Source organism: Kitasatospora sp. NPDC056138, assembly GCF_042264695.1.
Taxonomy (GTDB): Bacteria; Actinomycetota; Actinomycetes; order Streptomycetales; family Streptomycetaceae; genus Kitasatospora.
Window position 1 is genome coordinate 1 of sequence record NZ_JBHJVK010000063.1, and the last position, 48,415, is coordinate 48,415.

Genomic DNA, 48,415 nt, shown 5'->3' on the forward strand with positions numbered 1-48,415 from the left:
CCTCGCAGCGGGGCCGCCGCGCCGGCGGGGTTCTCAGGGGGTTACCGTCACCGTGGTGGTCTCGGGGTTCCCGCTGTTGCCCTGGTAGACCGAGTCGCCGCTGTAGACGGCCGTGATGACGTGCGGGCTGGTGGTCCGGAAGAAGGTGACGCGCCCCCGGCGGCGCAGTTTCCGAGGGTGAGGACCAGGCGCACCGTGCCCAGGACCGTGCCGGTCGTGGTGTCGGTGAGCGTCACGGTGCCGGTGGGCGGGGTCGTGGCCCCCGTACCGGGGACCGGGCAGACCAGGTCGTCGATCACCACCGGCCGGCCGAGCCGGGACTGCTTGGGCAGCGGGATCAGGCGTGTCGTCACCGGCTTGCCCGGCGTGGGGTAGCTGATGGTGATGCCCGCGGCGGCGCTGGTCACCGTGGGGCCGGTGCCGCCGGCGGGGACGAGGGACGAACCGCCGCCGCCACCGCCCGCGCTCCCGAACGGAGTGGTCAGGCCGTTGAGGCTGGCACCGCCGCCACCGCCGAACAGGCCCCCGCCGCCCGCGCCGCCCGTGCCGGCACCGCCGTTGCCGCCGTCGGCGGAGGGCAAGGGTCGCCAGCCGCCGATGGCCGTCACCCCCGCTGGGTGACGGCCACCGAACAGGGCTCACACCGTGGTCACTAGCACGACCACGGCGTGGTGACGTGGCCCGTCACGGTGTCCACCGCCACCGTCCTGCCCTCGCTGGGAATGCAGAAGTAGTAGGTGGGATGCGGGTTCTGCACGACGGGCTCATTGAGGTACAGGGGCTTGAACGCGCCGGTGTGCCCGGCCTTGACGGCCAGATCGTGGGCCTGGACCTCCGTCATGGTGAACGGGGAGATGGCCTGGATCCCGATCGGGACGCTCCACGGCTGCGTGCTCTGGTACTGACCGGTGGTCGAGTACTTGTACTCGAAGGACGGCTCCGAGTCCTTGGCCCGGAAGCGGATCCACCAGGCCTGGACGTCATTGGGGTTGGTCGTGGGTGTCAGCAGGACGGCGTCCGCGTCGTAGAACTGCGAGCCGGGGTGCTCCTGCTGCGCCTTCACCTTGGCCTCCCGCACGATCTGTGTGAGCGGGAGGTGGGGTGCCGCGCTGGCGGTGGACGGGGCGATCGGCAGCAGCGACAGGGCCGTGGCGGTCGCGGCGAGCCCGATCCGTGCCCGAAGGCGGCGGCGTGATGTCCGGCACCCGTTCAGTGCGGGTGTCGCGGGCGTGCGGGCGGTGCGCGTGGTGTTCATGTCCTTCATCTCCTTCGACCCGGACTCTGCGTGGTCACGGTGGAAGTCGACTGTCGGGTTCGGCGTGAGCGATGGCCGACGGGCGAGAGGTCCTCGGCCGGGCTCCGCGGGGATGCAGCCTCCCGGGGTCCAACGGTAGGAAGGTCTCCGGGCGCCGTCTCCTGGCCGTCATCCTCGCTGAGCCGAACAGGCGAACCTCTCACCCGGAGCGATGCCCCGTCCGGGGTTTCGCCGCGCGGTCCCGGCCGGTGGGCCCGATCCTGTGCCGCTCCTTGATCATCGCTGACTGTTACAAGGTGGTGACACGATCTTCTCGAAGTAGGCGTCCCAGCCGACGAGCCTGTAGATCGTCCTTCAGGCTGCGCTCCACCCACTCCAGGGCGATGTAGTACCGCTCCAGAACCGGGTCCCAGCCCGACTCCAGCATCCGCACGATATGAGGGTGCTCGACAGCTTTGAGTGCGGCGGTCTCCCGTTCCAGGAAGACCTTGATGATTTCGTCGTCGCGCCGCTTGAGTAACTTGATCGCCGCGAACTGCCTGTCACTGTCGCTATTTGCCGTGTCAACGGCCTTGCGCACCTTCGACAGACCGCCGCTGCGCGCGCTGTCTCCCACCAGCAGGAAGCGATCGTTGATCGCATGCGGTCCCACACATGCTCCTCGTCCAGCACCGGCGTCAACTACCGGTCCGGCCATCCTGCCAGCCCAGGACTCCTCGGTTGGATGATTCGGCAGATCCGGGCTTGATCGTGGCCAACTCCTCGATGACTACAGTGCCCGACGCTCGACCAACTTATTGCTTATCTTCGGCTTGTTGGGGAGAGCTGTAGCCGAGGACGTGGTCGACGGCATCGGAGGCAGCCAATCCGGTGGCCCGGAGGGTGGCCACTCCGGAGTGTCAGGGTGGCCCACTCGTGGTCGAGGGCATCCACGGCGGTGCTACCAGCAGCCGACGGTAGAGGCTAGCGCCGTAGCCGCTCCCCCGCACGGAAGCGGCCCGTCGAATCTGTCGATGACGGCCGCCAGTTGCTCGTCCGCTTCGCGATCTAGCTAGCTAGCTGAGTGTGGCCAGCGCGTCGCGGGCGCAGGTGATCGCGGCGGACTCGGCAGTGGATTGAGGGACAGAGCGCATGCCGTAGCTGGACATGGTGGTCGCCTCGTACTCGATGGTGACCATGGCATTGTGCTGCAGTACGACGAGGTTCACCTGGCCAATGCCGGAGCTGGTGCTGTAGAGGATGGTGGCCTTGTCACCGAGGCCGTTCACTGGACGGTCATCGATCAACTTCTGGCCGGAGGCGGGCAACATCGACCGGTCGGTGGCGAGCAGTTGTTGGTAGGCGGAGTCGTTGTCCGAGTGGAGTTGGGCGCCAACGACGAGGTAGGTGAAGCTGGTGCTGGGCATGCTGGAGTGCCAAATCGCGCCCGAGGTCACGGCGCCCGGTTCGGCTACGTGGGCCTGGCACGTCGTGCCGGGCGCGTACGTGGTGACGGTTTCGGGGCGCAACAGCGAGCAGCCGTCGGCCAGGTGGGTGTAGAGAGCCGTGGGGCTGGCGGTGGCGCTGGCAGCGGGGCTCGCGGTGGAGGAGACGCTCGGGGTCGGAGCAGCGGAGCCAGCGGCGACCGTGGCTGGCGGGCTGGTGAGTGCCGCTGTCAGGCCGAGTACGAGCGCGGCGCCGCCGGCGCCGCCCGCCACGCCGCCGAGCAGCCAGGTCCAGCGTCGGGCGGGCCCGGCGGGCCGCAGGTCGGCCTGGTCGGGAAGCGTGGCCGGCGTGTCTTCCATGTCCATGGGCGGGCCTCACGTGTTCGGGAGTCGGTATGCCGTCAGATCGCTGCCGTAGCCGAGTAGCAGAGTCGAGTCCTGCATCAGCAGGTGGGGATCTCCCTGCTGCCGGGCGAAATCCTGGTGCCACCGGGAAGAGCCGCTGCCCGCGTCGAGCGCTAGCAGGGTGATACCCCCGGTAGCAGTGGGTGCCGTGACCAGAAAGAGATTCGCGGTGGCGGACTGCACGGTGGCGGTGCCGTGCGCGGAGCGCCAGGTCCAGACGGTCCGGCCGGCCCGCAAGGCGAGGCCGGTCACCTCGTTCACCCCGCCGAGTGCAAGCACGCCTGCGGCGCTGGCCTGACCGGTGATGGTGTCGGAGCGGGTGCCGTTCCACAGCCGGGTGCCGTCCGCAGGGGCGAAGCCCGCGAGGGCGATCCGTCCGACGGAGCCGGACGACGACACGGGCGGCAGGCAGGCCAGCACGCCCTGCTGGAGCGAGAGCGAGCCGGCGTACGCGTGCAGGGTCATCGTGGCCTCGGGTGAGGGCAGCCCGCTCGGTCGGCTCCAGGACGTCGTTCCGGCGCGCGCGTTGAGTGCCGCCACCCGTAGGTCGGAGGTGAGCGCGTACAGCAGGCTGCCGCCCGGCGGCGCGTACAGGTCCTGGGCGTCGGCCGTCCACCGCTGCCTGCCGGTCGCGCTGTCGAGCGCGGTGAAGTGTATGTCGTCGCCTACAGAGGCGCTCGGGAACTCCAGGACCAGCAGGCCCGCCGAGGCCACGGCTTGGGTGCGGTACGAGGAGCCGAACGCCGAAGTCGTCCAGCGTGCAACGCCCTTGACCGCATCGAAGGCGTGGAGCGCACCTGCGGCGTCGGTCACCAGCAGCAGTCCCGGCAACGGCTGAGAGACGGCCTGTGCGTCGGGTACGGCACTGACCGCGCGCCATAGCCGGGTGCCGCTGCGTGCGTCGTACGCCTGGACGCTGCCTTCCGATCCCACCGTCCAGACCCGGCTGCCGTCACTGGTCGAGAGCGCGCCCTGTGCGTCGGATGTGCTCCACAACTTCCGTCCCATGGAGCGGTCGTAGCTGACCACGCCGGTGCGGTCGGCGCACACCACCATTTGGGCCCCGCGGGCCAGCGGTGTCATCCCGGAGCGGGGTAGCGTCGCCGTCCAGGTGCGACGGGGCAGGTCGCCCGGCTCGGCCGAGCCCTGCCACAGGCCCCAGCTAGTCCCGCCCGCGGCCGCTGTGGCCAGCAGAGTGCCGCCGAGCAGCAGCAGCTGCCGCCGGGTGCCGTTGGGGTCGTCTAGAGCCTGCCGCAGCTCGCGCTCGCGCTGCCGAACGCTGCGCTCAGCCCCGCCTAGCCAGGCGGTACCGACAGCTGGTCCCTGCCGAAACGCCTCGGTGAGCTCGGCCGGTTGGGGCCGCCGGCCCGGCTCCTTGTTCAGACAACGCACCAGAAGGTCGATCAGCTCCTCCGGTGCACCGTTCAGATGTGGCGGCTCCTCGGCCGAGCGGTACAGCAGAACCGCGGCGGGCCCGTCGCCGAAGGGCGGCTCCCCAGTCGCGGCGAAGGCCAGCACCGCGCCGAGCGAGAACAGGTCGCTGGCCGGAGTGAGTTCCTTGCCCGCGGCGTGCTCAGGCGACATGAAGCCGGGGGTGCCGATGATCCCGCCCGTCGCGGTCAGCGTCGCGTCGTTGGCCGGCTTGCTGATCCCGAAGTCGATGACCCTGGGTCCGTCGCGGGTGAGCAGGATGTTGGAGGGGTTGAGGTCGCGATGGATGATCCCGGCCCGGTGGATCGCACCGAGTGCTTCGACCAGGCCCGCGCCCAGCACCTGCAGCGCGGCGCCGTCCATCTTCCCGTGTCGCGCCACGGCCTGCTGCAGTGAGGGACCGGCCACGAACTCGGTGGCCAGCCAGGGCAGTTCGGCCTCGGTGTCGGCGTCCACCACGGCCGCAGTGCAGGCCCCGCCGACCAGCCGGGCCACGTTCACCTCCTGGGCGAACCGCCGCCGGAACTCAGTGTCGGCCGCGTACTGCTTCTGCACGGTTTTGACTGCGACTGGGCGACCGCTCTCGGTGATGCCCAGGTGGACGTCGCCCATGCCTCCCGCGCCGAGGCGCCGTAGGATCCGGTAGGGGCCGATGGTCTCGGCGCTCACGCACTCACCCGGTAGGCGCGCAGCGTGGTGGAGGAAGCGCAGTAGACCATCTGCCCCGAGGCGGTGGTGGTCCACACGTTCTCGGCGGCGGCGCCGCGCGCCATCCAGCGGATCGCACCGTCGGCAGCACTCAGCACGGCCACACCGGAGGCCTGTTGAACGACGGGGACGGCGAAGAACCCGTCGCCCGCAGACGGGGCCCGGAAGGAGGTGACGGCGCTGGTAGGGGTGGTCGCCGCGACGGTGGTGTGCCACAGTCCCTTGCCGGTCGCGGTGTCCAGGCAGTATGCGGTGCCAAATGCCCCGGCCAGCAGTAGCCTGCCCGTGCCCAGCGCACAGCCCATGGCGACCTCGGGGACGGTCGGGGAGGTCCAGCGCTGTTTCCCGCTCGCCTCGTCCAAGGCGAGGACCGTCTGACCGTGCACGACGAGCAGCAGGTCGGCGGTCCGCACGAGCCGATAGGGCGGGGCGCCGTTTCCCGACGCGGTGCCGGCGGCCTGCCAAAGGATCTTCCCGGTGGCCAGGTCGACCGCGTAGGTGACGCCGCTGTCCTGGTAGTAGCAGCGACCGTCGGCAACCAGGCCCAAGTTGCTGCCGGAGCCGCTCAAAATCCGCTCCTCGGAGCGTGCTGTGGAGACCGCATCCGTCTGGGTGATCGTGTGCCGCCACACGTCACGGCCGGTGCCGAGCTCGACCCCGGCGATCACCCCGCCGCCCTCCTCCACGGTCTGGAAGGCCAACACCACCACCGGGCCCTGAGCGCCGAGCACCCGCAAGCTCATCTGGGCGTACGTCCGCTGCGCGGCGGGGACGGTCGAGCCGAGCGGGCTGCTGTGGCTGGAGCCCGCCGAATCCAGCCACGTCAGGGTCTGCAGGTCCGCCGACGGCGCGTACAGCAGGCCGCCTGATTCCTCGACGGCCTGGAAATCCGGTGTCGAGGACCAGAGTTGACGTCCAGTCGACGTGTCGTAGCCGAAGGCGCCCTGTCCCTCCGCCCACCAGGCCACGGTGGGGCCGAGCAGTGAGATCTGCGCCTCCATCAGGCCCGACAGCGACTGGGTCCACACCGGGGCGGGCCCGCCCGGCATCGGGCTCGGTTGCTTGGCGGTGGCACCCCAGGGGTTCGAGGCCTGCCCCACCGTCGCGCTGTTGCTCGCCGCCTGCGTGCGCCGCTGGAGCAGCAGCGGTACGCCGACCGAGCAGGCCGCCACCGCGCCGATCCCGGCCCCGAGACCGAGCAGGCCGCGGCGGGTGAGCGACTGCCACTTGCGCACGGGCAGCGCGGGCGGATCGGCCTGCGGCGCGCCCCGGTCGGCCTCAGCCTGCCGCTCCCGGGCGTCGAGGTCGGCGAGCAGCCACGGGCTCAGCAGTGCCGCAGGATCGGCTGGGGCCAGTGCGCCCAGCACGGCCGTCACGGTGGGCCGCTGGGCGGGGTCCTTGGCCAGGCAGGAGGCCACCAGGGGGAGCAGCGAGGCGGGCACTCCGGAGAGGTCTGGCTCCTCGTACACGACCCGGTGGTTGACGTGTGCGGGTTCACCGTCGCCGAACGGCGTGCGGCCGGTGAGTGCGTACACCAGTAGGCAGCCGAGCGAGAACACGTCGGCCGCGCCGGTGGTGGCGGAGTCGGCGACGATGCGTTCGGGGGCGACGTAGCCGGGTGTGCCGCACACCATGCCGGTCCGGGTTAGGTGTGCGGCGTCGAAGGCGCGGCTGATCCCGAAGTCGATGACGCGCGGACCGTCCCGCGCGATGAGCACATTGCCCGGTTTGAGGTCACGGTGCACCAACCCGGCCGCGTGGATCGCGGCCAACGCCTCGGCGAGGGCCGCTCCCAGGGCCCGTGTTCCCGTCTCGCCGAGGGTGCCGAACCGCAGGACCACCTCGCCGAGGTCCGGCGCGGGTAAGTAGGACGTGGCCATCCAGGGCCGACGACCGCGCGGTTCCGCGTCCACCACGGGTGGCGTGTGAAAGCCGGTTACCCGCCGCGCGGCCTCGACCTCCTGCCGGAAGCGTCGCTGGAACTGCGGGTCCTCGGCGTACTCAGCCCTGATCACCTTCACCGCGAGCAGTCTCAGCCCGGGTGAGCGGGCCAGGTACACCGCCCCCATCCCACCCTCGCCCAACGGCCGCAGCAACTGGTGCGGGCCCACGAACACAGCTTGCTGCGTCCCTATGCCGTCGGTTTTCCTGTAGGCAGCCACCAAGCCTCCCCCGAACGTGTTGCCGTCGTCACAGACAGACACAGTGACACGTACAACTCATCCGGCGACACCGTTTCGCACAATGACCTGCCGTCCCACCGACACCCGGGCACGCTGCTGGAGCTCACCCGGGCCGCGAACCGGGTTGGCGCGAGCCGGATGGCACCGTCTGCGGAAAGCGGTCCCGGGGGCCCGCGTGCTGTGCCTCCCCTACTGCGTTGCCGAAGGACCGCAGTGCCGCGTCGCGGTCCGCACTGATGTCCGCAGGGACCGCAGCCACGACCCCATCGAGGTGGTCAGCCTGGTGATGGCGGCTGGCGACAGTGCGGCCGAGTTACCCAAGAACCATTCCAACGCGGGCACGAAGTCGCCGACGACGTCGGCGGCGTGCGAGCAGGAGGAGGGGAGTCTGAGCCCCCCGAGACTGCCCGTACCGGCGTGGCCTGCCGCCCTCAACTTTGCGAAGGCCCTGACACGTGGCCACCCATCCGTGAGGATGCCCGTATGGCAGACAGTGCAGAGCTCTTCGGTCTGATCGGCGTGCTCGGGGGAGCCGTATTGGGAGCGGGGGCCACCATGTTCTCGTCAGCGCTTCAGACCAGAACGGCGGAACGCATCCGACGACGCTCGCGTGCCGAGGAGGAGATGCGTCGGCTTATCGCCTTGCGCAAGAGCACCCGGGAGGCGCTGAAGTACCTGTCGGACGCGGTGGAAGGTCTGGAGTCTGGCCGGCCAGACTCCAGAGACGAGTTCATGGCCGGCTGGCAAGTGGCACGAAACGCCGTCACGGATGCGGCGGACACGTCCACGATCGACGGATTCGGCCTCCCGCAGTCCCCCAGCAGCGAGGAGGCCATGCGCGGGTTGCAGCGCTCACGCCGATGGAGGTGGCCTCGCCGACGCCGGCAGAGCCCATTTCAAGGCCACCCAGGCATCGTCATCTCGCTGGATGCGGCTGGCTTTGCTGTGGGTGAAGCGCTTCGTACCCAGGGCCTTGGCACTGCCTTGGGCCAGGAGGACATGCGGCGGCTACGAGAGCTGGTGACTCGTGTGGAAGAGGGACGCTCCGTAATGCTGGCTACCCTCCTGGACCGGATGGAAGACCTGCAGGACTGACTCTGTGTAACCAGCCCTTGCTCTATCGAACTTCGTGGGCGTGAGTTCGAGTCTGCTGGCTCGGTTGGGTGATCTTCTGGTCGGCAGGGCATGAAAGTGGGCCTCCCGCACAGCTCGTGGGTGTCGAATCCAACCGCGCAACAGGAGGCCCCTGGTGCCAGGTCACCACCGACCCCGTGCCCCTGCGGACAATCCGCAGCAACCGTCGTCCCTCGTCGTCATCGATCGTGCGCACGCGTACTCGTTCGGCCACGTGACCAGCTTGACGGATGCTCACCCGGATGGGCACCGAGCAGGGTTCAGCCCACGACCGCGCCATTGCCGACGCCGATGAACTGCTCGTACGAGGTGCGGTACTCCCTCAGCGCTTCTCCACGGAAGAGCGCCAGTTCCTCCGCCGTGAGCGGGGCGGTCCGTGCGGCGATCTCCCCCAGGGACTCACCCGCACAGGCCGCAGTCAGCGAGTACCCGACCCCCTGGTCGCAGCAGACCTGAACCAGTGCCGCACGGACACGAGGGTCATCGCTCTCGCACAGGTACATGGCGGCGTCCACCCGCTCATCCTCACGCGCTGCAGAATCCAGCACGAGCTTGATCAATGCCTCAATCCGCCATGTCTCCATGCGAACATCCTGCCCGATCAACCCAACGAGTGGCGCCGGTCGGACGCGCGGAGCGAGCGGGGCGAACGTGGTCTGATGCGGCACTAGCTTCCGCCGGCGCCGGCCTCCGCCGGTGCCCGCTTCGCGCGGCGCCGGCGTCGCCAACGTTCGCCGCGCGCCAGGCTCCGGAACCCCTCCAGCCACTCGAACCGCTGGCGGTTCGCCACGGAGGCCCGGTCCAGCTCCTCCATGAGGCGTCGGGACCGGTGCTCAAGGTCCAACTCGTCCAGGATCCGGTCGATCTCGGCGAGCAGCGAACCGTGCAGCTGCCAGGCGTGGGGGTGTTCCTGGACCTGCCGCAGCAGCATCTGGGCCACCGTGTCACGGCTGTCCCTGGCGGCGGACAGTTCGGCGGCCAGCCGGTCCTCCGCCTCCTCGGCGCTGTGGCTCACCTGGGTGGTCACCAGTACGGCGAAACTGACCAGCGCCCCGCCGACGTGCACCAGCAGCTCCTCCAGGGCCAGGGCCACCTGCGGCGGGAAGAGGTCCTCGTCCCGGTCGCGGCGTTTGGCCAGGTCGGTGAGCGAACGGGCCATCACCCGTACGACGACCACGCAGATCTCAAGGGTGTCCAGACCGGTCCGCAGCACCAGACTGGAGAGCTGGCCCTCCCGGATCCGCGGGTTCAGGCGCAGGCTGTCCTCGGCCTGGCGCAGCGCGCCGTCGACGTCGGCGATGGCCTGGTCGAGGCGGCGGGCCTCGTGCAGCCGGGCGGCGGCGCGTTCCACCGGGGTGGGGCCGCCCAGCTCCTCGGCGATGCGGACCAGCAGGTGGCGGGTCCGGCGGGCGAGATCCTCGATCGACTCGCCCGCCGTGTCCACCCACACCGGCGGGGCGAACAGGAAGTTGAAGAGCAGGCCGACTCCGGCCCCGATCAGGGTCTCCAACACCCGGTCCCACGCCTGGGAGGCCAGCCGGGTCACCCCGAGCACCAGCATCGCGCTGATCGCGACCTCGTTGACGAACTCGTCGACCCGCACGAAGTGCCCGATCGTCAGCGACGCGAGGATGATCAGTCCCAGGCTCCACCAGGAGAGCCCCATCACCGAGCTGAACCCGATGGCGATCAGCACCCCGACCACGACCGAGTTCACCCGGCGGATGCTCGTGGTCAGGGTGGAGTAGAGGGTGACCTGGACGACCAGCAGCGCGGTCAGCGGCGCGGTCAGCGGAGCCGGTTCGCTGCTCAGGTGCACCGCGACCGCGTAGGACAGCGTGGCGGCCACGGTCGCGCGCACCGTCAGGACGACGACGGGCTCCTTGAGGCGGCGTCGGACGGCTTGGGTCGGCGTTTCGCGTGCAGCGGGCATTTTCTCCTTGTTCCCACTCAGGTGCCGCACTCACCTCCTGTGGTGAATGCGGCACCTGGATGGTCAGCCGGTGGCCCGGTGGGCCTCGTCCGGCCCGGAGCGCCTCGCTACGTCTGCGGACGGGGCTGCGGCTGGACCCGGGTGCCGTTGCCGGCCGCCGCGCCGGAGCCCAGCTTCCGGATCCGGGAGCGCAGCTGGATCGCATGGACGATCTCGATCAGGCCCAGGACGATCAGCCAGATACCGGCCACCAGGGTGAGCGCCGCGATCGAGCGGAACGGCGAGACGATCAGCACCACACCGGCGATCGCGGTGACCACCCCGAGGAACACCTGCCAGCCGCGGGCCGGCATCGCCGGGCTGGAGATGGCGACCGCGGTCAGCATGACGCCGCGCAGCAGCCAGCCGAAGCCGATCCAGAGCGCGAGCAGCAGGATCGTCTCGGCGGCTCCTCGAAAGCAGATCAGGCCCAGGAGCAGGAAGAGCGCGCCGCTGATGAAGTGCAGCGCACGCAGGTGGCCCGGCACGTGGTGGCCGAAGGCCGCGGTCAGCTGGAACACACCGCTGATCAGCAGGTAGATGCCGAAGAGGACACCGACCACGAACAGCGTCGCACCCGGCCACACCAGGACGAAGACGCCGAGCGCGACGGCTGCCACGCCCGCGGTCAGCAGCACCTGCCAGCTGGCGTTGGCGAGCGCGCCCAGCGCGCTGCCGTACGGGTCGATGCCGTGCCCGTCCGAGTGCCCGGCACTCTCCGCCGTACCGGTGCCGTGCGCGGCGCCGTTACGGGCCGGCTCGCCCGCGCCCGGGAGCGGTCCGGTGCCGTACGGCCCGCCCGCGCCCTGCGGCCGGTTGTCGTGGGGGTCGGCGCCGGACGGGATTCCGGATGAAGAACTCATGGCCCGCACCTGCCTATCTCAGTTCCGGGACATTGCAGTCCATCGTCACCCATCGGCAGCAATCCCGCCTGCGGGCGCCGACCGGTGGCCGGTGTCGCCGGACCCGGTGTCGCCGGGGCAGGGATGCCCGGATCCGGGCTCGGTCCGGTGGGTGCGCGCAGCCGATCGTGGGTGGGCAGGGTGCCCTCCCGTGCCGGCTTCCTCCTGCTGACGTGCCAACCGGGACTGTCGCGCGGGGAGGGGGCGTGCGGGGGCACTTGCGGGTTGTGCGGATACGAAGTGGCCTTGCTCCCGTCCTGCGCGGGGATGCTTGTCGTGTCCACCGGCTGCGGCGGCTGCGGGGGCCGGCGCCGGACGGGCGCCGCCCCGGAGCGCCGTACGACTGACGCGAAATCAGCGGCACCTCCACCGAACACGCCTGCCCGCCACCGTGATGCCTACAGCCGTGTTCCGGCGGGTTGCAGCCGTCCCGGAGCCCCCACCCCACCGTCCGGTCCCGATCGCCTGCCCGTGCACCGGAGCCCCGCCCGCGTGCACAGAAGACGCCCACCGCGCACCGAAGGAGAAGAGACGTGTCACGTTCCTCGTCGAAGCAGAGCCGTACCTGGTGGTTCGGCGTCGCGGCTGCCGCCCTCGCCCTCGCCGCCGTTCCCCTCGCGCAGCCCTCCCGGGCCCACGCCGACGGTACGGCGACGCAGGCGGCCGGTCCGTTCTCCGGGGGGTGGGAGCTGCTCTCGTTCCAGTCGGCGAGCGGCAAGTTCCTGAACGTCAGGGGAGCCGGCGGCAGCGGGGCCCAGGTGATCATCTGGGACACCGGCGGAAACGCCACCGACAACGAGAAGTGGTGGATCGAGCCCTGGTCCGATGGTTCCTACCGGCTGCACCCGCTGTACAACCAGAGCCTCTGCCTCGACGTCCCCGGCGGCAACTACAACACCGGCACCTACCTCCAGGTCTGGTCGTGCAACGGCCGGAGCAACCAGACGTTCCGCTTCCAGCCCTCGGGCGGAGGCGCGCGCAACTACATCGTGGCGGACTGGACCGGTTCGCGGATCAACAAGGTGCTCGACGTCCACAGCCAGGACAACGGTGAGCGGGTATGGCTGTGGAGCCCGAACAACAGTGGTGCGCAGCACTGGCTGACGGTCAAGTACCAGTAGCATCAAGAGATTTGGGGAAGGGCTGGGTCGATGCCTTCGAGTGTCGGCCCCGGCCGCTCCAGGCCGCTCCAGGCCGCCCCGGGTCCGCGCCGGCCGCCCCGGATCCGCGTCGGCCGCTCCGGCCGGGCGCGGTGGGTCGATCAGCGGACCGTGATGTCTCCGTCGGGAACGTCCTCGACCGTGACCTTCTCCCGGGGCTGGCCGAGACCGTGTGCCACGGTCCGGGCGATCCCGTCGGGGTCGGGTTCGACGGGGTACGGCACCTCCTCGTTCGGACCGTAGCTCTCGATCGCCTTCACCAGGTAGCCGGGATCCCAGGCGCCGACGGCGCCCCTGACCTCCACCGCGCTCACGCCTCGGTCCCCGACCTGCTTCCGCAGGGCGGCGAGGATCCGGTCCGACCGGTACTCGCCGGGGACCTGGAACAGGCTGGCGTGGGCACCCACCAGGCCGCCGCCCCGCAGTCGGACGGTGACGGTCAGGCAACTGGTCACGCTGGGGTAGAGGATGCTGCTGCCCCGACCGGCCTCACGGACCTGACCCTCGGTGATCCGTACCTGGTGTGCCTGGACTCCCTGACCGTCGGCGGCGGGCGCGGCGGTGGGGACGGGCGCGGGCGCGGGCATGGCGGTGACGGTGTGCGGTTGCCCGGCCGCCTGGGCCTGCGCCGAGGTCCCGGTGGCGCACTGAAGCGCCAGGACTGCCAGCACGGCGGTCAGGGAGGCGGCAGCCGGGGCCGTTCGATGATTCTGGCGGATGGACACGAGAACTCCTTCTGGTCTGCTGCGGCGGATACTACGGCGCCGCCGCGAAGGCGTGCCATTTCCCGGTTTCCCAGGCAATGACCTGTCGCTCCGTCAGTGATAGTCCACCGCAGTAGAGTTGGCACAGTCCTGAGCGCTCCGGCGTGAACCCGCGGGATCGCGGACCGCTGCTCGCTCCGGTGTCCCGGCCGGGGTCAGGACTATTGACGGCAGGTCTGGACCATTCTACGGTTTGGCGAACCGCACGGGTCTCCAGGCAGTCACGGTCCGGGATGTGAGTGTGTCAACCAGGTCTCTGACGTCACGCCTGCTGGGGGCGCCGCCGGGACTGCCCGCCCAACCGGGCGCCGGTGGCGGATACCTGGCGCCGAACCTGGTCTCGCAGGCCTGGAACAAGTACGGCAACGGTCTCAAGGGACTGATGACCTGGTCGATCAACTGGGATGGGTCGAAGGGCTGGACGTTCGGCGACAACGTCAGGACGCTGCAGGGACGTTGAGCCCGAGCGGCCCGCTGCGGCAACGCCCGCAGTCCCGCCGGCGTGCTGCGTGCTGCATGTTGCGTGCGGGCCCGGGGCGGATCACCGGCCGCGCGGCAGACTCGCCAGCACACCGAGTGCGAGTGCGGCCACCGCGGCGGCGAAGACCGTTCCGGCGGTGCGCAGCCCGATGTGGCCGATCAGCACGCCGACGCCGATCGCGGGCAGCGCCAGCATCGCGTAGATCACCGCGAACAGCGCCGAGAACGTCTGCCCCCGTACGGCCGGTTCGGTGCGCCTGGTGACCAGTGCGATGCCGTCGCCGAGGGCCAGGCCGGAGGAGAGCCCGACGGTCACCGAGGCGGCGATCAACGGCGCGGCGGACGCGGTGAGCATCGCGGTGGCGAGCAGCACGGCGGCCGCGACCAGCCCCAGGCAGGCGATCGGCAGGACCGGGCGGGGGGTCAGCACCCTGGCCAGGAGCTGGCCGGCGCCGACGCAGACGAAGGCCAGCGAGACGGTCGCCCCGGACAGCGTCGGGGCGCTGAGCTTCAGCAGCAGGTCGAAGAAGAGCCCGGTGGTGGCGGTGAGCACGCCGAGGACCGCGAACCCGGCCCCGGCCGCCAGCGCACAGCGCACGAAGGGCACCCGGATCTCGGCCGGCACCCTGGGCAGCGCGGGGGCGGGCAGCCCCCGGCCCGAGCACCGGTTGACGGTCTCCGGGACGGTGGTCAGGAGCAGCAGGGTGAGCAGGACGAGGGCGGCGACGACGATCCAGACCAGCCGCAGCGGCGCGGGTGCCCATTCGGCCAGGCTCCCGGCGAGCAGCGGGCCGCTGGCCAGGCCGCCCATGTTGGCGGCCAGCGCGATCCGGCCCGCTCCGACCTGTTCGCCGGGCGCGGCCAGCTCGGTGAGGTGGGCGGTCGCCGCGCCGGTGACCAGCGCGGCGGCCACGCCGGAGAGCACCCGCCCGACCAGCAGGACCACCAGGTCGTCGGCGGCCAGGAAGGCCCCGGCGGCGGCTCCGGCCAGCAGCAGCGAAACGGCGGTGACCGGGCGCCGTCCGAGCCGGTCGGAGAGGGAGCCGAAGCAGAGCAGTCCGAGGACCACACCGAGCGCGTAGACCGCGAAGGCAACCGTGACCATCAGGTCGGAGAAGCCGAACGCCTCCTGGTACCGGGGGTAGAGCGGAGTGGGGACGGTGGTGCCCACCATGACGGCCCAGAAGGCGGCGGCCACGGTCGCGGTCGCCGCGGCGGAGCGACGACCGGACGGCAGGGAGCGGGCGGCGGTGCTGTCGGAGGTCATGGGACTCCTGCGGTCGGACCGTCGTGCGAACGGGCAGTCACCAGGCAGTGAACCACCGAGGCCCGCGCCGGGCGGCCCGCCGTGCCCGGGAGCGCCCGCCCGGCGCACTCACGGCACCGCGTGGCGCCGTCGGAGGGCGGGGCCCGGTAGGCGCCGGTGACCTCCTGGCGGGGGCGCGCCTTGACCGGCTCGTGCGGGAACCGGCGTTCGGCGTACTCCTTGGCGGGTGAGCCCGGCAGGACGTGGAGGAGGTTCGCCCGCTGGCGGGCTGGCGGGCTGGCGGGCGCGTGGCGGGCCGGCCCGTGCCACCACGCCGTGCGCCCGTGAGCCGTACTCAGCTGCTGAGCAGGCGGTTGAAGAACGACCGGTACTGCTGGAGCGCCAGCCGCAGATCCTCGGTCTGCACCTCGTCGCCGCGGTTCCACTGGTCTTCCAGCCCCCGTTTGTGGTCGGCGAAGGAGGTGGCCAGCCGCTGCATCAGGTCGGCGACCAGGAGGTCCGCCGCATGGACCGCCTCCCGGGGGTCGTCGACGAAGTCGTTCTGGATCTGCTGCCAGCGGGTCCTGAGCTCGTCCTCGTCGTTCTCCGACAGCAGCGGCTGCTCGCCGTCGGCCGCAGGAGCGCGCTCCGCAGCCTCGTCCGTCCGGTCCGCCGGATCCGTCCTCTCTGTCCGGTCTGCCGCGTCCGTCCTGCCCGCCCCGTCGGCCCCGGCCCTCTCGTCGGCCCTGTCGCCCCTGTCGCCCCTGTCGGCCCTGTCGTCGGTGTCTGCTGTGGCCGCCTCGTCCTCGGCAGGCGGCTCCTCGCCCTCCGGGCTGCGCAGGTCCCCGCCGGTGGCTTCGCCGGGGTAGACCGGCCTGCCGTCCTGCCGGTCGGCGCCACCCTGCGCCGTGCTGCGCGACTCCTCCTCGTCGGCTTCGGGGGATCGGGCCAGGTCCTCGGTGGTCAGGCGTCCTTCGTCCTCGATCCGGTCCTGGTACTTCATCTGCCTTACCTCTTCTCGGTCTTACCGTCCCACGTCCGGTTCGGCACCGGGGTGTTCCCGGCGCTACCGGACGCGACGTGCACCGCCGGTGCCCGTCCGGCCGTGGCCGTTCCCGAGCAGTTCGTCGAAGAGCGCGCGGTAGTGCACCATCGCGCCCCGGAGCTCCTCGGTGGTCGCCGAGCCGTGTCCGGCCTGGTCGTTGACCGCATGAGCGACCCGGAAGTGTTCCAGGGTGCGCCCGTGCTCGACGGACAGGTCCCGGAGTTCCTGCTCGTAGCCCTCCGTCGGGTAGCCGCGTTCACGCATGACCACGGTCACGAGCCGGTCGGCCTGCTGGACGGCCTCGCCCGGCCGGTCCACGAACTGTTGCTGCACCCGTGTCCAGTCCTCGGCGTAGCGGTCCCTGACCGGGGGCGGCAGTGGTCGGATGTCGAGCCGGTCGTGGCGCTGCTCGCGGGCGCGCAGCTCGCGCTCGGCCGCGAGTCGGCTCTCCGAGCCGTACACGGTCCGCTCGTACTCGGGCCCGAAACGTTCCTGCAGTCGGCGGCGGCGGACGACTTGCCACACCGCGAGGACCAGCAGGATGAGAACAACCGCGACAGGCACGATGATCGCAATGAGGGTCCCTGTGGACATGGGGTCCTCCCTGATGTGTCGGTGGCCAGCCGCTGCCCGGAATCGGCGGGTCGAAACACGGAACCGTCGGTCGCCGCCGGTCGCCGGACAGTGACCATCGGGACGGTCGGCGCCACGGGGGCGTCGGCCGAAGCCGCGCCCACGGACCTCGGACATCCCCTGCCGCCCGTCCGGCTGAGCGGTCACCGCCGCCCGCTGTCCGCCGCCCGCCGTCCGGCGCCTCGCCGCCCGCCGCCCGGGAGGCGGCTGCCGTCGGCGCAACGCGCAGGAAGTCGGCTGCGCGCTCCCGCGCCGCTTTGGTGCTTCCATAGGTGCGCCCGGCTCATCGGCGACGCAGCGCTGATCACCCGTCAGCAGAGAGGCATGGGATGGCAGAACAGCTGGATGCCCGACGGGACGGTGGCGCCACCGGAGAACGGCCGCGACCGGCGGTGCGGACCGGGTCGTTGGTCCTGGGCTGGTTGCGCACCACCGACCACAAGACCATCGGCAACATGTACCTGCTGACCGCGTTCGGGTTCTTCCTCTTCGCGGGGGTCCTGGCGATACTGATGCGGGCCGAACTCCTGCAGCCCGGACTGCAGTTCGTCAGCCGGGACCGGTACAACCAGCTGTTCACCATCCACGGCACCCTGATGCTGCTCCTCTTCGCGACGCCGACGTTCGCCGGTTTCGCCAACGCGGTGATGCCGTTGCAGATCGGCGCACCGGACGTCGCCTTCCCGCGCCTGAACGCCTTCACCTACTGGGTGTTCCTGTTCGGCGGGCTGATCGTGGTGAGCGGGTTCCTCACCAGCAACGGGGCGGCCTCGTTCGGCTGGTTCGCCTATGCCCCGCTGAACGGGGCGGTGCGCAGCCCGGGAGCCGGCGGCGACCTGTGGGCCATGGGCCTGGTGGTGGCCGGGATGAGCACGATCCTCGGATCGGTCAACTTCATCACCACGATCGTCTGCCTGCGGGCACCGGGGATGACGCTGTTCCGGATGCCGATCTTCACCTGGAACGTCCTGTTCACCTCGGTGCTGGCGCTGTTGGCGTTCCCGGTGCTGACCGCGGCCCTGTTCGCGCTGGAGGCGGACCGCAAGCTCGGCGCCCATGTCTTCGACCCGGCGAACGGCGGTGCGATCCTGTGGCAGCACCTGTTCTGGTTCTTCGGGCACCCCGAGGTGTACATCGTGGCGCTGCCGTTCTTCGGGATCGTCTCGGAGATCCTCCCGGTGTTCTCCCGCAAGCCGGTCTTCGGGTACTACGGACTCATCGGCGCGACCATCGCGATCACCGGGCTCTCGGCCGTGGTGTGGGCGCACCACATGTTCGCCACCGGGCAGGTGCTGCTGCCGTTCTTCTCGCTGACCTCGCTGCTGATCGCGGTGCCGACCGGGGTGAAGTTCTTCAACTGGGTCGGCACGATGCGCTACGGCTCGCTCTCCTTCGAGACCCCGATGCTCTTCTCGATCGGATTCCTCGTCACCTTCCTGCTGGGCGGCCTCACCGGTGTGCTGATCGCCGCGCCGCCGATCGACTTCCACGTCACCGACAGCTACTTCATCGTGGCCCACCTCCACTACGTCCTGTTCGGCACGGTGGTCTTCGCGACCTTCGCCGGCTTCTACTTCTGGTGGCCGAAGATGACCGGCCGGATGCTCGACGAGCGGTGGGGCAAGCTGCACTTCTGGCTGCTGTTCCCGAGCTTCCAGTCGACCTTCCTGGTCCAGCACTGGCTCGGCGCGCAGGGCATGCCCAGGCGGTACGCGGACTACCTGCCGTCCGACGGGTTCACCACCCTGAACGCGGTCTCGTCGATCGGCTCGTTCGTCCTGGGGCTGTCGACGCTCCCGTTCCTGTACAACGTCTGGCACACCGCCAGGTACGCCGGGCGGGTCGCCGTGGACGACCCCTGGGGGTACGGCCGCTCGCTGGAGTGGGTGACCTCCTGCCCGCCGCCGCGGCACAACTTCCACGCCCTGCCCCGCATCCGTTCGGAGGCGCCGGCCTTCGACCTCCACCATCCCGAGTACTCGCGGGCCGCGATGGAGGCGCTGGAGTCGCGCGAGGGGACCGGCAGCCGATGAGAGCCGAGAGCCGGCTGTTCGCCGCGGTCGCGGCGTTCTTCGCGGTCACGGGTGCGCTGTACGGGTGGCTCGCGGCCGAGCCGGCCGGGACGGTCGCGCTGACCGTCGCCTTCCTGATGTCCGGCCTGCTGGCACTGTTCTGCTGGACCCAGCACGTCAAGCGGGGCGAGCGGCTCCAGGACCGCGAGGACGTCGAGGTCGTCGAAGGGGCCGGGCCGCTCGACTTCTTCGCGCCGCACAGCCTCTACCCGGTGCTCTGTGCCCTGGGGGCGGCGCTGTTCGGGCTGGGCGTGGTGTTCGGCGTCTGGCTGCTGCTGATCGGGCTCGGCGTGCTGGTCCCCGGGACGGTGGGATTCGTCTTCCAGTACGGTCAGCGGGAGCGGTGAGGGCCCAGGTACGGTCGGCGGGAGTCCGGCGGGAGCGGTGAGGACTCACGGCCGGCGACCGGTCGGCACGTTCTCCTCGCTCTCCGTCCCCTCCCGGGCCTCGGGGAACTCGACCCGGTCCCGGTAGTACCAGGAGCTCAGCGCCGCGCGCAGCCGGTCGCGTCGCGAGGCGCCCGCTGCGGGTCGGGGCAGCGGACGCGGTGCGGTCCTGGCCGCCGGGGTGAACCGTTCCCGAGCGCCGAGCGGGTGCGAGGCGGCCGTGAAACCGCCCTCGACCGACTCGTCGACGAACCCGCTCTCCGCACCCTCCGTCAGCCGCTCGCAGTCCGCCTGCTGGAGCGCGAGACAGAGCCGTTTGGTGACCCAGAACGCCACGACGGGCACGGCGAACAGCAGCACCCGCAGGACCCGGTCGAGTCCTTCCACCGACAGGGCGAAGGTGCGGGCGATGAGGTCCTGGCCGCCGGCCAGCAGCAGGACCACGTAGCAGGAGAAGCCGGCGACACCGAGACCGGTCCGCGTCGGACGGTCGCGCGGCCGGTCGCACAGGTGCTGCGGGCCCTGGTCGCCGGTGACCCAGCGCTCCAGGAACGGATAGGCGTAGAGCGCGACGAAGAGGACGAGCGGGAAGAGCACGGCCGGCAGCAGCGGGTTCCAGGGGACGGAGTGGCCCCACACCCGGGTCTCCGCGCCGGGCATCAACCGCAGCGCGCCCTCGATGAACCCCATGTACCAGTCGGGCTGGGCGTCGGTCGACGCCTGGTCGGGGCGGTAGGGCCCGTACCGCCAGACCGGGTTGATCTGGCCGACCGCCGACAGCAGCGCCAGGACACCGGCGACCATCGCGAGCAGACCGTTGGTCTTCACCAGGAACAGCGGGTACAGCGGTTTGCCGACCACGTTGCGGTTGTGCCGGCCGGGCCCGGCCCACTGGGTGTGCCCGAGGGCGAACACCAGCAGCAGGTGCAGCGTGATCAGGCCCGCCAGGGCCCCGGGCAGCAGCAGGATGTGCGTGGTGTACAGCCGGGGGACGATGCTCCGCCCGGGGAAGTCGCCGCCGAACAGCAGGGAGCTCAGCCAGGTGCCGACCAGCGGAACCGACAGGACGAACCCCTGCGCGGTGCGCAGCCCGGTCCCGGACAGCAGGTCGTCGGGCAGCGAGTAGCCGGCGAAACCCTCCAGCAGCGCGAGCTGGAAGAGGGTCAGCCCGACCATCCAGTTGACCTCCCGGGGACGGCGGAACGCGCCCGTGAAGAAGATCCGCAGCAGATGGGCGCCGATCGACGCGGTGAAGACCAGCGCGGCCCAGTGGTGGATCTGCCGGACCAGCAGGCCGCCGCGGACCTCGAAGCTGATCGCGAGCGTGGAGGAGTACGCCTCGCTGACGAGGACTCCGTGCAGCGGGGCGTACGGTCCGGTGTAGACCGTCTGGGCCATCGACGGTTGGAAGAAGAAGGTCAGGAACACCCCGGTGAGCAGCAGGATCACGAAGCTGTAGAGCGCCAACTCGCCGAGCAGGAAGGACCAGTGGTCCGGAAAGATCTTCCGGAGCAACCCCCTGAGCCCGTCGAACAGCGGGGCCCGGCTGTCCAGTGCCACGGCCGCCCCCCGGACCGTCGGCCGGGTCCGCCCGGCAGGCCCGGGCCTGTTCCGCAACCGCACCATCACGACTCCCGTCCACGGCCGACCGTCCCGCACAGCCATACCGTGAACTCCCCGGCGCTCTCGGCCGGACGCGCTCGGCGCCTTCGCCTTCACCCGTTTGCGCCGGCCCGCCCGGTCCGGTCCCCGCCCGGTCCGGTCCCCGCCCGCTCCGGTCCCCGGCGGGTTCGGTCCCCGGCGGGTTCGGTCCCCGGCGGGTTCCTCCGGAGAGTGGTCGAAGTCGTCCCGGCGCGTCGGCGGGGACGAAACGCTGATGGCTCGGGGGCTCAGGTGGTTCGAGGTGGCTCGGGCGGCTCGGGTGGTGGTCCGGCCGGGTACCAGCCCGTTCAGGGTTTCGGGCTGCTCGGGGCCCCGGTCCGGTCAGGGTTTTCGCTGTTCAGGGTTTCCGCGCCGGGCCTGTGCGCGGTACGTGTGTCAGCCGGTCGCCACCGGCGAGCAGGGCGTCGGCGAGCGAACGCACCGGCCCACGGGCGACCTTGCGTCCCGAGGTCAGGACGAACTCGGTCTCGCCGAGGTCCGGCAGCGCGGGCTGCTGCGGCAGTGCGCGCAGGCCCGGCGGGATCAGGCTGCCGGCGTGGGCCATCACCCCCAACCCGGCCAGCGCGGCGGCCCGTACGCCGGACAGGCTGGTGCTGGTGCAGGCGATCCGCCACGGTTGCCCGGCCCGGTCGAGGGTGTCGATGGCGCGGGCCCTGGTGATGCTCGGCGGGGGATAGACGATCAACGGGACCGGCTGTCCGGGCTCGGTGGCGAAGTCCTCGGCCCCGACCCAGACCAGCCGGTCCCGCCAGACCAGCCGCCCTTCCGAACCCTCGGTGGGACGCTTGGCGAGCACCAGGTCGAGCCTGCCGTCCGAGAGCTGCTCGTAGAGCAGGCCGCTGAGGCCGACGGTGAGTTCGAGGTCGACCTGCGGATTGCCGCGCCGGAAGGTCCGCAGGATCTGCGGCAGTTCGGTGTACACGAAGTCCTCGGACGCACCGAACCTGACCCGGCCCCTGACCGGGGTCCGGGTGAAGTAGGCGAGGGCCTGCTCGTTCGCCTCCAGGATCGACCGCGCGAAGCCCAGCATGGCCTCACCCTCGGCGGTGAGCTCCACGGAGTGGGTGTCCCGGAGGAACAGCCGCCGACCGGTGCTCTCCTCCAGCCGCCGGACGTGCTGGCTGACCGTCGACTGGCGAAGTCCCAGCCGCTGCGCGGCCCGGGTGAACCCGCCGGTCTGCGCGACCGCCAGGAAGGATCTCAGCTGTACCGGATCGAACACCCGGCCAGACTAACCCGGCCATCGCGTTCCGTGATGACAGTGAGCGCCATGAGCGGGATTCACAATCACCGGAGCACCGGCCAGGCTGGGACCGCGCCCGGAAGCGACCGGCTTCCGCGTCCGCCGTACCCGAACCACCGGTGCCCGTCAACGCCCGTCCGGTCCCGTCCACACCCGCCGGTCCGTGCCCACCCTCACCTGCCAGTCCGTCCGCGCCTGTCCGTCCGCGCCTGTCCGTCCGTGCTTGTCCGTGCCCGGCACCTTCCGTCACCGTCCGTCTGCGGAGAGACCATGCCCTTCCCGAAGCCGCCACGCCGCCTGCCCGTGGACCCGTACCTGGCCGCGCTGCTCTGCACCGTCGGCCTCGCAGCCCTGTTCCCCGCGCGAGGGGCCGCGGCGCCGGTCGTGTCGCACACCGCCGACGGCGCGGTCGCCCTGCTCTTCCTCCTCTACGGCGCCAGGCTGTCCACCAGGGAGGCCGTCGAAGGTCTGAAACAGTGGCGCCTGCACGGCACGGTGTTCGTCGTCACCTTCGGGCTCTTCCCACTGCTCGGGCTGGCGAGCCGGGCGCTCGTGCCCGAGCTGCTCAGTCCGGAGCTCTACCAGGGACTGCTCTTCCTGACCCTGCTCCCGTCCACCGTGCAGTCGTCGATCGCCTTCACCTCCATCGCGCGCGGCAACGCGGCGGCCGCCGTCTGCAGCGCCACCTTCTCCAGCCTCTTCGGCATCGCGCTCACACCCCTGCTCGCGGCCGCGCTGCTCAGCACCCGGGGCGGTGTCTCCGCAGGGTCGGTGCTCGGCATCGTCGAGCAACTGCTCCTGCCCTTCCTGGCCGGGCAGTTGCTGCGCCGCCGGCTCGCGGGCTGGATGGGCCGCCACCGCGGGGTGCTCGGTCTGGTGGACCGCGGGTCCATCCTGCTGGTCGTCTACAGCGCTTTCAGCGCGGGCGTGGTCGGCGGCATCTGGAGCGAGCTCCCGGTGCCCCGGCTGGTTGCGCTGGTCCTGGTGGAGGCCGTGCTGCTGGCGTTGGTGCTGACCTGCACCCTGCTGGTCGGCCGTCGGCTCGGGTTCGAGCGCGGGGACCGCATCGTCCTGGTGTTCTGCGGTTCCAAGAAGAGCCTGGCGGCGGGTCTTCCGATGGCCTCGGTGCTCTTCCCCGGCTCGGCGGCCCTGATGGCGCTGCCGCTGATGCTCTTCCACCAGATCCAGCTCATGGTCTGTGCGGTACTCGCCCGCCGGTGGGCCGCCGAGGCCGAGCGGACCTCGGACGCGGCCGACGGTCCGGCGGCGGGCGGCTCGGTGGCCGACAGCTCGGTGGCGGGCGGATCGGCGGACCCGGTCTGCGTGCGGGCCGCCGACGCGCAGGTCCGTTGACCCGTCGGCCCATTGACCCGTCGGACCGTCGGCCCGCTGAACCTGTGGACCCGTCGGCCGCCACCGCCCGCGCGATCCGCTACGGGACGAAGACCTGGCCGGTCAGGCCGCCTTCGACGGAACGGACGTAGCTCTGGGCGACGTCGGCGAGATCGACCGGCCGCATGCCCGGGAAGAAGTCCCCGTACTCCGCGAGGCTCTCGGTGAAGACCGAGGGGCTGACCGCGTTGATGCGCTGCGGCGCGATCTCGATGGCAGCCGCCCGCACGAACGCCTCCAGCGCGCCGTTCGCCATGGACGCCGCGCTGCCGGTGGGGATGGGCTCGCGCGCCAGTACGCCGGTGACCAGGGTGAAGGAGCCGTTCGGTGCGACCACGGGCACCCCCTGGCGCACCAGCTCGATCTGGCTCAGCACCTTCCCCCGGAAGGCGGCCGGGTAGTCCTGCGACGACATCTCGACGACCGGCTTGTAGGGCACGTCCCCGGCGGCGCTGACCACCGCGTCCACGCTTCCGGCCCGCTCGTACATCGCGGCGACCTGGGCGGGATCGGTGATGTCGTACCGCAGGCTGCCGCTGGCCCGGCCGACGGTGAGGACCTCGTGGCCGCGTCCGGTCAGCACTTCGTGGAGGGCCGAGCCGAGCTTTCCGGCGGCCCCGATGAGGAGGATCTTCATGCCCGTGACGCTAGTGCCCGGCCGCACCGCCACGGAAATGCCTTGCACGCTGCACTTATGCTCGGCAGTTATGAATGTGGAGCTGAGGCATCTGCGGGCACTGGCCGCGATCGGCGACGAAGGGACCATCACCGGCGCCGCGTCGGTGCTGCGCATCAGCCAGCCCGCGCTCTCCCGCACCCTCGACCAGCTGGAACGACGGCTCGGCACCCGGCTGGTCGAGCGCACCACCCGCAGCCTCACCCTGACCGAGGCCGGACAGCGGCTGTCCGACCACGCGCACCGCATCCTCAACCAGGTCGACGAGGCACTGGCGCAGGCCGTGGCCGGACCGGGCCCGCTGCGGATCGGCTTCGCCTGGGCCGCGCTGGGCCGGCACACCGTTCCGCTGCTTCGCGGCTGGCGCCGGCAGCACCCGGACATCCCCGTCCAGGTCCACCGCCGCGACGACCCGGAGAGCGCGCTGCGCCGGGGTGAACTCGACGCTGCCTTCCTGCGCACCCGCCCGCAGGCCGGTGCCGGGCTGGCGGCCCTCGCGCTCTACCGCGAAGGCCGCCTGGCAGCCGTACCCGAGGGCGATCCGCTCGGCCGCCACCCCGCCGTCCGGCTGGCCGACCTCACCGACCGCCCGGTCGTGCTCTGCGCCACCGCCGCCACCACCAGCGCCGCCCTGTGGCCCGAGGGGGACCGCCCGCAGGCCTTCGAGGTGGCGAACACCGACGAGTGGCTCACCACGATCGCCACCGGAGAGGCGGTCGGGGTCACGGCCGAGGGCACCGGGTACTCCCACCCGCACCCCGGCATCCGCTACCTGCCGATCGCCGACGCGGCTCCCGTCACCGTCCACCTGGTCTGGCCGCAGACCCCCGCCCACCCCGCCACCGGGGCGTTCCGCGACCACGTACGGCAGCTGCTCGGCGAGCTCTCCGGGTAGCCGGGGGAGCCGCGTAACCGGGGAGCCGGGGAGCCGCCGGGGCGGGATCCCCGGCTGTGGCTACTGGCCGAGCAGCCCGGCGAGGTCGTGCCCGAGGTTGGCGACCTTGACGAGGTCGCCGATGTCGGTGACGGCGAGGACGGGGATGCTGAGGTGCTGCTGCTTGTCGATCGGGTCAGGGCCGGACGGTACGGCCGCCGCGGTCGCGGCGGTGCCGACCAGCAGTGCGGCTGCGCCGATCAGGGCTGGACCGATCAGGGCTGCGGCGATTCGGCTGACGGTGGACATCAGGGCCTCCAGGAATGGGGTGAGTGCTGCCCTGATCAACCGCCGGCGCGTGGTGGAGTCACGCAGCAGGCTCCGGACGGATCACGACGGACTCGGACGGGGTGCCGCCCCCGGCCGCCCTCGGTTCGCTCTCGGTGCGTTCGCGGTCCGCGCCTGTGGTGGTGCCGAGGTCAGACGTGGAGGTCGCGTCGCCGTAGGTCGGCCGGCTGCCCGGTGGCGTGGGAGCGTGCCAGCCGGTCCATCGCGAGGAGGAGCTCCCCGAAACCGCCGTGGGAGTGCGGGCGCACCCGTCCTGAGGTCACCACGGGGTGCTCCTCCGAGCGGCGGACTCGGTACCCGGCCGCCTCCAGCGCGCAGACCAGGGCCCGGTCCTCCCCCACTGCCAGGGGCCGGAACCCGCCGACCGCCCGGTAGGCGTCCGCACGCACGGCCAGGTTCGCTCCGTGGACGTGCGGGTGGGCGGCCACCGTGAGGTGCCGGGCGTGCCGGTGGGCACGGTAGTGGTGGTAGAAGTACCGGGCGGTCCCCGGCGGGTGCCCGGACCAGTCATCCACGTCGACGGTTCCGGCGACGGCGTGCCACCCGGCGGCGGCCTGGGCCAGCTGGTCGGCCAGCCAGCCGTCGGGGACCACGGAGTCCGCGTCGGTATTGGCCAGCCAGACGTCCTCCGCCCGCAGCTGGCCAGCCGACGCGAGCATCCCGGCGAGAGCGAGGGCGCTGCCCGCCGCTCTGGCCGTGCCGGCGCTGTGGGCCGAGATCTCCAGGACGTCGGCCCCCAGGCCCCGGGCGACCGCCGCGGTGGCGTCCCGGCAGCTGTCGGCGGCCACGAAGACCTCGACCCGGACGCCCCGCAGGTCCCGATGCCCGGCCGCCCGGCCCACTGCCTCCAGGCACGCGCCGATCAGCCGCTCCTCGTCGTGGGCGGGCACGACGACCGCGACGGCGCGGATCACCGCAGCTCCTCGGTCGCCGCAGCCGACCGCCGTCCGTCCGGACCGGCGGCGCAGGTACCGCCCCGCCCGGCGGCACGCGGATCACCACCGGCCGTCGGAACGGCCGCAGCCGACTGCTCGGCTGCCATCGGGGCCTTCTCGCTCGACGCGGTGGTGCCGGTCACAGTTCCTCCTCCATGCGGCTCGCCTCCCGAAGGTCCTGGAGCGCCTTGCCCGCCTTGCCCTCCTGCTGTTCCAGCATCGCCGCGGCGATCGCATCGAGCTTGCGCTGGACGGCGCGCTCGGACCGCCGCTCGGCGTTCTTGAGCAGCGCCGGCAGCAGCAGGGTGACGGCGCTCATCGCATCGCCGACGAACAGCTGCCACTCCAGCGGCACCCCGACGGCGTGGACGACCACGAAGGCCACCACCAGCAGCACACAGATCGCGTGGAACAGCGGCGAGCTGGTGAAGTTGGAGCCGGCCTCGGCGACGTGGCCGAACAGGCTGCGCCGGTCGCCACTCGACTCGGCCGGGTGCCGGAAGCTGCTGCGGACCTGTTCCTTCATGTCCGGGCGACCGTGGCTTCGGCGAACCGTCCGACGAGCGCGGCGTCGAGGAGCGGCAGGTCGTCGGGCTCGCGGCCGGCGACGAGGACGTTCGGGCCGCGCTCGCTGCCCTGGACGGCGCGGTCGACCCGCTGGGCGTCCGCATTTCGCTGCTCGGTGCGGAGGCCGGTGCGCGGGCTCGGCCAGGAGGTGAGAGCGCGGTCGCGGACCACGTCCGCCTCGACCGGAGGCCGCAGGCCGGGGCAGCTCGCCGCGCCGGTGCTCCCGGCGCGGCCGAAGAAACCCCGGACGAACTCCTCGGCCCATTGGTCCGTACGGAGGACACCGGGACCGGCGACCCCGCCCGGGAGTACCGGCGCGGCGAGGCCGTCGGCGGACGCCTCGGACACCTCGAACACCTCGTCGTGCACGGGGAGGCTCTCCCCGGGTTCGGTGGAGAGCACCCGGGCGGTGCCGCCGACCGGCCTCACCGCGTCCCACGGCGAGGCCGGCTCCTCCGGCTCCGCGTCCTCGGGTGGCACCGGGAGAGCCACCGTCCTGCCCTGCAGCGCGGCCATGCCGACCATGCGGACCACCCTCTCTCTCCTCGACGGCTCGGGTGTTCTCCCTTCGTCTCGTCTGTGCCGTGCACGCGGACCGAAACCGTCCACCGGCCACCGGCCACCGGCCACCGGCCACCGTTCACCGGCCGTCGGTCGGGAGAGAACGGGAGAGAGAGGCCTTGCGGGACGGGGGTGGGTCAGCTCGGGGAGATCCGGCCGCACGCGCTCCTGGTCCCCTCGCCGCCCGACTCGGCGAAGCCCTTGAACCGGCGCAGGTCGCCCCTGATCCGGCGGGCGAGAACGCCCGGTACGTCGGCGTCCAGCTCCGCCGCCCCGCCCGGCTCGACGCGCAGGACGAGCCGGACCCGGGTGCGCCGCTCGTCCAGCGGCCGGAACGTCACCACGCCCGTCCGTCGCAGCTCGCTGCCGACCGTTCGCCAGGCCACCCGTTCGTCGGGCAGCCGGTCGACGATCTCGGTGTCGAACTCCCGGCGGACCCCGGCGACGGAGGTGCGCCAGTGGTGGTGGCGGTCGTCCAGCTGCCGGACCTCCTCGACGCCCGCCATGAAGCGGGGGAACTCCTCGAACCGCGTCCACCGCAGGTACGCCGTGTGCAGCGGGACGTCGACGTCGATCACCTCCCGCACCGTCCCCACGGCCGGCCGCCTGCGCGCGGTGAAGGCGGCCGGCCCGGTCCGGCGGACCACGACGGTGCGCTGCCCCCGGTCGGGCGGGTCGCACCCCGCAGAGTCCCGACCGGTCGGTGGCAGATCGTCGAAGACCACCTTGACGTGCTGCTCCGGTCGCCGCTCCTCCTGCCGGGCGATCGCGGCGAGGACCAGCCGGTCCGGCCCGGTCAGCGGGGGCTGCAGGATGCTGCGCGGCCACAACCGCCGGGCCAGGACCACGTTGACCTCGGCCGCGTACACCGTGACCTGCGCCGACAGGAACAGCCACGACAGCAGGCCGATCACGGTGGCGAAGAAGCCGTAGATCTGGGTGGCGTGACGCAGGCTGTGGGCCACCAGCAGGCCGCCGAAGACCTGGAGCACGGTCCACAGCGGTCCGGCCAGCACACAGCCGGGCAGCAGGGCACGCGGAGCGACGTCCTTCGGCGTCAGGACACGGAAGCAGGCCAGGCACAGAGCGGTGTTGAGCAGTGCGGACAGCAGCAGCGCGCAGATCCGGGCGGGCAGCCCGCCCGCCGCCGTGCCCACCAGGGTGGCTGCGGCGGTGCTGACCAGCAGCCCGGTGCCGAGCGCCACGAAGAGCAGCAGGCTACGGCCGAGCCGCGGGAAGTAGCCGGGGCGGTGCACCCCGGGGACGTTCCAGACCTGCGCCATCGTGAACTGGAGGACCTGGGCGATGCCGAGGGTGCCGTAGAGCAACCCGAGCAGGGCGATGACCAGCGCCAGCCCGCTGCCCCGGACGGAGTGGACGTTCTGGCGCAGCTGGTCCCCGATGATCGGGAAATCGGCCAGCGCCGAGTCGAGCACGGCCTCCTGGGCTCCCGGGTGACCGTACAGGACGAAGCCGAGCACGGTGCTGAGGAGCAGCAACAGCGGGATCAGGGCGACGAAGCCGAAGTAGGTGATGAGAGCGGCGAGCAGTCCGCCGCGGTCGTCCCCGTACTTCTTGATCACGCCGAACAGGAAGGCCGGTGCGACCCGGCGCTGCTGCGCGCGGTCGATTGCGCGGAGGATCCGCTCCAACGGGTTCACGGCCGTTGTGCGGGGTCAGTCCTTGAAGACGTCCTTGACCTTCTCTCCCGCCTGCTTGACGTCGCCGCTCACCTTGTCGGCCTTGCCCTCGGCGGTGAGCCGCTCGTTGCCGAGCGCCTTGCCGGCGGCTTCCTTGGCGTGGCCCTTGGCCTTCTCGGCCATGTTCTTGACCTTGTCCCCGCCACTCATGGTTGCCTCCTCGTCTCGCGTCTCCGGTCTCGCGTCTCTCGTCTTCGGGACGGTCACTGGGCAGGCGTCTGCCCACATCCGGGCGGGTCATGCGGGGCGAACCGGCCGGCTCTCACTCGTAGGGCGGCAGCTCGACGTTCTCGATGCGCACCACGCGCACCGTCCGTTCCCCGGTCGACAGCCCGAGGTCCTGGTCGAGCGCCCGGGCGATCAGGTCGCTGTGCGGGTCGTCCCCGACGTCCGGTTCGGTCGGCGGGGTGTCCGGCTCGTCCTGGGGGCGGTGTCCGTCCCCAGGACCGCCGGGCTGCGCGTGATCGGGTATCCGGGCAGGTCCGAAGGTCCCGCCGGGGTGCAGCGGCGGACGGTTCTCGGGTGTGCGGTTCATGACGACTCCTCCTGGTGGACCGGCCGGGCGTGTGCCCAGGGAGCAGGCGGCGAAACACCGGTTGCCCCGGCCGTCCCGGCCGTCCCGGGCGGAACCGTCACGGGATCAGCCGGCCAGCTCGGGCAGCACCCGGTCGCGGTAGAAGTCGAAGAACCCGCGCAGCTCGGGGCCGATCTGACCGACGTAGACCTCGTCGAAGCGGGCCTGCCGGTACGGGCGCAACAGGGCGAGGTGGTCGGCCGGGTCGTCGCCGCAGCCGCCCGCCTCGGCGACCATCGCCTCGGTCACCAGCCCGGTGGCCTGCTCGACGTGGCGGGGCGTGGGCAGGATCTGCGCGAGCTCGCCGGGCAGGTGCTCGCAGGCCCAGAGGCGGTGCCGGGTACGGACGGCCTCCTCGCGGTCGCGGCCCCAGCAGACCTTGGTGCTGCCGATCACGGGCCTGCCCTCGCCGCCGGCGACCCGGAACCGGCGGACCAGGTCGGCATCGGCTGCGGTGGTGACGAACCCGTCGCCGATCCGGGCCGCCAGCCGGGCCGCCTTCGGCCCGAAACCCGATACGTAGATGGGAAGTTCACCCTCGGGGACGGTGTAGAGGCGGGCGTTGTCCACGGTGAAGTGGTGGCCGCGGTGGCTGACCGTCTCGCCGGTGAACAGGGCGCGGATCACCGCGACGGCCTCGGCCAGCATCTCGGCGCGGACGTCGAAGGAGGGCCAGACCGTGCCGAGGATGTGCTCGTTCAGCGCTTCGCCGGTCCCGACGCCCAGCCGGAACCGTCCGCCGGTGAGCACGCTGGAGGTGGCCGCGGCCTGGGCGGTCACCGCCGGGTGCAGGCGGACGGTCGGACAGCTCACCAGCGTGGTCACCGGGAGCCTGGTGACCTGTGACAGCGCGCCGATCAGTGACCAGACGAACGGGCTGCTGCCCTGGGCGTCGCTCCAGGGGTGGTAGTGGTCGGACACGGCGAGCCGGGTGAAGCCCGCTTCTTCGGCCAGCCGGGCCTGTTCGAGCAGTTGGGCGGGCGTGAACTCCTCGCAGCAGAGGAAGTAGCCGAACTCGGTCATGGGCCTGCTCCCGGGGGCCGGCGGTCGTCGCCCCCGCCACGCAGCGCGGGCAGCAGACGGTCCCGTGCCCACTCGATGAAGGCGGGCTGGCTCTCGCCGCCGATCTGGATCAGGGCGACCTCGGAGAACCCGGCCGCAGTGAACGACCGGACCGCCTCGGCGACCTCCTCCACCCGGTCGCCGCACGGGATCGCCTTGGCCACGTCCTCCGGGCGGATGAAGGCGCTCGCGGCGGCGAAGCCGTCCGGCCCGGCGAGCTCGGCGTTGACCTTCCAGCCGCCGCCGAACCAGCGGAACTGCTCGTGGGCACGGGCGACCGCCGTGTCCCGGTCGCGGTCGTAGCAGATCGGCAGCTGGCCCACAGCGGGCTTGCCGGAGCCGCCGCGTCGGGCGAACTCCTCGATCAGTGAGCGCTTCGGCTCCACGGCGATGACGAAGTCGGCCAGCCGCCCGGCCAGGGCACAGGAGCGCGGGCCGGAGACGGCGACACCGATGGGCGGCGGCGGATCGGGATGGTCCCAGAGCCTGGCCGACTCGACCTCGAAGTGCTCACCGCGACGGCTGACCGAGCCGCCGCCGAAGAGCTCGCGGATGATCTCCACGGCTTCGGCGAGCATCTCCTGTCGGACCGCCGGAGCAGGCCAGCCGCCCCCGACGACGTGCTCGTTCAGGTTCTCCCCGCTGCCGAGCCCGAGCCGGAACCGCCCCTGCGACAGCAACTGGACGGTCGCCGCCTGCTGGGCCACCACCGCAGGGTGGTACCGCATGGTCGGACAGGTCACGTACGTCATCAGCGGAATGCGGGTGGTCGCGCGTGCCGCAGCGCCGAGCACCGCCCAGGCGTTCGGCGAATGGCCCTGGGTGTCGAGCCAGGGGAAGAAGTGGTCGGAGATCACCGAGAAGTCGAAGCCCGCTTGCTCGGCGAGAACCAGGTCGTCGACCAGGCCGCGTGGTCCGCGCTGCTCGGTCATCATCGTGTAGCCGATCTGCACCATGTCGCGCGGCTGCCCGGACGGCGGCACCGGAAACGGCCTCGACGCCGGAGAAATCCGGAGAGATCGGAGAGATCGGAAAGACTGGAGAGACCCGTGCGGCGTACCAGCACGGTGCGTAGCGGGGGCCGTAGCCGGGGCCGGGGGGCTGGGTTCGGGTTCGGAGGACCGGTGACGCGGCGGGAGCGGGACGGTACGGGGCCCCGGTGCTCCTCGGCCGACCCGGAAACCGATCGGAGGGGAACGGCCGGGGCGGAAGCCGCCGGAACGGGAACCGCCGGGGCGGAAGCCGCCCGCTGGGTGAGGTGAATGTGTGGGTGGGTCGGCCACCTGCGCGGCCCACCCACCCATTCACCGGATACGTCAGAACGGCTTGGTGGGAAGGTACTTGCCGTCCAGGGTGATCACGGCGCGCTCGCCGCCCTCGGGGTCGGCGACCTTCTTCACATCGAGCTTGAAGTTGATCGCGCTGATGATGCCGTCGCCGAACTGCTCGTGCACCAGGGCCTTGAGAGTGGTGCCGTAGACCTGGAGCATCTCGTAGAAGCGGTAGATGGTCGGGTCGGTGGGGATGCCGCCCGGGATCGAGCCGCGGGTCGGGATCGTCTGCAGCAGCATCACCGCGTCGTCGTCCAGGCCCAGCAGCTCGGCGACGGCCTTGGCCGCGGCCTCGGGCAGGGCGTGCTGGCCCAGCAGCGCGGCGGTGACGAAGGCGACCGACAGGCCGGTGACGTCGGCGATCTGCTGCCAGGAGAGATCCCGGCGGGTCTTGGCCTCGACGGCTGCGACGGCCAGGTTCTGGCGGGCGGTGGGGTCGAACTGGGCGTGCACCATGGCAGAGGTGTCCTTTCGTGGATGCCGGTTCCGGGGATCGGGCCCGGCGTGGTGGCGGGTACTGCGGGACGGCCGATCTGTGGGACGGCCGGTACTGCGGGTGGCGGGTACTGCCCGGCGGGAGGCCCCGCGCGGTGTCGGGCCCGGTGCGGGCCGGTCCCGGCCTACCGCCGGGTCAGGCATGCGCTCCTGGCCCGCAGGGAAGCCGGGCCCGCCGGGTGTCAGGCCGCGAGGACGGCTGCGCGGCCGGCCGCGGGGTCGAGCTGCTCGACCCGTCCGGTGCCGATGTCGTAGACCCAGCCGTGCAGGTCGACCGTGTGCTGCGCCAGGGCCCGGGCCACCGAGGGGTGTGTGGCCAGGTTGGCCAGCTGCGCGAGCACGTTGTCCCGGACCAGGGCGGCCACCCGGTCGGTACCCACAGCGTCGTCGTCGGTGGCGGTGGTGCGGGCCAGGGCCGCCTCGGCGTGGCGCAGCCAGGCGGCGACCGCGGGTGCCCCGGTCAGGTCGTGGCCTTCGGCGAGGGCGGTCATGGCGCCGCAGGCGGAGTGCCCGCAGACGATGACGTCGCGTACGCCCAGGACGGCCACGGCGTACTCGATGCTCGCCGCGACCCCGTCGGCGCCCGGCGCGTGGGCCGGTACGAGGTTGCCTGCGGTTCGGATGACGAACAGCTCGCCCGGCTCGCGCTGGGTTATCAGTTCCGGCAGGACGCGGGCGTCGGAGCAGCTGATGAACAGCGTGCCCGGGCGGTGAGTGGTGGCGAGGTGCTCGAAGAGCGGCGCCTTTGCGGGGAACACGTCCCGCTGAAAGCGCGCGAGCCCTTCCGTGAGGTCTTGCATGGTCACTCCCTTCGGTGGGTGTCCGCCCCGTGGGGCTGACGAGATCCACCATGCATGAACTGCATCTATAGTGTCCAAGAGCTATTGTCCATGGTTTCTATCGATCCCATCTATAATCGGGCTCATGGCTCTGGAACTGCGTCACCTGCGCTATCTCCTCGCGGTGGCCGAACACGGCAACTTCACCCGCGCCGCCGAGGACCTGCGGATCTCCCAGCCGACCCTGTCCCAGCAGATCAAGCAGCTGGAACGCACCGTCGGCGTGCAACTGCTGGACCGCTCCGGACGGGCCGTGCGCCCGACCGACGCCGGCCTCGCCTACCTGCACTACGCCCGGCGCGCCCTCCAGGACCTCGCCGCCGCCGAACGCGCCGTCCACGACGTGCAGGACCTCTCCCGGGGCAGTGTGCGGCTGGCGATGACACCCACGTTCACCGCCTATCTGATCGGCCCCCTCGCCGAACTCCTCCACGCCCGCCATCCCGGAATCTCCCTGGACGTAAGGGAGATGACGCAGGATCAGCTGGAGGCTGGGCTGCTGGCCGACGAACTCGACCTCGGCATCGCCTTCCACCGGCCCCATCCGCCGGGAATCACCGGCACCGACCTGTACGCCGAGACCCTCAGTCTCGTCGTCGGCACCTGCCACCCCTGTGCCGACCGCACCGAGCCGCTACCGGTACGAGAACTCGACCGGCACCCCCTGGCCCTGCTCAGCGGCGACTTCGCCACCCGGGTCCACATCGACGCCTACCTCGCCCGGCACGGCGCGACGCCACGGACGATGGTGGAGGCCAACTCGATCAGCGCCCTCACCGAGATCGTCCAGCACACCCCCCTCGCCACCGTGCTGCCCGACGCCATCGCGCACCACCACCCGCAGCTGCGCCCCGTCCCGCTGGAGCCCGCCCTGCCGGCGCGCACGGTCACCCTGCTCCACCGGGAGACGGCCTACCGGAGTGCTGCCGTCCGCGCCTTCACCGAGCTGGCCTGCCGCTGGGCCGAGGGGCGGGACCCCCGCTGAACCCGCTGTGGCCGACAGGGCGGTGGGGCGGACGGGCGGTGGGGCGGCGGCCGTCACTGACTGCGCAGTCGCTCCAGGTCGCGCCGGTCGCGCTTGGTGGGCCGCCCGGTGCCCCGGTCGCGCAGGCCGACCGAGGCGGCCTCCTCGCGGGCGGGCGGGGGCGGGCTGTTGTCCACGAAGCACTCGGCGGCGACTCCCGCGCCGACCCGCTTGGCGATCACCCGTGAGACGACCACGATCCGCTCCCGGCCCTCGTGCTGGAGCCGCACCTCGTCCCCGGGCCGGACCAACTGTGCCGGTTTGACGCGCGTGCCGTTGACGCGGACGTGCCCCGCCCGGCAGGCGGTCGCTGCCAGTGAGCGGGTCTTGGTCAGCCGGACCGACCAGATCCAGCTGTCGACGCGTACGGTTCCCTCGTCCGATGTCATACCTCCGACCCTATGCCCCGGCGGGCCCTGCGCTCCGGTGGGCCCTGCGCCCCGGTTCGCACGGACATGCGGGAGGGCCCCGACGGCCACGGCGGCGGAAGCGGTGCGGGCGAGTCCCCGGAGGTGCCGGGCCGGCGGCCGTTACCTTTCCTTCGTGACGAACCATCAGCCGGATGCCGATCCGGACGCGACCATCGCCCGCACCGCCGTCCACGAGTACCTCACCGCGCGCTCGGAGCACTGGCGGCAGCTCGCCATCGCCACCCGCGACCCCGACCGGCAGGCGACCTATCACGCCGCCGAGAACCGGCTGACCCGCTGGCGCGAGCAGGGGGTGCTGGACAGTTGGGTGGCCAACGACGTTCTCGAGGCCGCCAAGCAGAACGCGGCCCGCGAGCACCGCGAGGCGCTGGCCACGCCGGTCGGCAGCGCCGTGAGCGAGGCCGCGCTCCAGCGGGTGCAGGCGATCCGGCGATGGTGCCGCGCGCAGGGCTATGTCCTGGGTGACGACGTGACCGAAGGGGAGTGAGGGCGCCGCGCGGCACCGGCCCGTCGTCCACCCGCGTGAGGGCCGGGGGATCGGGGGAGGGTGACCGCCGGGTCGATCCGCTCCGGCGGACCCGTGCGTGGTCCGACCGCCGGGTCGATCTGCTCCGGCGGACCCGTGCGTGGTCCGACCGGTGGCTCGGCGGCCAGGCACCGGAGCGGGCGCGGTAGCGGGAGCACCCGGAGCGCCGAGGAGCGGGCAGCCCCCGGGCGTCGCCGCGCGCGGTCGGCCGGCTGCCGGGGCGGGGGAGCCGGAGCAGCGGCGGCCGGTGTCCGATCAGCCGTCGATCTCCCAGACGCCGGTGAAGACCTCGTCCAGTTCCTCCTGTCGGGCGGGCAGTCCGGGGAGCGGCTGCGGCGGCCCGGCGCGGAAGGAGTCGAGGACGAGGGCGAGGTAGCGGCGCCAGGCTTCGGGGTGGACCGAGGCGAAGGCGGGGACGGCGCGGCAGATCGGTCCCATCACGACCAGCAGGTCGATCGGGGTGACGTCGGTGCGCAGGGTGCCCTGCTGCTGGGCCCGGGTGACCAGGGCGGAGACGGTCCGGGTGTTGCGCTCGATGGTGTCGGCGAGCGCCTTGACGTCCGGGTTGCTCATGGTGACCAGGTCGTTGATGCCCCGGTCGGCGGCGACCAGGGCGAAGACCCGCTCGAAGTAGCGGGTCAGCGCGGTCCAGGCGTCCTCGATCCGCAGCACCTCCTCGGCGGCGTCCGCGAGCCCGGCCAGCGCCTCGGCGAACACCTCCTCGATCAGTGAGTCCCTGGTCGGGAAGCGCCGGTAGAGGGTCGCGTTGCCGACGCCGGCCCGGCGCGCGATCAGGTCCAGCGGTGCGCCGAGGCCCTGTTCGGCGAACACCTCGCGGGCGGCGGCCAGCAGCAGCTCCCGGTTGCGTTGCGCATCCCGCCGCAGGCCCGTGGACGCGGCGCCGGGCCCGGTTCCCGTGGCGGTCGACGCGGTGCCCGGCCGTCCTGCGGTCCCCTTCCGCCCTCCCCCCGTGGTGCCGGGGTGAGGTGCCTGTCCGTCGGTGCGCTCTGCCATGGCACGACCCTAACAGCATGCGGGGACTGCTCCCCGGTTACGGTAGAGTCCGCTTCGGAACCGGGGAGAAGTCCCCGTTTTGATCCTGCTGTGTTCCCTAGATCGACAGGGGTGTGTGATGCCTTCAACCCGGACGGCCTCGCGCGGCGTCAGGGCCGCCGACTGGGCGGACGGCCGACTGGGGGTCTACTCCCTCGCCCGCGCCAACCTGCGCAAGATCTTCCCGGACCACTGGTCCTTCATGCTGGGTGAGATCTGCCTCTACAGCTTCGTCATCATCATCCTCACGGGTGTGTACCTGACGCTGTTCTTCAAGCCGAGCATGGCCGAGGTGGTCTACCACGGCCCGTACGCGCCGCTCGACGGCATCCGGATGTCGGAGGCGTACGCCTCGACCATGAACATCAGCTTCGAGGTGCGCGGCGGGCTGCTGATCCGTCAGATCCACCACTGGGCCGCGCTGGTGTTCGTGGCCGCGATGTTCGTGCACATGATGCGGGTCTTCTTCACCGGGGCGTTCCGCAAGCCGCGCGAGATCAACTGGGTCTTCGGCTTCCTGCTGCTCTTCCTCGGCATGCTGGACGGCTTCTTCGGCTACTCGCTCCCCGACGACCTGCTGTCCGGTACGGGGATCCGCTTCATCGAGGGAACCATCCTGGCGCTGCCGCTGGTGGGCACCTACGTGCAGATGTTCCTGTTCGGTGGCGAGTTCCCGGGCACCGACATCGTGCCGCGCTTCTTCACCCTGCACGTGCTGCTCATCCCGGGCGTCATGCTGGGCCTGCTGGTGGCGCACCTGATCCTGGTCTTCCACCACAAGCACACCCAGTGGGCGGGCCCGGGCAGGACCGAGAAGAACGTCGTCGGCATGCCGCTGATGCCGGTCTACACGGCCAAGGCCGGCGGGTTCTTCTTCCTGGTCTTCGGCATCATCGCGGTCATCTCCGCGATCGCCACGATCAACCCGATCTGGGCGTACGGCCCCTACCGTCCCGACCAGGTGTCCACCGACGCCCAGCCGGACTGGTACATGGGCTTCGCCGAAGGACTGATCCGCGTCATGCCGGGCTGGGAGGTCCGGGCCCTGGGCCACACCCTCAACCTGGGCATCCTCGTCCCCTTCCTGCTCTTCCCGCTGGTACTCGGCGCGATCGCGGTCCACCCCTTCATCGAGGCGTGGATCACCCGCGACACCGGCGAGCGGCACCTGCTGGACCGGCCGCGCAACGCACCCGTCCGGACCGCGCTCGGCGCCGCCTGGATCAGCCTCTACCTGGTCCTGCTGGCGGGCGGCGGCAACGACCTGTTCGCCACCCACCTGCACCTCTCGCTCAACGCGATCACCTACGCGGTGCGGATCGGCGCCTTCGCGGTGCCGGTCGCCGTCTTCGTGATCACCAAGCGGTGGTGCCTCGGCCTCCAGCGCCGCGACCGGGACAAGGTGCTGCACGGCCGCGAGAGCGGAATCATCAAGCGCCTGCCGCACGGTGAGTTCGTCGAGGTCCACCAGCCGCTGACGCCGGAGCAGTTGCACCGGCTGACCGCGCACCGGCAGCACCGGCCGCTCGAACTGCCGTCCCGGACCGACGGGAACGGCGTCGCGCGGAAGGCCGGACCGCTCACCCGGACCCGGGCCCGGCTCTCCGCGGCGTACTTCGGGCCCGGCGGCCAGACGGCCAAACCGACCCCGGCCGAGTACCGCGAGCTCGCCGGCGGACAGCACTCGAACACCCACTGATCCCGGACGCCCCCCGGACCACCTCGGATGATCTCGGAGCTGTGACATGACGACGACAGTGCTCCACGGGGAACCGGCCGTTCGGCGCCGGACCGCGCAACTGGCGGCCCAGCGGCACCTGTTGCTCACCGGCGCGGACGGCACGCCGCTGACCGCCCCGACCTGGGTGGTTGCGGACGGCACGGCGCTCGGGCTCTGGCTGCCGGCCGACAGCCCGGCCGTCCGGCAGGTGTCGCGCCGCCTGCGGGTGTTCGTCCTCCCGTGCGACGGCCACGGCAGCCCGACCGGCGCCCGGACGCCTGCCCGCGCCGTCCTCTGCGACCCGGACACCACGGCACGCTACCGGACCTCGCTGATCAACAAGTACGGCCTCACCGCCCTGCTCCGGCTGGCCCGCAGCCGCCTGCGGAGCGGCCTGGACGGCACCGTCGGCATCCGGCTCACCCTGGTCGGCCGGGAGAGCCTGCCGGGCGCCGGACCCTGGCGGCCGTCGGGCTGGTACAGCCTCAACTAGGGTGCGGCCCGGGCCGATCCCGGTGGTGCGGGAACCGTGCGAGCAGTCCCGCCGCGCTGCGGCGGGGCCGCTCGTGCGGCTCCCGGCCGGCACCGCCCGGATTCACCATTTGGTGGTAAGCACCCGGCGTTCTGCGCGCCGCGGGCATGGCCGACCGTAGGCTCTGATAGTCAGTCAGTCGCCGCGCCCACGGTTATCTCCGGTGCGGCCCACGCCTCTTCGCGCATCGGCGCGGGTGGATGTCCTGACAGAAACGAGGTCTTCGTGTCACTGGCAGCCCCGTCCTGTGCCGTCGTGCGCTCCACCGCCTTCCCGGCCGAGGTGTCGAGCCACCGATGGCAGGGGTACCACTGCGAGTCGCGGCTGGTGCGGACGAGCGCGCCGCGCATCGCACCGGTGCTGCTGATCGGCGGCGCGTTCCAGACCAAGGAGACCTGGGGCCGGTTCGAGCGCGAGTTCCTCGAACACGCGGACGTGCTCACGGTGGATCCACCCGGCTGGGGAGCGGGTGGAGTCCTGCCCGACCGGTACGGCGCCGACTTCCTCGCCGACGCCCTGGGCCACATGCTGGACGAGACCGGGCTGCCGCCCGCCAACATCGTCAGCGGCTCGTACGGCACGGCCATCGCCTACCGGCTGGCGCAGCGCCACCCGGAGCGGGTCCGGCGGATAGTGCTGATCGGCACCATGACGTCCATCCCCGAGCACGCCCGGATCTCGATGCGCCGGACCATGGACTTCCTGGCCGCACGGCAGATGCAGGAGTTCGCCGAGGCGTCCGTCGAGGTGCTGATGAACACCGACGGCGTCGCGTCCGTCACCGCCGGGGCCCGGGTCCGCCGGTTCCTGCTGCGCCGACTGCTCAACCTGGCGGCGGACGAGGTCGAGCAGACCTTCGCCAACACCCACCGCCTGCTCAAGCACGAGATGGTCGACCCGACCCGGGCCCCGGCCGTGCCGGTCCTGGTCACCACCGGTGAGCACGACACCTTCACCACGCCGGACCTGTGCCGGGCGCTGGCCGCCACCTGCACGGACAGCTGGTTCGCGGAGGTGGCCGACGCCGACCACATGCTGCACCTGGAGCGGACCGCCGAGGTCGCCGACCTGGCCACCCGGTTCCTGGCGGGGGAGTCCCTGACCGGGCTCGCGTACTGCCGGAGCGTCGAGCGGATCTCCCGGCCCGGTGGACTCCGCTGAGCGGACCCGGCAGCCCGTAACCGGCACGGTCCCCGGATCGTTGGCAGACGACGGTTCAGCCGGGCCCGTCCGGAGTCCGTCGGTTCCGTCGATCGGCAGCAGGAGGCCCACGGGAATGCGTATCCAGCTCATCACGGTGGGCACGATGGGCTCGGTCGCGCCGTACACCGGCCTCGGGCACCGGCTCGCGGACGAGGGCCACGAGGTGGAGATCGTCACCCATGCGAAGTTCGCCGGGGTGGTGGGCTGTTGCGGTCTGCGGATGCGCCCGCTGGCAGCGGACCCGTTCGAGGCGCTGATCGGGGCGCACAGCCGTCTCCAGGGCGCACAGGGCTCGGGGGGCGCCCCCGGTTCGCTCGGCGCGCTCCGCGCGCTGTGGTCGCTCCGGAGCGCCACCGGGCTGGCCACCCTCGGGCTCGTCGACGGGATCCTCGACGCCGTGGACCCCAGGGCGGACCTGATCCTGCTGTCCACGCTCGCCGCCCCGATCGGCGCCCCGATCGCGGAGTACCACCGGATCCCGAGCATCGGGGTCTTCCTCCAACCCGAGGTTCCCACCAGGGAGTTCGCGCCGTGCGCGACGGCCTGGCGGCCACCCGGGCGGGCCAATCTGCTGCGCGGCCGGGCGGCCAACGCCCTGGTCGACAGCCTCTACGCCGCCGCCCGCCGCCGCCTGCACACCCGGCTCGGACTCACCCACCGCAGCGGCCGCCGCCTGCGCAGCGCGCGCGAGCGGAACCGGTGGCCGATCTGGCACGGGTACAGCCCCTGCGTCGTCCCCCGCCCGGCGGACTGGCGGCCGGGGCTGCACGTGGCCGGCTACTGGTGGCCGCACGAGTGCCCGAACTGGCAACCACCCGCGCTGGTGGCCGACTTCCTCGCGGCCGGACCACCCCCGGTGCTGATCGGCTTCGGCAGCACGATGCCCGGCGACCCGCGACGGCTCGGCGAGATCGCGGCCCGCGCGCTGCGGCAGGCCGGGCTGCGCGGCATCGTCCAGTCCGGCTCGGTCGGGCTCTCCGTGGTCGACGACGACGTGATCACCGTCGGAGCCCTGCCGCACGGCTGGCTGATGCCGCGCACGGCCGCCGTGGTCCACCACGCCGGGGCCGGCACCACGGCCGCCGCCCTGCGCGCGGGCGTGCCCGCCGTGCCCGTACCGGTGATGACCGACCAGCCCTGGTGGGCGGCCCGACTGGTCCAACTGGGCGTCAGCCCGCAGGTCCTGCCCTGTACCGAACTCACCGCCGGGCGGCTGGCCGCGGCCCTGGGCCGGGCGACCGGGGACGCCGGCTTCGCCAGGCGCTCGGACGCTCTCGCCGCCCGGCTGGCGGACGAGGACGGCTCCGGTGCGGTCGCCCGCGCGGTCGCCGAACTCGCCCGCTGAACTCATCGACCCTGCGGCCGCCGTGGCTACCAGGACCGTTGCGGCTGCCGGGGTCGTCACGGCCGTTGCGGCTGCCGGAGCCGTCACGACCTGCCAGGGCGGCGGCACCAGCTCCGGCTGCTACCGGCGTGCGGACAGAACTCCCGAGCCCCCCACCGACAGAGGACACCGCTGTGACACCACACGCGCCCCTGCGTACACCCCTGCCGGGCGCCCGGACGGTGAGCGGCACCGCCATGCCGCCGCAGGACGCCTGGTTCCACCGGCAGCAGAGCAGCGGCGCGGCCTGCATGACGGTCGCGGTCCTCGCCTGGTTCGACGGCCCGGCGCCGACACCGGCCGCCCTGCGCGACCTGGTGCGTGAACGCCTCCAGCCGTACGAACGCCTGCGCCTCAGAGCCGCTCCGACCACTCCGCCGAGCTGGCCGTGCTGGATCCCCGAGGCCGAGTTCGATCCCGAGCACCACGTCGGCTCGGAACTCCACGCGACCACCCCGGCTGCCTCCGCCGGGGAGCTGATCGCCCGGCCGCTCGACCCGGACCGGCCACCGTGGCAGCTGCACCTGCTGCCCGCGGACCCTGCCGACCGAGCCGGCCCCGTCGGTGCCTCCACCGGCGACGGCTTCGCGCTGCTGCTCCGTGCCCACCACGCCCTGCTGGACGGGAGCTCCCTGATCGCGGTGGTCCGTGCCCTGCTCGACGGGCCGACCGGGCAGCCTCCGTTGTGCCCCGAATTCCGCTCCCGGCGGCGGTCCTTGGCCACACGTGGCCGCGAACTCGCCTGGTCCGTGGCGGATCTGCTGCCCCGGGCCCGCCCGCTGCCGTTCCACGGCCCCGTCGGACCTGGGCGAGCGGTCGCCTTCGGCCGGATCGCGAGGGACGAACTCGACGCCGCCCGGCTTGCGTTGTCGCCGGAGCGGGCCTCCAGCAACGCGGTGTTCCTGGCCGCGACCGCAGGAGCCCTGCGGACCCTCGGGCTCACCGGGCGGGTGCCGCAGCTCCCCGGCGTCTGCGCGATGGTGCCCGTCGACGTACGCACCGCCGCCGAAACGTCCCTGCTGGGAAATCGCTACGCCACCGTACGGGTACCGCTGCCCGCGCTGCGACAGCCGCAGCTGCGGCTCGCCGCCGTGCACGGCCTCACCCGGCGCGAGGTGCTCAAGCAACGAGCCGTCGCCCAGGCCGAGTTGGTTGCCCGGCAGCCGCTTCGGTACACCCCGTTGGGTGCTGCCCTGGGCCGGTACGTCGACTCGCCCCGGTACTTCTCCGTCCTGTGCAGCAGCGGGGCGACGTACGCGAGCCGTCTCACCCTCGGCCCCGCGTCCTTCATCGCCCTCGCCGGACTGCCGCCGCTGGGTCCCGGCCATCCGCTGGCGGTGACCATGTTCCACCACGACGCCACCGCGGTGGTGACCACCGTCGCCGGTCACCGCCACCGGCATCTGGCGGCCCCGCTCACCGAGTTGATCCACGAGGAGATCCGCATCCTCGGCCGCTGACCCCGTCCGTGTCGCAGCAGGCGCGGTGACCGTGGCCGTCGACAGCTGCAGGGCGGGCCGCCGCCGCCCAGGTCGACGTACGGGCTCAGTCCTGGGTGAGCCGGGTGCGCAGGGCTTCGACGTCGGGCACGAACCAGAGTTGGGTGCCCCGGTTGCTCTCGCGGACGAAGTCCCGCAGCGCGGTGCTGGCGTCCACGTGGTGCGAGATGTCCCCGACGATGGCGAGTTTGAGCCGGTAGGTGGCGAACTTCTGGACGATGTCACCCGCGATGCGGGTGCGGAGCCGGAAGAAGCCGTCCGTGAGCCGGTCGACCGGGACCGCGACCCAGTCGGCGCCGAGGCCGAGTCCTTCTCCGATCACATCGGTCGCGGTGCGCTCGTCGCGCAGTGGTGTGCCGTCGGACGAGCAGACGAGGACGGGCGTGGTGCCGAGGTTCTGGAGTGTGTCGGGCATCCGGGTTGCGTTCCTTCCGGAGGGAGCGGGACGGCGGGAGAGCAGGACGGGGAGAGCGGGAGCGTGGCGGAGCAGGACGGCGGCAGTGCGGATGCCGGTCATTCCGGTTGCTCGAGCACGGTGTTGATGACCTTCAACAGGTCGGCCGCGGTGTCCAGGCCGCCCAGGACGATGATCTTGAGGGAGGCCCGTTCCTCGTCGTAGACGGTCTCGACGCGCAAGCGGTCGCCGGTCCCGCCGCCGTGCCGCCCCATGGCGACGGCCATCACCGTGTTGGTCAGGCGGGTCGTCGCCTCGGGACCGATCGCGTCGATCTGCACGATGCCGGACACCTCGGCGTGGCGCGTCCTCCGGGCGGGGGAGGGGGCGGGAGTGCCGGTGAACGCCTCCAGGTCCTCGCGCGCGATCCGGTACTGCTTGCCGACCCGGGTCGCCTTCAGCCGTCCGTCCCGCACGTAAGTCCGAATGGTTCTGACGTGCAGCCCTAGCAGGCTCGCCACCTGATCCACCGAGTAGTAGGGCTGCTGCACCATGCCGTCCATCCCGTCCCGGCCCTCGATCGAGCCGCGTAGCTACCTTATTTGTCCCTAACGTTACACCAGACAGGGACTGATAGATGCGTATGAGGAGTCGCTTCTCACCGCTCTTGCTCAGCTGAGCAAGAAGTCCTACAGTATTGCTCATGCAAGCAAGGATCAGTTCGGACGAGCAAAAAGGTGCCCGGGCGGGCAGGACCTTCACCGAGTCGGCGCGGCGGACGCAGATCGTGCAGGCCGCCATCGAGGTGATCGCGGACGTCGGTTACGCGAAGACCTCGTTCGCGAAGATCGCCAAGCAGGCCGGTCTGAGCAGCACGGGGATGATCTCGTACCACTTCAAGGGCAAGGACGACCTGATGCACGAGGTCGTCGTCGAGGTGATGCGGGTGGCCGAGGCGTACATCGTCGACCGGATGGCGGAGGCCGACGGGTACCGAGGGCGGCTGCGCGCCTACATCGAGTCGAACGTCGCGCTGCTGGCGGCCTTCCCCAAGTACCTGCCCGCCCTCACCGAGGTGGTGACCCACCTCAAGGGGGACGATCCGCACCGGATAGGGTTCGCCGGCACCCTGAAGTCGATCATGGACGTTCAGGAACACCAGATGCGTGCGGCTCAGCAGGCGGGGGAGTTCAGGGACTTCGACGTCCGGGTGATGGTCACGGCGCTCCGCGGCGCCATCGACGGTGTGGTCGTGCGTTCGGTGGTCGACCCGGAGCTCGACATCGCCTCCTGCGGAAGCGAGTTGGCGGACATCTTCGACCTCGCCACCCGCAGCGCGCCGTAGCAGCAACGGCCGGCCGGCCGTCCTCGGCACGCACCGGCAGGAACGGCAGAGCCGGTAGGAACGGCAGAACCGGCAAGGCCGGCAGGACCTGTAGGAACACCGGAAGCAGCACGTGCGGCAGCCAGTACGCACACCACAGGGGGAGTACACCGTGAACCGGTTCGCCAAGAAGGCCCAGACCACCGACATCACAGCAGCGGCCGCCACGGACGCACAGGGGGAGACCATGGAGAAGACCGCAGCACAGGCTGCCGCACCGACGCCCGAGCAGAAGCGGAAGGCGGCCGCCGGCCGCCGGCGGCTGATCCGGTCGCTGGTCCTCGAACTGGCGCTCCCGCTGGGCGGTTACTACCTGCTGCACGGCCTGGGCATGAGCCAGTGGGCGGCCCTGACGATCAGCAGCCTGCTGGTGGTGCCCTGGCTCGTCGTCGGAATGGTCAGGCTCCGCCGGGTCGAGGCGATGCCGGTCTTCACGCTGATCCTGCTGTTCGTCGGCGCCCTGATGTCGATGGTCACCGGAGACCCCAGGACCCTGCTGATCAGGGACAGCTGGCTGATCGGTGTGCTGGGCCTGTGGGTGCTGGGCACGCTGGCGACCGAGAAGCCGTTCATGCTCACCGCCGCCCGCTCGATCGTTGCCGCGAAGATCGGCGAGGACGGCGCCCGCGAGTGGACGGGCCGGTGGAGCCACGAGCCCGAGTTCCGGCGGCACATCCGGCTGCTCACCGTCGTCTGGGGAGCGGGCTTCACGCTGGACGCCGGAGTCCGGGTGGCGCTCGCCTGCACGCTTCCGGTCGACGCGGTTCCGCTGGTCAGCTCGCTGCAGTGGCTCGTCGTGCTCGGCGTGCTCCTCGCCTTCCACTACCAGTACGTCACCCGGCACGGCCTGAAGGTCTGACGGACGTCCGCACGTCTGAGGGACCATCAGGGACACGGGCGAGGAGATGGACATGGACACGGACGTTCTCGTGATCGGAGCCGGCCCCACCGGGCTGCTGCTGGCCAACGAACTGCAACTGGCGGGCGTCGACGCCCTGGTGCTGGAGCGGCTGCCGCAACGGACCGGCCAGTCCAAGGCGTTGAACCTCCAGCCCCGCACCGCCGAGATCCTCCAGCTGCGCGGCTGGCTGGAACCGGTGATGGACCGGGCGGTGGCGACCATCCCCGGCGGGCACTTCGCCGGACTGCCGCTGGACTACGGGGTGTTCGACACCCCCTTCCCGTACCAGGTCGGCATCCCGCAGGCCAGGGTGGAGGAGTCGCTGGAGCGGCGGCTGGCGGAGTGCGGCACGCCGGTCCGGTACGGTCACGAGCTGCTGGACATCCGGCAAGCCGGCGACGGCGTGACGGCGGAGGTGGCCGGCCCGGACGGCCGGCGGCAGCTGCGGGCGCGGTACCTGGTCGGGGCGGACGGTGGACACAGCACGGTCCGCCACCTGCTGGGGGCCGCCTTCCCCGGCCGGGACGGCCGGATCTCCGCGGTGGTCGCGGACGTGCTGCTCGACGGCGGGGACGCGGCGTCCCCCGAATGGCGGCTGCCGGACTTCGAGCCCGACGAGAACGGTGTCTCGTTCCTGCTCCCGCTCGGTGACGGCGTGTACCGCCTGCTCTTCGCCGGCCCGGCGCAGCAGGGGGTCGAACGGTCCGCCCCGGTCGGCGAGGACGAGGTGCGTGCCGCCCTGCGGCTGCACCACGGTGACACCGTACGGCTGCGCGAGGTGCGGTGGGCGTCCCGGTTCACCGACGCCTCCCGGCAGGTCGAGCAGTACCGGGCCGGCCGGGTGCTGCTGGCCGGGGACGCCGCCCACATCCACCTCCCGGCGGGCGGCCAGGGGCTGAACCTCGGCATGCAGGACGCCTTCAACCTCGGCTGGAAGCTCGCCGCCGAGCTGCACGGCCGGGCGCCGGAGGGGCTGTTGGACAGCTACCACGACGAACGCCACCCGGTGGGCGCCAGGGTGCTGGAGAACACCAGGGCCCAGGGCGTGCTCGGCGTGCCCGATCCGGACGTCCTGGCCCTGCGCGCGATCGTGGCCGAACTGCTCGCGGCGCCGGAGGGCAACCGGCGGATCGCCGGGATGATCTCCGGCCTGGACATCCGGTACCCGATGCCGGGGTCGCCCGCGCACCCGCTGCTGGGCGCGCGGCTGCCCGGTGTCGAACTCCACTCCGGACGCGGCCTGTTGCTGAACCCCGCCGGCCGTACCTCCGTCGCCGCCGCGGCTGCGCCCTGGGCGGACCGCGTGGACTGCGCGGTCCGGGCGGTCCGGGCGAAGGCCCCCGCCGGGGGCGACCTGAGCATCCTGGTCCGCCCGGACGGCTACGTCTGCTGGGTCGCCGAGAGCGGGGACGAACGGCCGGACGCCGCGCTCCGCACCTGGTTCGGAGCCCCGGCTCAGGTGTAGGGCCGCTCCGGCAGAGGCCGCTGACGTGGGCAATCACCGGTCTGCCAACCGCTCGTGGTGACAGGTGTCATGCGGATCAGGGCACACGGGTCACTGACGGTGAGTCGGGTCGGCAGGGGAAGCTGGACAGGCGGTGACGAGCGGTGCGGGCCGAGGCAGGACCGGCCGGGCCATGGGTCGGCAGGCCGGGATCAGGGCAGCACGCCATCCGCCCGACCCGTCGGCGGCGGCCCTTCCGGCCGCCTGCCCAGGACGGGCAGGGCCGGGCCGGCCGGCCCGCGAGTGACGACGAACGATGTGCGACAGGAACAGGGGACCGATCACCATGCGCGGCAAGGGCATCAACTACGACACCGGCTTCAGCCCGGTCGACGGCACCTCGCGGCCGGAGTTCTCCGCCGAGGTGGTCCGGGCGGAGATGCGGGTCATCGCGGAGGAGCTGCACTGCACGGCCGTCCGGATCTCCGGCGGCGACCCGGAGCGGTTGAGCGCGGCCGCCGAGTGCGCGGCCGAGCAGGGTCTGGAGGTCTGGTTCGCGCCCTTCCCCTGCAATATGACGATGGATCAGCTGCTGTCGTGGTTCGAGGACTGCGCCCGGCGCGCGGAGGCGGTCCGGCGCGGGGGTGCCGAGGTGGTCCTGGTCCTCGGGTGCGAACTCTCCCTGTTCGCCACGGGATTCATCCCCGGCGACACCTTCCCGGACCGGGTGGCCAACATCGCCGTCCGTGACCCCGAGCTCTTCGCGGAGTACGGCGACATCTCCGGACGGCTCAGCGCCTTCCTCGCCGCGGCGGCCGCCGCCGTCCGCCCCCACTTCGGCGGCCGGCTGAGCTACGCGGCAGGGTCGTGGGAGAACATCGACTGGACCCCGTTCGACGTCGTCGGCGTCGACGCCTACCGCAACGCGCGCCACGCCGCCCACTACCGGGAGGAGCTGCGCGCGCACTTCGCCCACGGCAAGCCGGTGGTGGCCACCGAGTTCGGCTGCTGTCCGTACCAGGGTGCCGCGGAGCGCGGCGGAATGGGCTGGACCGTCGTCGACAACGACGCACAGCCGCGCCGGGTGGTCGGCGAGGTCGTCCGCGACGAGCAGGAACAGGTGCGCTGCTTCCGGGAGTCGCTGGCGGTCTTCGAGGAGGAGGGGCTGGACGGCGCGTTCTGGTTCACCTTCGCCAACTACCACGCCCCGCACAGCGCGGACCCGCAGTACGACCTCGACCTCGGTTCGTACGGAGTGGTCACGATGCTCGACGAGGGGGGCCGCCCGGGGCTGGGCTGGCAGCCCAAGGCGGTGTTCGGTGCCATGGCCGAGGCCTACCGCGCCCGGTAGCGCCACCGCCACCGCCGACGCGACGCGATGCGACGCGGTGGAGCGTGGCGGCGGGCGGTGGAGGACCGCAGGCCCTGCCGCATCGCCCAGGGGCGGACACGGTGTCACCA

The 48,415-nt window shown here is 71.9% G+C and carries 49 protein-coding genes and 2 pseudogenes; 18 read left to right on the plus strand and 33 right to left on the minus strand.

The annotated features are described in order from the left end of the window. Positions 1-47: 47 nt before the first annotated feature. The 6 genes from ACFC1R_RS29770 to ACFC1R_RS29795 all read right to left on the minus strand — a co-directional run bounded on the left by ACFC1R_RS29770 (position 48) and on the right by ACFC1R_RS29795 (position 7,385). Positions 48-608 carry a hypothetical protein gene (locus ACFC1R_RS29770; protein WP_375943816.1) on the minus strand — a complete coding sequence of 187 codons (561 nt, stop codon included), beginning with the start codon at positions 606-608 and terminating at the stop codon, positions 48-50. Positions 609-652: 44 nt separating this feature from the next. Next, positions 653-1,255, minus strand: coding sequence for a hypothetical protein (locus tag ACFC1R_RS29775; RefSeq protein ID WP_156178863.1), 603 nt, complete (start codon positions 1,253-1,255; stop codon positions 653-655). A 289-nt stretch (positions 1,256-1,544) separates the two neighbouring features. Beyond that, positions 1,545-1,907 carry a hypothetical protein gene (locus ACFC1R_RS29780; RefSeq protein WP_375943818.1) on the minus strand — a complete coding sequence of 121 codons (363 nt, stop codon included), beginning with the start codon at positions 1,905-1,907 and terminating at the stop codon, positions 1,545-1,547. A 403-nt stretch (positions 1,908-2,310) separates the two neighbouring features. Continuing rightward, the gene (locus ACFC1R_RS29785) at positions 2,311-3,045 is read right to left on the minus strand and encodes a hypothetical protein (protein ID WP_375943819.1); all 735 of its coding nucleotides are present in this window, start codon (positions 3,043-3,045) and stop codon (positions 2,311-2,313) included. A 9-nt stretch (positions 3,046-3,054) separates the two neighbouring features. Then, on the minus strand, positions 3,055-5,184 hold the full coding sequence (locus ACFC1R_RS29790; protein WP_375943820.1) for a PQQ-binding-like beta-propeller repeat protein: 2,130 nt from the start codon (positions 5,182-5,184) through the stop codon (positions 3,055-3,057). Next, positions 5,181-7,385 carry a PQQ-binding-like beta-propeller repeat protein gene (locus ACFC1R_RS29795; RefSeq protein ID WP_375943821.1) on the minus strand — a complete coding sequence of 735 codons (2,205 nt, stop codon included), beginning with the start codon at positions 7,383-7,385 and terminating at the stop codon, positions 5,181-5,183. Before ACFC1R_RS29795 ends, ACFC1R_RS29790 begins: the two co-directional genes overlap by 4 nt. A 504-nt stretch (positions 7,386-7,889) precedes the next feature. Between ACFC1R_RS29795 and ACFC1R_RS29800 the strand changes: the two genes are divergently transcribed. Then, the gene (locus tag ACFC1R_RS29800) at positions 7,890-8,501 is read left to right on the plus strand and encodes a hypothetical protein (protein ID WP_375943823.1); all 612 of its coding nucleotides are present in this window, start codon (positions 7,890-7,892) and stop codon (positions 8,499-8,501) included. Between the two features lie 139 nt (positions 8,502-8,640). On the opposite strand, the pseudogene ACFC1R_RS29805 reads toward ACFC1R_RS29800, so the two are convergent. The 4 genes and pseudogenes from ACFC1R_RS29805 to ACFC1R_RS29820 all read right to left on the minus strand — a co-directional run. Continuing rightward, positions 8,641-8,754: pseudogene (locus ACFC1R_RS29805) on the minus strand (IS630 family transposase); the annotation flags it as partial. A gap of 46 nt (positions 8,755-8,800) precedes the next feature. Then, positions 8,801-9,055: a hypothetical protein gene (locus tag ACFC1R_RS29810; protein ID WP_375943825.1), complete on the minus strand. Its 255-nt coding sequence runs from the start codon at positions 9,053-9,055 to the stop codon at positions 8,801-8,803. A 152-nt stretch (positions 9,056-9,207) separates the two neighbouring features. After that, positions 9,208-10,473 carry an aromatic acid exporter family protein gene (locus tag ACFC1R_RS29815; RefSeq protein ID WP_375943826.1) on the minus strand — a complete coding sequence of 422 codons (1,266 nt, stop codon included), beginning with the start codon at positions 10,471-10,473 and terminating at the stop codon, positions 9,208-9,210. A gap of 107 nt (positions 10,474-10,580) precedes the next feature. Continuing rightward, positions 10,581-11,375, minus strand: coding sequence for an HdeD family acid-resistance protein (locus ACFC1R_RS29820; protein WP_375943828.1), 795 nt, complete (start codon positions 11,373-11,375; stop codon positions 10,581-10,583). A 572-nt stretch (positions 11,376-11,947) separates the two neighbouring features. Here ACFC1R_RS29820 and ACFC1R_RS29825 point away from each other — a divergent pair. Continuing rightward, on the plus strand, positions 11,948-12,535 hold the full coding sequence (locus tag ACFC1R_RS29825; RefSeq protein WP_375943830.1) for an RICIN domain-containing protein: 588 nt from the start codon (positions 11,948-11,950) through the stop codon (positions 12,533-12,535). A 140-nt stretch (positions 12,536-12,675) separates the two neighbouring features. Here the strand turns inward: ACFC1R_RS29825 and ACFC1R_RS29830 are convergent, their stop codons facing one another. After that, the gene (locus tag ACFC1R_RS29830) at positions 12,676-13,299 is read right to left on the minus strand and encodes a hypothetical protein (RefSeq protein ID WP_375943832.1); all 624 of its coding nucleotides are present in this window, start codon (positions 13,297-13,299) and stop codon (positions 12,676-12,678) included. A gap of 322 nt (positions 13,300-13,621) precedes the next feature. On the opposite strand from ACFC1R_RS29830, the pseudogene ACFC1R_RS29835 reads away from it, so the two are divergent. Further along, positions 13,622-13,798: pseudogene (locus tag ACFC1R_RS29835) on the plus strand (chitinase); the annotation flags it as partial. A gap of 81 nt (positions 13,799-13,879) precedes the next feature. Here the strand turns inward: ACFC1R_RS29835 and ACFC1R_RS29840 are convergent. The 3 genes from ACFC1R_RS29840 to ACFC1R_RS29850 form a co-directional block, all read right to left on the minus strand. Further along, positions 13,880-15,085: an MFS transporter gene (locus tag ACFC1R_RS29840; protein WP_375943834.1), complete on the minus strand. Its 1,206-nt coding sequence runs from the start codon at positions 15,083-15,085 to the stop codon at positions 13,880-13,882. 334 nt (positions 15,086-15,419) lie between these two features. Next, entirely contained in the window at positions 15,420-16,067 is a 648-nt protein-coding gene (locus ACFC1R_RS29845; protein ID WP_375943836.1) for a hypothetical protein, read from the minus strand. Positions 16,068-16,130: 63 nt separating this feature from the next. Next, positions 16,131-16,703 carry a hypothetical protein gene (locus tag ACFC1R_RS29850; protein WP_375943838.1) on the minus strand — a complete coding sequence of 191 codons (573 nt, stop codon included), beginning with the start codon at positions 16,701-16,703 and terminating at the stop codon, positions 16,131-16,133. 368 nt (positions 16,704-17,071) lie between these two features. Here ACFC1R_RS29850 and ctaD point away from each other — a divergent pair, with 368 nt between their 5' ends. Further along, positions 17,072-18,775, plus strand: a complete 1,704-nt coding sequence (gene ctaD / locus ACFC1R_RS29855; RefSeq protein ID WP_375943840.1) for a cytochrome c oxidase subunit I — start codon at positions 17,072-17,074, stop codon at positions 18,773-18,775. Further along, entirely contained in the window at positions 18,772-19,161 is a 390-nt protein-coding gene (locus ACFC1R_RS29860) for a cytochrome c oxidase subunit 4 (protein WP_375943842.1), read from the plus strand. The genes ctaD and ACFC1R_RS29860 overlap by 4 nt, the downstream gene beginning before the upstream one ends. Positions 19,162-19,206: 45 nt before the next feature. Here ACFC1R_RS29860 and ACFC1R_RS29865 read toward each other — a convergent pair whose 3' ends face one another. Together ACFC1R_RS29865 and ACFC1R_RS29870 are read right to left on the minus strand one after the other, a co-directional pair. Then, complete coding sequence (locus ACFC1R_RS29865) at positions 19,207-20,826, minus strand: cytochrome bc complex cytochrome b subunit (RefSeq protein ID WP_375943901.1); 1,620 nt, start codon at positions 20,824-20,826, stop codon at positions 19,207-19,209. Positions 20,827-21,199: 373 nt separating this feature from the next. Beyond that, on the minus strand, positions 21,200-22,084 hold the full coding sequence (locus ACFC1R_RS29870; RefSeq protein ID WP_375943844.1) for a LysR substrate-binding domain-containing protein: 885 nt from the start codon (positions 22,082-22,084) through the stop codon (positions 21,200-21,202). Positions 22,085-22,375: 291 nt separating this feature from the next. Here ACFC1R_RS29870 and ACFC1R_RS29875 point away from each other — a divergent pair, with 291 nt between their 5' ends. Then, positions 22,376-23,458, plus strand: a complete 1,083-nt coding sequence (locus ACFC1R_RS29875; RefSeq protein WP_375943846.1) for a bile acid:sodium symporter family protein — start codon at positions 22,376-22,378, stop codon at positions 23,456-23,458. A 79-nt stretch (positions 23,459-23,537) separates the two neighbouring features. On the opposite strand, the gene ACFC1R_RS29880 is transcribed toward ACFC1R_RS29875, so the two are convergent. Continuing rightward, on the minus strand, positions 23,538-24,134 hold the full coding sequence (locus ACFC1R_RS29880) for a short chain dehydrogenase (RefSeq protein WP_375943848.1): 597 nt from the start codon (positions 24,132-24,134) through the stop codon (positions 23,538-23,540). A gap of 70 nt (positions 24,135-24,204) precedes the next feature. On the opposite strand from ACFC1R_RS29880, the gene ACFC1R_RS29885 reads away from it, so the two are divergent. Continuing rightward, complete coding sequence (locus tag ACFC1R_RS29885) at positions 24,205-25,068, plus strand: LysR family transcriptional regulator (protein ID WP_375943850.1); 864 nt, start codon at positions 24,205-24,207, stop codon at positions 25,066-25,068. Positions 25,069-25,128: 60 nt separating this feature from the next. Here ACFC1R_RS29885 and ACFC1R_RS29890 read toward each other — a convergent pair whose 3' ends face one another. The 12 genes from ACFC1R_RS29890 to ACFC1R_RS29945 form a co-directional block, all read right to left on the minus strand. Continuing rightward, on the minus strand, positions 25,129-25,356 hold the full coding sequence (locus ACFC1R_RS29890) for a hypothetical protein (protein WP_375943852.1): 228 nt from the start codon (positions 25,354-25,356) through the stop codon (positions 25,129-25,131). Positions 25,357-25,526: 170 nt separating this feature from the next. Further along, a complete protein-coding gene (locus ACFC1R_RS29895; protein WP_375943854.1) occupies positions 25,527-26,309 on the minus strand; it encodes a glycosyltransferase in 783 nt (260 codons plus the stop codon). Next, complete coding sequence (locus ACFC1R_RS29900; protein WP_375943856.1) at positions 26,306-26,473, minus strand: hypothetical protein; 168 nt, start codon at positions 26,471-26,473, stop codon at positions 26,306-26,308. Before ACFC1R_RS29900 ends, ACFC1R_RS29895 begins: the two co-directional genes overlap by 4 nt. Continuing rightward, the gene (locus tag ACFC1R_RS29905; protein WP_375943858.1) at positions 26,470-26,856 is read right to left on the minus strand and encodes a low affinity iron permease family protein; all 387 of its coding nucleotides are present in this window, start codon (positions 26,854-26,856) and stop codon (positions 26,470-26,472) included. Before ACFC1R_RS29905 ends, ACFC1R_RS29900 begins: the two co-directional genes overlap by 4 nt. Further along, a complete protein-coding gene (locus ACFC1R_RS29910; protein ID WP_375943903.1) occupies positions 26,853-27,422 on the minus strand; it encodes a DJ-1/PfpI family protein in 570 nt (189 codons plus the stop codon). Before ACFC1R_RS29910 ends, ACFC1R_RS29905 begins: the two co-directional genes overlap by 4 nt. 173 nt (positions 27,423-27,595) lie before the next feature. Beyond that, on the minus strand, positions 27,596-29,119 hold the full coding sequence (locus ACFC1R_RS29915; protein ID WP_375943860.1) for a YhjD/YihY/BrkB family envelope integrity protein: 1,524 nt from the start codon (positions 29,117-29,119) through the stop codon (positions 27,596-27,598). A gap of 15 nt (positions 29,120-29,134) precedes the next feature. Then, entirely contained in the window at positions 29,135-29,308 is a 174-nt protein-coding gene (locus tag ACFC1R_RS29920; RefSeq protein ID WP_375943862.1) for a CsbD family protein, read from the minus strand. Between the two features lie 112 nt (positions 29,309-29,420). Then, on the minus strand, positions 29,421-29,693 hold the full coding sequence (locus tag ACFC1R_RS29925) for a hypothetical protein (protein ID WP_375943863.1): 273 nt from the start codon (positions 29,691-29,693) through the stop codon (positions 29,421-29,423). A gap of 105 nt (positions 29,694-29,798) precedes the next feature. Continuing rightward, a complete protein-coding gene (locus ACFC1R_RS29930; RefSeq protein ID WP_375943865.1) occupies positions 29,799-30,755 on the minus strand; it encodes a TIGR03557 family F420-dependent LLM class oxidoreductase in 957 nt (318 codons plus the stop codon). After that, positions 30,752-31,750, minus strand: coding sequence for an LLM class F420-dependent oxidoreductase (locus ACFC1R_RS29935; protein ID WP_375943867.1), 999 nt, complete (start codon positions 31,748-31,750; stop codon positions 30,752-30,754). Before ACFC1R_RS29935 ends, ACFC1R_RS29930 begins: the two co-directional genes overlap by 4 nt. 360 nt (positions 31,751-32,110) lie before the next feature. After that, positions 32,111-32,581, minus strand: a complete 471-nt coding sequence (gene cynS, locus ACFC1R_RS29940) for a cyanase (RefSeq protein ID WP_375943869.1) — start codon at positions 32,579-32,581, stop codon at positions 32,111-32,113. Positions 32,582-32,802: 221 nt separating this feature from the next. Continuing rightward, complete coding sequence (locus tag ACFC1R_RS29945) at positions 32,803-33,420, minus strand: carbonic anhydrase (RefSeq protein WP_375943871.1); 618 nt, start codon at positions 33,418-33,420, stop codon at positions 32,803-32,805. Positions 33,421-33,544: 124 nt separating this feature from the next. Between ACFC1R_RS29945 and cynR the strand changes: the two genes are divergently transcribed. After that, complete coding sequence (gene cynR / locus ACFC1R_RS29950; RefSeq protein ID WP_375943872.1) at positions 33,545-34,444, plus strand: transcriptional regulator CynR; 900 nt, start codon at positions 33,545-33,547, stop codon at positions 34,442-34,444. Positions 34,445-34,497: 53 nt separating this feature from the next. On the opposite strand, the gene ACFC1R_RS29955 is transcribed toward cynR, so the two are convergent. Continuing rightward, the gene (locus ACFC1R_RS29955) at positions 34,498-34,872 is read right to left on the minus strand and encodes an RNA-binding S4 domain-containing protein (protein WP_375943874.1); all 375 of its coding nucleotides are present in this window, start codon (positions 34,870-34,872) and stop codon (positions 34,498-34,500) included. A 154-nt stretch (positions 34,873-35,026) separates the two neighbouring features. Between ACFC1R_RS29955 and ACFC1R_RS29960 the strand changes: the two genes are divergently transcribed. Next, positions 35,027-35,401, plus strand: a complete 375-nt coding sequence (locus ACFC1R_RS29960) for a hypothetical protein (RefSeq protein WP_375943876.1) — start codon at positions 35,027-35,029, stop codon at positions 35,399-35,401. A 294-nt stretch (positions 35,402-35,695) separates the two neighbouring features. Here ACFC1R_RS29960 and ACFC1R_RS29965 read toward each other — a convergent pair whose 3' ends face one another. Beyond that, on the minus strand, positions 35,696-36,454 hold the full coding sequence (locus tag ACFC1R_RS29965; protein ID WP_375943878.1) for a TetR/AcrR family transcriptional regulator: 759 nt from the start codon (positions 36,452-36,454) through the stop codon (positions 35,696-35,698). 118 nt (positions 36,455-36,572) lie between these two features. On the opposite strand from ACFC1R_RS29965, the gene ACFC1R_RS29970 reads away from it, so the two are divergent. The 5 genes from ACFC1R_RS29970 to ACFC1R_RS29990 all read left to right on the plus strand — a co-directional run bounded on the left by ACFC1R_RS29970 (position 36,573) and on the right by ACFC1R_RS29990 (position 42,792). After that, positions 36,573-38,192, plus strand: a complete 1,620-nt coding sequence (locus ACFC1R_RS29970) for a cytochrome bc complex cytochrome b subunit (protein WP_375943880.1) — start codon at positions 36,573-36,575, stop codon at positions 38,190-38,192. A gap of 46 nt (positions 38,193-38,238) precedes the next feature. After that, a complete protein-coding gene (locus ACFC1R_RS29975; RefSeq protein WP_375943882.1) occupies positions 38,239-38,706 on the plus strand; it encodes a PPOX class F420-dependent oxidoreductase in 468 nt (155 codons plus the stop codon). A 264-nt stretch (positions 38,707-38,970) separates the two neighbouring features. Continuing rightward, positions 38,971-39,906: an alpha/beta fold hydrolase gene (locus ACFC1R_RS29980; RefSeq protein WP_375943884.1), complete on the plus strand. Its 936-nt coding sequence runs from the start codon at positions 38,971-38,973 to the stop codon at positions 39,904-39,906. Positions 39,907-40,021: 115 nt separating this feature from the next. Beyond that, positions 40,022-41,293: a glycosyltransferase gene (locus tag ACFC1R_RS29985; RefSeq protein WP_375943886.1), complete on the plus strand. Its 1,272-nt coding sequence runs from the start codon at positions 40,022-40,024 to the stop codon at positions 41,291-41,293. A 173-nt stretch (positions 41,294-41,466) separates the two neighbouring features. Continuing rightward, the gene (locus tag ACFC1R_RS29990; RefSeq protein WP_375943888.1) at positions 41,467-42,792 is read left to right on the plus strand and encodes a wax ester/triacylglycerol synthase domain-containing protein; all 1,326 of its coding nucleotides are present in this window, start codon (positions 41,467-41,469) and stop codon (positions 42,790-42,792) included. An 85-nt stretch (positions 42,793-42,877) separates the two neighbouring features. On the opposite strand, the gene ACFC1R_RS29995 is transcribed toward ACFC1R_RS29990, so the two are convergent. Both ACFC1R_RS29995 and ACFC1R_RS30000 read right to left on the minus strand, forming a co-directional pair. Next, positions 42,878-43,246, minus strand: a complete 369-nt coding sequence (locus ACFC1R_RS29995; RefSeq protein WP_375943890.1) for a DUF4180 domain-containing protein — start codon at positions 43,244-43,246, stop codon at positions 42,878-42,880. A gap of 98 nt (positions 43,247-43,344) precedes the next feature. Further along, entirely contained in the window at positions 43,345-43,788 is a 444-nt protein-coding gene (locus ACFC1R_RS30000; protein ID WP_375943891.1) for a helix-turn-helix domain-containing protein, read from the minus strand. A gap of 140 nt (positions 43,789-43,928) precedes the next feature. On the opposite strand from ACFC1R_RS30000, the gene ACFC1R_RS30005 reads away from it, so the two are divergent. From ACFC1R_RS30005 to ACFC1R_RS30020, 4 genes are all read left to right on the plus strand, one after another. Then, the gene (locus tag ACFC1R_RS30005) at positions 43,929-44,570 is read left to right on the plus strand and encodes a TetR/AcrR family transcriptional regulator (RefSeq protein ID WP_375943893.1); all 642 of its coding nucleotides are present in this window, start codon (positions 43,929-43,931) and stop codon (positions 44,568-44,570) included. 151 nt (positions 44,571-44,721) lie between these two features. Then, a complete protein-coding gene (locus ACFC1R_RS30010; protein ID WP_375943895.1) occupies positions 44,722-45,468 on the plus strand; it encodes a VC0807 family protein in 747 nt (248 codons plus the stop codon). Positions 45,469-45,520: 52 nt separating this feature from the next. Continuing rightward, complete coding sequence (locus ACFC1R_RS30015; protein WP_375943897.1) at positions 45,521-46,975, plus strand: FAD-dependent monooxygenase; 1,455 nt, start codon at positions 45,521-45,523, stop codon at positions 46,973-46,975. A 295-nt stretch (positions 46,976-47,270) separates the two neighbouring features. Continuing rightward, on the plus strand, positions 47,271-48,305 hold the full coding sequence (locus ACFC1R_RS30020; protein ID WP_375943899.1) for a hypothetical protein: 1,035 nt from the start codon (positions 47,271-47,273) through the stop codon (positions 48,303-48,305). Positions 48,306-48,415 lie beyond the last annotated feature (110 nt).

Excerpts from the sequence above, each read along its gene's own strand:
- ACFC1R_RS29820 (WP_375943828.1), bottom strand. The coding sequence starts at position 11,375 with ATGAGTTCTTCATCCGGAATCCCGTCCGGCGCCGACCCCCACGACAAC.
- ACFC1R_RS29860 (WP_375943842.1), top strand. The coding sequence starts at position 18,772 with ATGAGAGCCGAGAGCCGGCTGTTCGCCGCGGTCGCGGCGTTCTTCGCG.
- ACFC1R_RS29875 (WP_375943846.1), top strand. The coding sequence starts at position 22,376 with ATGCCCTTCCCGAAGCCGCCACGCCGCCTGCCCGTGGACCCGTACCTG.
- ACFC1R_RS29935 (WP_375943867.1), bottom strand. The coding sequence starts at position 31,750 with ATGGTGCAGATCGGCTACACGATGATGACCGAGCAGCGCGGACCACGC.
- ACFC1R_RS29850 (WP_375943838.1), bottom strand. The coding sequence starts at position 16,703 with ATGTCCACAGGGACCCTCATTGCGATCATCGTGCCTGTCGCGGTTGTT.
- ACFC1R_RS29865 (WP_375943901.1), bottom strand. The coding sequence starts at position 20,826 with ATGGTGCGGTTGCGGAACAGGCCCGGGCCTGCCGGGCGGACCCGGCCG.
- ACFC1R_RS29970 (WP_375943880.1), top strand. The coding sequence starts at position 36,573 with ATGCCTTCAACCCGGACGGCCTCGCGCGGCGTCAGGGCCGCCGACTGG.
- ACFC1R_RS30015 (WP_375943897.1), top strand. The coding sequence starts at position 45,521 with ATGGACACGGACGTTCTCGTGATCGGAGCCGGCCCCACCGGGCTGCTG.
- ACFC1R_RS29880 (WP_375943848.1), bottom strand. The coding sequence starts at position 24,134 with ATGAAGATCCTCCTCATCGGGGCCGCCGGAAAGCTCGGCTCGGCCCTC.
- cynR (WP_375943872.1), top strand. The coding sequence starts at position 33,545 with ATGGCTCTGGAACTGCGTCACCTGCGCTATCTCCTCGCGGTGGCCGAA.
- ACFC1R_RS29995 (WP_375943890.1), bottom strand. The coding sequence starts at position 43,246 with ATGCCCGACACACTCCAGAACCTCGGCACCACGCCCGTCCTCGTCTGC.
- cynS (WP_375943869.1), bottom strand. The coding sequence starts at position 32,581 with ATGGTGCACGCCCAGTTCGACCCCACCGCCCGCCAGAACCTGGCCGTC.
- ACFC1R_RS29920 (WP_375943862.1), bottom strand. The coding sequence starts at position 29,308 with ATGAGTGGCGGGGACAAGGTCAAGAACATGGCCGAGAAGGCCAAGGGC.
- ACFC1R_RS30000 (WP_375943891.1), bottom strand. The coding sequence starts at position 43,788 with ATGGACGGCATGGTGCAGCAGCCCTACTACTCGGTGGATCAGGTGGCG.
- ctaD (WP_375943840.1), top strand. The coding sequence starts at position 17,072 with ATGGCAGAACAGCTGGATGCCCGACGGGACGGTGGCGCCACCGGAGAA.
- ACFC1R_RS29975 (WP_375943882.1), top strand. The coding sequence starts at position 38,239 with ATGACGACGACAGTGCTCCACGGGGAACCGGCCGTTCGGCGCCGGACC.
- ACFC1R_RS29910 (WP_375943903.1), bottom strand. The coding sequence starts at position 27,422 with ATGGTCGGCATGGCCGCGCTGCAGGGCAGGACGGTGGCTCTCCCGGTG.
- ACFC1R_RS29840 (WP_375943834.1), bottom strand. The coding sequence starts at position 15,085 with ATGACCTCCGACAGCACCGCCGCCCGCTCCCTGCCGTCCGGTCGTCGC.
- ACFC1R_RS30020 (WP_375943899.1), top strand. The coding sequence starts at position 47,271 with ATGTGCGACAGGAACAGGGGACCGATCACCATGCGCGGCAAGGGCATC.
- ACFC1R_RS29785 (WP_375943819.1), bottom strand. The coding sequence starts at position 3,045 with ATGGACATGGAAGACACGCCGGCCACGCTTCCCGACCAGGCCGACCTG.
- ACFC1R_RS29775 (WP_156178863.1), bottom strand. The coding sequence starts at position 1,255 with ATGAACACCACGCGCACCGCCCGCACGCCCGCGACACCCGCACTGAAC.
- ACFC1R_RS29925 (WP_375943863.1), bottom strand. The coding sequence starts at position 29,693 with ATGAACCGCACACCCGAGAACCGTCCGCCGCTGCACCCCGGCGGGACC.
- ACFC1R_RS29955 (WP_375943874.1), bottom strand. The coding sequence starts at position 34,872 with ATGACATCGGACGAGGGAACCGTACGCGTCGACAGCTGGATCTGGTCG.
- ACFC1R_RS29905 (WP_375943858.1), bottom strand. The coding sequence starts at position 26,856 with ATGAAGGAACAGGTCCGCAGCAGCTTCCGGCACCCGGCCGAGTCGAGT.
- ACFC1R_RS29965 (WP_375943878.1), bottom strand. The coding sequence starts at position 36,454 with ATGGCAGAGCGCACCGACGGACAGGCACCTCACCCCGGCACCACGGGG.
- ACFC1R_RS29985 (WP_375943886.1), top strand. The coding sequence starts at position 40,022 with ATGCGTATCCAGCTCATCACGGTGGGCACGATGGGCTCGGTCGCGCCG.
- ACFC1R_RS29885 (WP_375943850.1), top strand. The coding sequence starts at position 24,205 with ATGAATGTGGAGCTGAGGCATCTGCGGGCACTGGCCGCGATCGGCGAC.
- ACFC1R_RS29945 (WP_375943871.1), bottom strand. The coding sequence starts at position 33,420 with ATGCAAGACCTCACGGAAGGGCTCGCGCGCTTTCAGCGGGACGTGTTC.
- ACFC1R_RS30005 (WP_375943893.1), top strand. The coding sequence starts at position 43,929 with ATGCAAGCAAGGATCAGTTCGGACGAGCAAAAAGGTGCCCGGGCGGGC.
- ACFC1R_RS29845 (WP_375943836.1), bottom strand. The coding sequence starts at position 16,067 with ATGAAGTACCAGGACCGGATCGAGGACGAAGGACGCCTGACCACCGAG.
- ACFC1R_RS29815 (WP_375943826.1), bottom strand. The coding sequence starts at position 10,473 with ATGCCCGCTGCACGCGAAACGCCGACCCAAGCCGTCCGACGCCGCCTC.
- ACFC1R_RS29890 (WP_375943852.1), bottom strand. The coding sequence starts at position 25,356 with ATGTCCACCGTCAGCCGAATCGCCGCAGCCCTGATCGGTCCAGCCCTG.
- ACFC1R_RS29800 (WP_375943823.1), top strand. The coding sequence starts at position 7,890 with ATGGCAGACAGTGCAGAGCTCTTCGGTCTGATCGGCGTGCTCGGGGGA.
- ACFC1R_RS29930 (WP_375943865.1), bottom strand. The coding sequence starts at position 30,755 with ATGACCGAGTTCGGCTACTTCCTCTGCTGCGAGGAGTTCACGCCCGCC.